Origin of the sequence: Mycobacterium sp. (genome assembly GCF_049683355.1) — a bacterium.
Taxonomy (GTDB): Bacteria; Actinomycetota; Actinomycetes; order Mycobacteriales; family Mycobacteriaceae; genus Mycobacterium.
The window spans coordinates 1-48100 of the sequence record NZ_JBAUJB010000317.1 but is presented as its reverse complement, the minus strand read 5'-3'; the positions used below and the strand labels follow the sequence as shown (position 1 = coordinate 48100).

Here is a 48100-nt window from a genome sequence, read left to right as displayed (position 1 = left end):
TGTGCAACCACATCCACGCCCCGATCAGCTGGTCAAGTTCGTCCGGGGCGAGCCGTTGCAGGCAGCGCCGGATCGTCGACTCGCACGGCGCAACGCCGGTGACACCGAGCCGCGCCAGCACCTCCGGAGCGGCATCGGCGGCCCATTCGGCGATCGCCACGAACGACTGTGCGCCGGCGAGCACCGCCGACAGCGCCACCGCCAGCACCCCGGTCAGACCGTGCCGAATCCCGCGCCGCTGGCGCGGGTCGGGCACCCGCGCCAGCAGATCCAACAACCCCTCTGGCGCGGGCGGAATCTCGGCCAACTCGCCCAGCAGCGGGTCGGAGTCGTCGACAACGGACAAGATGGGCGATGATGGCACAGCGGGCACGGCAGCGCTTTCTGGGATGTGGCTGGTGTGGAAACTGTGATCATCTCGTGCTCTGCCGTGCCCGTCCTGTAACCACACCAGTCCCGCGTGTCACGCCTGCAACGCTGCAGGTCAAACGCTCAGGTCACGACTTTGCCGACACCGTGTGCACCACCAGTTCCCTGACGTTCACGATGCCGCGCCGGCCCTTCTGCTCGCGGATGGCGGCCTCGAGCTCACCCCGAGTGCAGGCACCGGAGCGCAGCGCCGCGTCCAAGGTCGCCAACGCCCGTGGCCGTCGCAGTGCGCGGGCAGTCTCCACCGCGGTCCACGCCGGCGCTGTCACCAGGCGAGAACCGACACGCCGAAGCGGGGCGCCAAGCCGCTGGTGAACCATCAGCCCGGCGTTGGGCCGCATCCGCACGCCGGGGTCGAGGATGTGGATTCGCGGGTCAGCCTCGGTGCTGAAGCCGTAGATTCCCGCAGCGGTGTGCATGCAGGCGACGATCCTTTTGCCCGTCATCAGATCCAGCCCAGCCAGCCGCATCTCGACATCGGGTTGCCGCTGCGCATACACCCCGTGCCACACCCGTTCCAGGGCGCCGGCCTCCAGATGCGCGGCGAGCGTCTTGCGGCTCAGTACCGACAGCAACTGTTCCCGGGTGGCCAGGCCGGAAGGCTCGAACAGGTCGTCGAGGATCACGGGTAGAGCGTGCCGCCCCGCAGCGCCACCGCCAGGGAGTTGATGCATCACCTGTGGATAAAGCCCGGGCTGTGGAGTGCCCAGCAGACGCAAAAGTCCCCGACACGCCGAGCGTGCGAGGACCTTTGCGTCTGCTCGCGCAGAGAGGGTGACTAGCGGTAGTCGCTGTAGCCGTAATCGTCCAGCGGCACCGCAGCACCGGTCGCCTGGCCGAAGTCCGGGCTGTAGTACTGATCCTCGTAGGACGGGATCGTGTACGCCGCTGCCCGTGCCTCTTCGGTGGGCTGCACTTGGATGTTGCGGTAGCGGCTGATGCCGGTACCGGCCGGGATCAGCTTGCCGATGATCACGTTCTCCTTCAGACCGTTGAGCCTGTCGCTGCGGCAGTTGATCGCCGCATCGGTCAGCACCCTGGTGGTCTCCTGGAACGACGCCGCCGACAGCCACGAATCGGTGGCCAGCGACGCCTTGGTGATGCCCATCAGCACCGGACGACCCGCCGCGGGCTCGTTGCCCTCGGCGACCACCCGACGGTTCTCCGACTCGAACTCGCCGCGCTCGGTCAGCGACCCGGGCAGGAACTCCGTCGCGCCCGAATCGATGATAGTGACGCGTCGCAGCATCTGCCGGACGATCACCTCGATGTGCTTGTCGTGGATCGACACACCCTGGGCGCGGTAGACCTCCTGGACCTCCTTGACGAGGTGGATCTGCACCTCGCGGGGGCCCTGGACGCGGAGCACCTCGTGCGGGTCGGCGGAGCCTTCCAGCAGCTGCTGGCCCACCTCGACGTGGTCGCCGTCGGTCAGCAGACGCTCGGAGCCGTCGTCGTGCTTGAACACCTTGAGCCGCTGGCGGCGAGTGAGCTTGTCGTACACGACCTCTTCGCCCCCGTCATCGGGAACGATGGTGATCTTGTAGAACTTGTCGCTCTCCTCCAGGCGGATCCGTCCGGAGACGTCGGCGATCGGGGCACGGTTGCGCGGAACGCGGGCCTCGAACAGCTCCTGAACCCGGGGCAGACCACCGACGATGTCCTGACCACCGGTGACACCACCCTGGTGGAAGGTACGCATCGTCAGCTGCGTGCCGGGCTCACCGATGGACTGCGCGGCCACGATGCCGACGGCCTCGCCGATGTCGACCAGCTTGCCGGTCGCCATCGAACGGCCGTAGCACATCGCACACACGCCGGTGCCCGTCGCGCAGGTCAGCACGGAGCGGACCTTGACCTCGGTGATGCCGGCCGCCAACAGCGCGTCGATCGCCGGATCACCCAGGTCGTGCCCACGCTCGACGACGACGTTGCCGTCGGCGTCGACCGCATCGGTGGCCAGCGTCCGCGCGTAGGCGGACGTCTCGATGTGCTGATCGCGGACCAGCGGGCCGCCGTCCTGCAGCTCGGCCAGCGTGACGTTGATGCCGCGCTCGGTCTCGCAGTCGGTCTCCCGGACGATCACGTCCTGCGACACGTCCACCAGACGACGGGTCAGGTAACCCGAGTCGGCGGTACGCAGCGCGGTGTCGGCCAGACCCTTACGGGCACCGTGGGTGTTGATGAAGTACTCCAACACCGTCAGGCCCTCGCGGAACGACGACTTGATCGGCCGCGGGATGAACTCACCCTTCGGGTTGGTCACCAGGCCCTTCATGCCGGCCAGGGTGCGGGTCTGGGTGAGGTTGCCCGTCGCGCCGGACTTCACGATCGTGATGATCGGGTTGTCCTCGGGGTAGAACTCCTCCAGAGCCTTACCGACCTCTTCGGTGGCGTCCTGCCAGATCTTGACCAGTGCCTCGTTGCGCTCCGTCTTGTTCAGCGCGCCACGCTGGTACTTCTTCTCGATCGCGTCCGCTTCCTTCTCGTAGCGGTCCAGGATCTCCTGCTTCTGCGGCGGCACCAGCACGTCGGCCATCGAGACCGTGACCCCGCTTCGGGTCGCCCAGTAGAAACCGGCGTCCTTGAGCTTGTCGACGGTCTGTGCGACGACGATCATCGGGTAGCGCTCGGCCAGATCGTTGATGATCCGGGCCTGCACCTTCTTGTGCATCTGCTCGTTGACGAACGGATAGCCGCGCGGCATCAGCTCGTTGAACAGCACCCGGCCCAGCGTCGTGTCCGCGATCCACGGATCGCCCAGCTTCCAGCCGTCGGGGAACTGCTCGGCCTCGACCTCGGCCGGCGGACGCAACTGCGTCAGCCGCACCCGGATCTTGGCGCGCACCGACAGCCCACCGCGGTCCATCGCCATGATGGCCTCGGCCGGCGAGCTGAACACGCCGGACTCCGGCTCATCCTTGGCCGCAGGCACGTACTGGCCGACATCACCGTCGATCTCGGTGGTCAGGAAGTACAGACCGGTCACCATGTCCAGACGCGGCATGGCCAACGGGCGGCCCGACGCGGGAGACAGGATGTTGTTCGACGACAGCATCAGGATGCGGGCCTCGGCCTGCGCCTCCGCGGACAGCGGAAGGTGCACGGCCATCTGGTCACCGTCGAAGTCGGCGTTGAACGCCTCGCAGACCAGCGGGTGCAGCTGGATGGCCTTGCCCTCGACCAGCTGCGGCTCGAAGGCCTGGATACCGAGGCGGTGCAGCGTGGGTGCACGGTTCAGCAGCACCGGGTGCTCGGCGATGACCTCTTCGAGGACATCCCACACCTGGGGACGCTGACGCTCCACCATCCGCTTGGCGGACTTGATGTTCTGCGCGTGGTTCAGGTCGACCAGTCGCTTCATCACGAACGGCTTGAACAGCTCGAGCGCCATCAGCTTCGGCAGACCGCACTGGTGCAGCTTGAGCTGCGGGCCGACGACGATGACCGAACGGCCCGAGTAGTCGACGCGCTTGCCGAGCAGGTTCTGACGGAACCGGCCCTGCTTGCCCTTGAGCAGATCGCTCAGGGACTTCAGCGGGCGGTTACCCGGTCCGGTGACCGGACGGCCGCGACGGCCGTTGTCGAACAGTGCGTCGACGGACTCCTGCAGCATCCGCTTCTCGTTGTTGACGATGATCTCGGGCGCACCCAGATCGATCAGTCGCTTGAGGCGGTTGTTGCGGTTGATCACGCGGCGGTACAGATCGTTGAGGTCGGAGGTGGCGAAGCGGCCACCGTCGAGCTGAACCATCGGGCGCAGCTCCGGCGGGATCACCGGAACCGCGTCGAGCACCATCCCCATCGGGGAGTTGCGGTTGCTCTGGAACGCCGCGACCACCTTGAGCCGCTTGAGCGCACGCAGCTTCTTCTGGCCCTTGCCGTTCTTGATGGTGTCGCGCAGCGAGTCGGCCTCGGCGTCGATGTCGAAGTTCTCGATGAGCTTCTTGATCGACTCCGCGCCCATGGCGCCCTCGAAGTACTCGCCGTAGCGGTCCTGCAGCTCGCGGTAGAGCAGCTCGTCGACGATCAGCTGCTTGGGTGCCAGCTTGGTGAACGTCGTCCAGATCTCCTCGAGCCGGTCCAGCTCACGCTGGGTCCGGTCACGGAGCTGACGCATCTCACGCTCGCCGCCGTCCCGCACCTTGCGCTTGACGTCGGACTTCGCGCCCTCTTCCTCGAGCTCCTTCATGTCGGCCTCGAGCTTCTGGGCTCGGGCCTCCAGATCGGCGTCGCGCTGATCCTCGACCGCCTTGCGCTCGACGGCCATCTCGGCCTCCAGCGTCGACAGCTCGTTGTGCCGCATCTCGGTGTCGACCGCGGTGATCACGTAGGCGGCGAAGTAGATGATCTTCTCGAGATCCTTCGGCGCCAGATCCAGCAGGTAGCCCAAGCGCGACGGGACGCCCTTGAAGTACCAGATGTGGGTGACGGGGGCGGCCAGCTCGATGTGACCCATCCGCTCACGCCGCACCTTGGCCCGGGTCACCTCGACGCCGCAGCGCTCACAGATGATGCCCTTGAAGCGCACCCGCTTGTACTTGCCGCAGTAGCACTCCCAGTCGCGAGTCGGTCCGAAGATCTTCTCGCAGAACAAGCCGTCCTTCTCAGGCTTGAGAGTGCGGTAGTTGATGGTCTCGGGCTTCTTGACCTCGCCGTAGGACCAGTTACGGATGTCGTCCGCGGTGGCCAGACCGATGCGGAGTTCATCGAAGAAGTTGACGTCTAGCACGTAACTCCCTTTCCCCTTGCGGGACTAGAAAATTTTCGGGTCAACGGGCGAGGTCTAGGCAAGATCCTCGACAGAAGCTGATTCGTTGCGGGACAGGTTGATGCCGAGGTTGGCAGCTGCACGCTCCAGGTCCTCGTCATCGCCGTCACGCATCTCGATCGCGGCGCCGTCCGAAGACAACACCTCGACGTTGAGGCACAGCGACTGCAGTTCCTTGAGAAGCACCTTGAACGACTCCGGGATACCGGGTTCGGGGATGTTCTCGCCCTTGACGATCGCCTCGTACACCTTGACGCGTCCCACGGTGTCGTCGGACTTGATGGTCAGCAGTTCCTGCAGCGTGTAGGCGGCGCCGTAGGCCTGCATGGCCCAGCACTCCATCTCGCCGAATCGCTGACCACCGAACTGCGCCTTACCACCCAGCGGTTGCTGGGTGATCATCGAGTACGGACCGGTCGAGCGGGCGTGGATCTTGTCGTCGACCAGGTGGTGCAGCTTCAGGATGTACATGTAGCCCACCGTCACCGGGTACGGGAACGGTTCGCCGCTGCGGCCGTCGAACAACTGGGACTTGCCCTCGGCGTTGACCATGACGTCACCGTCGCGGTTGGGCAACGTCGAACCCAGCAGGCCCTCCAACTCACCCTCGCGGGCACCGTCGAAGACCGGCGTGGCCACGATGCTGTCGGGTTCTGCGGTGCGCAGTTCCTCTGGCAGCTTCGACGCCCATTCCGGGACACCCTCGGCCACGTTGATGTTCCAGCCGGCTTTCGCCACCCAGCCCAGGTGTGTCTCGAGAATCTGGCCGATGTTCATCCGTCGCGGCACACCGTGGGTGTTCAGGATGATGTCGACCGGGGTTCCGTCCGGCATGAACGGCATGTCCTCGACAGCCAGGATCTTGCCGATGACGCCCTTGTTGCCGTGGCGTCCGGCGAGCTTGTCACCGTCGGAGATCTTGCGCTTCTGGGCCACGTAGACGCGAACCAGTTCGTTGACCCCGGCGGGCAGCTCGTCGTCGTCCTCGCGAGAGAACACCCGGATGCCGATGACCTTGCCGGACTCACCGTGCGGCACCTTCAGTGAGGTGTCGCGGACCTCGCGGGCCTTCTCACCGAAGATGGCACGCAGCAGCCGCTCCTCCGGCGTCAGCTCGGTCTCACCCTTGGGTGTGACCTTGCCGACCAGGATGTCGCCGTCGCGGACCTCGGCGCCGATGCGGACGATGCCGCGCTCGTCGAGATCGGCCAGCACCTCATCGGAGACGTTCGGGATGTCCCGGGTGATCTCCTCAGCGCCCAGCTTGGTGTCGCGGGCGTCGATCTCGTGCTCCTCGATGTGGATCGAGGTGAGCACGTCCTCTTCGACCAGGCGGTTCGACAGGATGATCGCGTCTTCGTAGTTGTGACCCTCCCACGGCATGATCGCCACGAGCAGGTTCTTGCCCAGCGCCATCTCACCGTTCTCGGTGCACGGCCCGTCGGCGAGGACCTGCCCCGACTCGACACGCTGCCCGGCGTCCACGATGGGACGCTGGTTGGCACAGGTGCCGTGGTTGGAGCGGGCGAACTTGCGCATCCGGTAGGTGTGCCGGGTGCCGTCGTCGGCCATCACGGTGACGTAGTCGGCCGAGACCTCCTCGATGACGCCCGCCTTCTCGGCGACGACGACATCGCCGGCGTCGATCGCGGCGCGCAACTCCATCCCGGTGCCGACCAGCGGTGCCTCACTACGCACCAGCGGAACCGCCTGGCGCTGCATGTTGGCACCCATCAGGGCACGGTTGGCGTCGTCGTGCTCGAGGAACGGGATCATGGCCGTGGCCACCGACACCATCTGGCGCGGCGAGACGTCCATGTAGTCCACATCGCTGGCCGACACGGTCTCGACCTCGCCGCCCTTACGGCGGACCAGGATGCGCTCTTCGACGAATCGGCTGTCCCCGTCGATCGGCGAATTGGCCTGCGCCACGACGTGGCGGTCCTCCTCGTCGGCCGTCAGGTACTCGACGTCATCGGTGACAACACCGTCGACCACCTTGCGGTAGGGGGTCTCGATGAAGCCGAACGGGTTGACCCGCGCGTACACCGACAGCGAGCCGATCAGACCGATGTTCGGACCCTCAGGGGTCTCGATCGGGCACATCCGGCCGTAGTGGCTGGAGTGCACGTCGCGCACCTCGAGGCCGGCACGCTCACGGGACAGACCGCCGGGGCCCAGCGCCGACAGGCGGCGCTTGTGGGTCAGACCCGAGAGCGGGTTGTTCTGGTCCATGAACTGCGACAGCTGGCTGGTGCCGAAGAACTCCTTGATCGCCGCCACGACGGGACGGATGTTGATCAGCGTCTGCGGCGTGATGGCTTCGACGTCCTGGGTGGTCATCCGCTCACGGACGACCCGCTCCATGCGGGACAGGCCGACGCGGATCTGATTCTGGATCAGCTCGCCGACCGTGCGCAGCCGTCGGTTACCGAAGTGGTCGATGTCGTCGGTCTCGACGGGCACCTCTGCCCCGCCGGGAGCGGTCATCGTCTTGTCGCCCTGCTGCAGCCGCACCAGGTACTCGATGGTGGCGACGACGTCCTCTTCGGTCAGCGTCGAGCTGGTGATCGGTTCCCCGACGTTGAGCCCGAGCTTCTTGTTGACCTTGTAGCGGCCCACCCGAGCCAGGTCGTAGCGCTTCTCCTTGAAGAACAGGTTCTCCAGCAGGGTCTGCGCGGACTCCTTGGTCGGCGGCTCGCCCGGGCGCAGCTTCCGGTAGATGTCCAGCAGCGCCTCGTCGGTGCCTGCGGTGTTGTCCTTCTCCAGCGTGCCCATCATGATCTCGGAGAAGCCGAAGCGCTCCACGATCTGCTCGTTGGTCCAGCCCAGTGCCTTGAGCAGCACGGTGACCGGCTGGCGGCGCTTGCGGTCGATGCGGACGCCGACGGTGTCGCGCTTGTCGACGTCGAACTCCAGCCACGCACCGCGGCCCGGGATCACCTTGACGCTGTGCAGCGTCTTCTCGGTGGACTTGTCGATCGACTCGTCGAAGTACACACCGGGCGACCGGACGAGCTGGCTCACCACGACACGCTCGGTGCCGTTGATGATGAAGGTGCCCTTCTCGGTCATCATCGGGAAGTCACCCATGAAGACCGTCTGGCTCTTGATCTCGCCGGTGTTGTTGTTGATGAACTCGGCCGTGACGAACAGCGGTGCCGCGTACGTCATGTCCTTGTCTTTGCACTCGTCGACCGGGGCCTTGACCTCGTCGAAGCGCGGATCGGAGAACGACAGCGACATCGAGCCGGAGAAGTCCTCGATCGGCGACAGCTCGGTGAGGACCTCTTCGAGGCCGCCCACCGGGCTCACCAGACCGCGACCCGCGGCATTGGCGCGCCAGCGCTCGGAGCCGATCAGCCACTCGAACGAGTCGGTCTGAACGTCGAGCAGCCCCGGAACCTCGAGAGGCTCGCGGAGCTTGGCGAAGGAGATTCTATTGGGTGCTCCGGGAACGGAACTATTGGTGGAAGCTACTACGGAATTTGTTGCCTCGATCTGGCGGGACCCTGCCAAGATGCATCCTTCCAGCACCTCAAGCGACTATCAGGAGCCGGAAAGGACCGGACCATTTGTCGCGTTATCTGCGTCGGTTCGGCTGGCCGATCAGGACCGCAACTCTGACGCACGGCACGCAACTAGATCACTGAGCAAAGGACTCAGGCGTAGTCCACGATGTCGTAGGCGGGTGAGGTGGGCAGGATGCAGCCAGCGCAACGTCCAACAGTACCGCAGGACGGCCTATTCCTCAAACGCCGCCGGCGTTCCGCATGCCGGAGCCGGCTGGGCGCTGGCCGGCGTCCCTGGTCACTCTCATCCCTGCACACATTGCTGGCCAATAGATTGGCCCGGTTTCGCCCCTTCGTCAAGAGATAGAAGTGTGTTGGGCGCAGAAATCGAGGAGTTTTCTGCCGACGGCACAACGCAGGTCGCGAAGTCGAGACCGAACACGAGGTCCGAGAAGAACTGGAACAGCTTGTCGATCAGCGTCAGCCGCTGCGGCGGACCGGGCGTCACGTAGGCCGTGGCGGTGCCTCTGGGCGTGTCGATCTCCAGCAGCTCTCCTGCGGCACCGTAGTACGGCGACCCCGGCGTCGGCGCCCCGGAGAACATGTCGTTGATCCAGGCGGCGCTGAGGATCTCGGCGGCCTTGACGTTCTCGACCCTCGACCAGCCGGTGACCAGGTTCAGCCCGGCCTGGATCAGCGGGTTTCCACCCAGCATGGTGTCGGAGTGCGATCCCCCGACCAGCCGCACACCGGTGAACTCGCCGGGCCGGGCCTCCGCGAGGGCGATGCCGGAGGACCCGTTCATGTTCCAGTAGTAGGCCTTGCCGGCGAGGTTGTAGATCGGCACGTCGTCGGGCAGCACGGTGAGGGCCTCGGGCAGCACGTCGCCGAAGCCGACGCCGTCGAGCATGACCACGCCGGCAAGCCGGTCGATCGTGCCGTTGCCGGCCATGTAGCCCCCGGCTCCTGCGGCCAGCCCACCTCCGGCGGAGTGCCCGATGAGGACGACGTCGTGCACCCCGTCGAGCAGCGTCGGGCTGTAGCCGGCCGCGAGCGCGCTGTCGGCGAGAGCGGTGTTGCCGTCGACGAACAGGTCCGCCACCGCCTCGTGCATCGGTGATCCGCCGACCCAGCATCCGTCACACGCCAGGAAGTTCTAGGTCAGCGATGTGGCGACGACGATGCTCCCGGTCGCCTCGGCCAACCGGGTCGCGGTGTAGCTGTAGAACGGCCCGGCGGCCAGGAAACCGTGCTGCAGATAGATCAGTTGGGTCGGCGCCGGGCCTTCCGGTACATACCAGTCGGCGGGCACCTCGTAGCCGTCGCCGCAGTCGATCGACAGCCGGGAGGTGCGCACCGTGGTGGTGCTGCCCCAGGGAAGAAGCGGTGGTCCGCCGAACACCCTAATGGCGAACGAGTAGAGGTTGAAGACGATCGTCCCGGCGATGCTGAGCAGGGTCTGCCGCGGGGCGGCTGCCTCTGCCATGGGCTCGTCGATCGTCGTCGTCACCATCGCGAGCCGGGTCACCGCCGGCGTCGCCTCGGTTGCGGCGCGATCCATGTCGGCGGACTGGTCAGCTGCGGGCTCGTCAGCCGGGGCCTCGTCAGCCGGCGCCTCGTCAGCCGGGGCATCCGCGACGTCGGCGACGTCGGCGACGACCTCAGCCGCCAGGTCCGCCGGTTCGACAACCGTTTCGTCGATTTCGTCAGTGGTCTCCGCGTCGGCGATGTCAGGCTCGTCGGCGTCCTCGGGCTCGGGTTCGTCGGCAGCCTGTTCGGCGTCCTCCTCAACCTCGGACTCGGCCTCCTCAACCTCCGCCTCGGACTCGGTGTCGTCGTCCCGCTGCGGTCCCGGGTCTTGGGAGCGGTACCGGCGCCGTCCGGCTCGCTGCGTGCGCCACCCGGATCCGAGGTGTCCGACGTCGACGACTCACTTCCGGCACCCGGCTCGGTGGCAGCCATCGCCGCCCCGGCCCCAGCCAGCATGGCCGCCGAGACGCCGGCCGCGATCACGCCGGCACCCACCATCATCGACATCCGGTCGTACATCGGTGCCCCCGTCCAAATCTGGCAAACCGTATCGCGGCGGAACCGCTCGCGATGCAAGTTTCGGCGATCAGGCCGCGAAAGTCCCCGGACCGCGGACCGCAGCGCTGTCCGCCGGCTTCCAGAACGGCACGTAGGTGCAGTTCTGGGTGGTCGGGTTCAGCAGGCACGCGTACACCGTTTCGACGAAGCCGAGTTCGACGGGTTTGGCGGGTACCACCTGCGCTGATGCCGTCCACCAACCGACGACGATGTTCACGGTGGAACCGGAGGTCCCGTACAGGCCGGTGGTCTGGGTGCCATGGAACATGTCATTGATCCAGCCGGAAGCGAGGATCTCGTTGGCCCAGACGTTCAACGGGGACGAGAAACCGGTGGCCAGGTATGCAGCAAACTGGATGAACGGGTTGCTGCTCTGCATCGAATCGGAGTGACTGCCGCCGTCGACGACGATACCGGTGAACATACCCGGTCGCGCCTGCGCGAGTCGCAGGTTGGCGTCCCCGAAGGTGTTCCAGCTGTACGGTTCGGCCGCCAGGTTGTAGACCGGAATCGAATGAGGGATCTTCGCCAGATCCGAGTCCATGTAGTCGAGATGGCCGGCTCCGTCGAGCATCACCACACCGGCGAGGTTGTCTGCGATCCCGAGCTCGGACATGTAGCCGGCGGTGCCGGCGACCAGTCCGCCGCCTGCCGAATGGCCGGCCAGGACCAGCCGGGTGGGCAGCGTCCCGGCAAATCCCGCGGCCTGCGCGCTGGCGTTGAGGGCTGCCTGATCACCACCGAACAGGTCGGCGATCGCACGATGGGTCTCCGGAAGCATCAACGGGTAGTTCGCCGTGTCGAAGATGTTCCACGTCATGGTGGGTGCGACGACGATGCTGTTCGTCTTCTCCGCCAGGTACGCGGCCGTCGCGTTGTAGAAGGACGCGGTGGCGAGGAACCCGTGCTGGAAGTAGATCAGCCCCGTCGGTGGTTCGTCGTTGTCGGGGAAGTACCAGTCCGCGGCGACTTCGACGCCATCACCGATCGTCAACGTCGACCTCTCGACGCGCACGCTGCTGCCGAACGGCGCCCGCGCCGGACCGGCGAGGAACTGCACGGCGCTGGTGTAGAAGTTGTAGACGAGCGAGCCCACGCTGTTCAGCAAGGTGAGCAACTCCGAAGGGGTGGAGTCCAGCCCCGGCACGCTCTGTGCGGCCGCCCGCATCACGGCGGCACCGTCGCCGCTGGTGATGTCAGCCTCGATGCTCGACACGAATCGACTCGGCATTTCGGCGGCGTCGACCGGGTCGGCGTCGACTGCGTCGACCGAGTCGACGGGGTCGACTGTGTCGACGGGCGCTTCCGACTCTTCTGCGTCGACCGGGTCGGCTTCGACGACGTCCTCGGCCGGGACGTCCTCAACCTCGGTCTCGGTCTCGGGCTCGGGTGTCCGGTGATTTCCGCCCGTGCCCGACCGAACGTCTGAGCTGTGCTCGGGGGTCTTTTCTCCGGATTCCCCGGTCTCGGGCTCGTCTTCGGGCTCGGATTCTTCGCCGTCGGCGTCTGTCTTGTCCTCGGCTCCTGGCTTGTCGGGGTCGGACTCGGCGGTGTCGTCGCGCTTGTCCGAGTCCCGCGCGGAGTCCTCGCGAGACGTCCTTGTGGGCTTCTTGCTGTCCGCGTCGGAGTCGCTGGAACCGCTGGAATCCTCGGAACCCGAGGACCGCGCTGCATCCGAACGTGATGCCGATCCGTCATCCGCTGTAGCCACGCCGGCCCCTGCCAACATCGCTGCGGAAACACCCCCCGCTAGTACGCCTGCCCCCAGCCAGACCCGATAGCGGTCGACCATGTTCCTCCTGTTCAGAAATCGCGGAGTGACGGCGCAAAAACCTCTCGACTGCTGGGCTTATACACGAAAGGCGCGATTCTGGCAAACTGTATAGGCGAGCACGACAACTTTGCAAGACCTCACGACGACAAAATTGACGGGCGTGGAGAAGCAGAGATCAGACTGCTTGCACGGCAAGTATCGAGTAGAGGTCGACACTTTGTCGGTGACCGGCCCGCTCGGAGCAGAGTGTTTTCTGTCAAATTCCGCTGAATCAGCAACGGGAGACGCCGCGTCACCATGATCGGCCGACGGCTTGCCGATGCAACTTCTGTCGGTTGCTGGATCTGCGGGGTGCCGCGGACGGCTCAGGCAGGTAGTGCCCAGAAACGGGTGCGCGCCCGCCCGGCAATGCCGGACGGGCGCTTACCCGGTGAGTGTGTGTCGGTCAGCGATCGCCGGCCACCGGGATGCGACCGGTGGGGGCGTCGTCTTCGGCGCGATGGTGGACGGCGGGGTCGCCACCGAATTCGTGCGAGCTGTACTTGTGCGTGCCTTCGAGGTCGTCGCGAATGGCTTCCTGCGCCGCCGGCGGCAGGCTGCTCATGATCTCGCGGACCCGGGCCTGGCGGCGACCCACAGCCTGGCGCTCCGGCATACCCGGGGTCGCCTGGATCTGCGGCGGCACACCCTCGATCTCCTCGGTGCCACCGTCATGGTGTCCGGCGTCGACCATGGCCTGCTCTTCGGCCATCGTGCCTTCGTCCTTCTCCTCCGACATACCGATCGGCCCGATACGGCGGCCGTTGAGGAACTGCTTGACCACCGGCTCCTCACTGGTGAGCAGCACCTCACGCGGCCCGAACATCACCAGCTTCTTACGGAAGAGCATGCCCATGTTGTCAGGCACGGTGCGGGCGATGTTGATGTTGTGCGTCACGATCAGGATCGTGCAGTCGATCTGGGCGTTGATGTCGATGAGCAGCTGCGAAAGATAGGCGGTACGCACCGGGTCCAGGCCCGAGTCCGGCTCGTCGCAGAGGATGATCTGCGGATCGAGCACCAGGGAGCGGGCCAGACCGGCACGCTTGCGCATACCGCCGGAGATCTCACCGGGGAACTTCGTCTCGTCCCCGCCCAGGCCCACCAGATCCAGCTTCTCCATCACGATCTGACGGATCTCGCTTTCCTTCTTCTTGGTGTGCTCACGCAAAGGAAAAGCAGTGTTGTCGTACAGGCTCATCGAGCCGAACAGCGCACCGTCCTGGAACATCACGCCGAACAGCGTGCGGATCTCGTAGAGCTCCTTGGCGGTGCACTCGATGATGTTGGTGCCGTCGACGATGATCTTGCCGCGCTCCGGGCGAAGCAGACCGATCAGCGACTTCAGGAACACCGACTTACCGGTACCCGACGGGCCCAGCAGAACGCTGACCTCACCCGCGGGGAGGTCGAACGTCACGTCCTCCCAGATTCGCTGGGGACCGAAGGACTTCGTCAGTCCTTCAACCTGAATACCAATGCCCACGCGAATTCCTCTCGCCAATGCTCGACGCCACGCCTCATGTTCCCCGCCTGTGGCTTGAGTCACTGTAACCTACGGCCCCACGCGACAACACTCGGTCGGTGAACAACCGCCCGAAACGACTGTAGGACCGGTCTGTTTGCCAGACCAGCCCTACAGCGGACGCGACTACTTGACGGTGACCGAAGCGCCTGCGGCCTCGAGCTTGCCCTTGGCCTCGTCGGCGGCTTCCTTGGAAACCTTCTCGAGCAGCGGCTTGGGGGCGCCGTCGACCAGATCCTTGGCCTCCTTGAGGCCCAGACCGGAAACGATCTCGCGGACGACCTTGATGACGCCGATCTTCTTGTCGCCGGCACCCTCGAGGATGACGTCGAACTCGGACTGCTCCTCGGCGGCCTCGGCGGGCGCGGCCGCAGCGGCGGGCCCGGCGACGGCGACCGGCGCGGCGGCGGTGACGTCGAAGGTCTCCTCGAACTTCTTGATGAACTCCGAGAGCTCCAGCAGCGTCAGTTCCTTGAACGCGTCGAGCAGGTCGTCAGTGGACAGCTTGGCCATGATGTGGTCCTTCCTTGTTTTCTTCTTGGCTGGTGGTTGTGGGGTGTTACGCGGTGTCCGGGTCGTCGCCGGCTTTCTTGTCCTGCAGCGCGGCTGCCAACCGGGCAACCTGCGACGCCGGAGCGTTGAACAGGCCGGCGGCCTTGGACAGATTTGCCTTCATCGCGCCGGCCATCTTGGCCAGCAGCACCTCGCGCGACTCGAGGTCCGCAATGCGGTTGACTTCGTCCACAGACAGCGCTCGGCCGTCCATGTAGCCGCCCTTGATGACCAGCGCCTTGTTCTCCTTGGCGAAGGTCTTGATCGCCTTGGCGGCGTCGACGGCCTCGCCCTTGACGAACGCGATCGCGGTCGGCCCGACGAACATCTCGTCGAGACCCTCGATGCCCGCCTCTGCCGCGGCACGCTTGACCAGCGTGTTCTTGGCGACGCGGTAGCTGGCGGTGTCGCCCAGCGACCGCCGAAGCTCGGCCAGGTTGGTCACCGAGAGTCCTCGGTACTCGGTGACGACCGTTGCCGTCGACGAGTTGAACCGTTCGACGATGTCGGCAACCGCGGCGGCCTTGTCATCTTTGGCCATGCATGCCTCCTCGTTGGTGTGTGCAACCGCCGGGGGCAGGGCCGGAAAAGACGAACGCCCCGACGCAGACAGGTCGGGGCGCGCACAGGCTAACCTCGTCCTCCTACGTGGGCCGCCCGGTGATCCGGGACCTTCAACCGATTGCTCGAGTACTTGCTCTTCGCGCAAGCGCTCATCGGTGACCGACGGTCTTCGGTGGAACCGGCCCAGACTACCGCGCCCGCACCCGATCAACCAAAACGCGGAATGCGCACTAACGGACACCCTCGCGCATCAATGCCGCCGCCCCGATCAGGCCGGCGTCCCCGCCGAGTGTGGCGGGCAGCACCTGCAGGTCACGGATGAAGTCCAAGCCCGCATAGGTGGTCAAGGCTTCCCGCAGCGGGTCGAACAACAGCGGGCCCGCCTTGGCGACGCCGCCGCCGACGACCACGAGGTCCAGGTCGCAGACCGCGGCCGCCGAAGCGATCGTCACCGCCACGGCCCGCGCTCCGCGCCGGAACGCCTGTCTGCCGACGGGGTCTCCGTTACCGGCGGCCGCGGCCAGCTCTTTCGCGTCGGCGTCAGCGGGTGCCTGCCAACCGTGCGCACGTGCCCACGACGCCAGATGCGGACCTGACGCGACTGTTTCCACGCAGCCCCGGCCACCGCATGTGCACGGCGCACCGTCGGGTTCGACGACAACATGCCCGACGTGTCCGGCGTTGCCGGTCCGCCCGAGATACGGTGCGCCGCGCAGTACCAACCCGCCTCCGATGCCGGTCGACACCACCATCCCGAGCATGAAGCCCGCGCCGCGTCCGGCCCCGCACCAGGACTCCCCCAGCGCCATGCACAGCCCGTCGCCGGCGAGGCGCACCGGTAAGCCGGTGAGGTCCGCGACGCGTTCGACGATCGGGAACCGCCGCCAAGCGGTGATGTTGATCGGGCTGACCGTGCCGCCCGGGGCGTCGACCGGACCTGCCGAAGCGACGCCGACGGCCGTCACCGAACCGTCGGCGTCGGCCTGCATCTCGGTGATCAGCGACTCGGTGACCGACCAGATCTCCACGGCCCCACCGCTGGGCGTGGGCAGCTGCCGGCTGTGGACCAGCGTCCCGTCGAGGTCCACCAACCCTGCGGCGATCTTGGTGCCGCCCACATCGAGCGCCAGGATGTGATCGGTCATCAGTGCTGGTGGGTGTTGTCGGGCTGGCGGGGGTCGCCAGGGTGCTCGTACCCCGGCGCGAGCACCGCGACGTCGGCGCATCGCGCGTCCAACCACCGGCGGTACTCCCGGCGCCGCGCCACCGCCAACAGGTGGCCGGCGATGATGGGTTGTACGTCGTCGAGATCGGCGGCGACGGGAGCGCCGCGCCACCCGCCACCCGCCGCCGGGTCCGCCGCGAAGCGGGCGGGGTTGCGCCGGTGGTAGTCCCGCACCTGCCCCTCGTCGACGCGGACCTCGGCGGTGACGCGGGCGAAGACCGCGCGCCCCAGGGGCCCGGAGAGCGTGGCCGCCGCGACGCTGCCGATCTCCAGCCGGGCCACCTCGTCGGGCAACACGTCGTGCTCGGTCGGCGTCGGCCCACTCGGTGCGCCGAGTGCGCCGGCTTCGGCCGCCACCACCTGCTCGGCGACGAGAACCTGGGTGATCCAGCGGCGCAACTGCCGCGCCTCAGCCGTCCCCGGCCTAGGCAGCGCTTGCGCCGCGCCACCGGTGCGCAGCACCCGTTCCCTGGCGTCGACGTCGGCGACGGTCACGACCTCCGCCCCCACCCTGGCGGCGACGCCGGCGCTCCTCACCTCACCACCACCGGTACCGCAGGCGTGTACACCAGTTCCCCGGCGCACGCGACCCGGATCAGCGCCCACCACCGGCCCGGCGCCGTGCATGCCGGCGGCGCGACGTCGAACACCAGCTCGACGGTGCCCCGCGCCGGCAGCACATCGCCGGTGATGTTGGGGTTCAACCACTCCCAGGTCCCCCATGGCGATATCAGGTGTGCCTCCACCGCAAGATCGGCGTGCGCGTCGGTGCCGACGGTGACACGCAGCTCGGCCGTGCCGCCCGCCGCGACGTCGACACCGCGTGGCTCGGCGACCAGGCGGAGCAGCTCGTCGTCGTGGCGTCCCAGCGACAGCACGCAGACGTCCTCGACGGTCTGATGCCACGACGCGGGGATCGCTGCCCCGGTCGCGGCCAACTCGGCGCGCACCGGATACAGCCCGGGTACCGCACCGTCCGGCACGGCCACCTCGACCGCCGACTCCAGGTATCCGCCGGGCGGCAGCACGAAGGGCAGCTCGGCCATCCCGACCGCCCACCCCGGCGGGGGCACCAGGCGGACCCTGCCGTGCAGGGCGGTGTCGGTCGCGTCGCTGGCCGCGGTGAGCCGCAGCGTGATTGCCGCGCCGGATTCGATGTCGCGTCGGTGCGGATGCAAATGTGCGACCGCCGGCAGCCCGCCGAGAGGGGCGGGCCCCCGGTTGTGCAGCCAGTACCGGGCATAGAGGGGCTGGGCCGGCTCGGCGTCGGGAGCGAGGTCCACCTGATCGGCACTGAGCACCCGTGGAAGGTTGAGTTGTGTTCGCAGCGTAGCGATCTCGTAGCCGCTCAGTCTCACGTCGTCGGAGTCGTCACCGCGGGGCTGTTCGATGAGATCGAGTCGCTGCGGAGAAGCGATGTTGCGCAATCCCGACTGCACGGTGACCTCGACGCTGCGGCCCATCGTCTCGACGAGGCGCACCACGATGCCCTGTGCCGGGTCGACGTGGTGCGCACTGCCTGCGGCTGTCGGGTTGCCCAGGGCTTTGAGCGCACCGATGCTCACGGCGCGTGGCGGTTCGATCTCCAGCAGCGATCCCCATGCGGGCAGACCGCCGAAGGTCGGGTCGTGGGTAGCCATCACGGCCTGCAGCGATTGGTTGAATTCAGCGCTGCGCGAGGGCATGTCGATGTCACGCCAGTCGCCGGCACCGGAGACGACGGCGTAGTCGAAGGTGTGTGTCCAGTGCTGCTGCTGGAACGTGGATCCGTCGGGCGCGGTGCGTCGCGGCGGATCGATCCAGGTGCCCGACGGCCACCCGGTGCAGGAACGCAACAGCGACGCGTGCAGGGTTCCGTCGGTGTCGACGGCGAAGCCGGGCACCCCGCGGTTGAGCACCGCGACGGTGTGCGATTCGAATCCCGGACCGTCCCGCACATCCTGGTCGACGACGATCTCGGCATCACCGAGATCTTCGGTCAGCGCGTTCACCGCGGCGACGGCATCCCCGGTCGCCCCGACCACCAGGACGGGCAACGCGTCGGGTGCCCTCAGGTCGGCGCCGGGGACCCAGACGTCGTGCAGCGGTTCGGCCGCTGGTATCCACACCAGTGACGGCCCGGCGGCGGCGGCGGCACCGAGAACCGTTGCGGTGAAGTCATTGTCGCCGGGTCCGCCGATCGCGATCCGGACGTCGGGCAGATTCGAGTCGACGGAGAGGTCACCGTAACGGGGCGCCCCGGCAGCAGTGCATGTCGCGGTAACGCCCGCACGGGCAAGCGCCTCCATCAGATGGCGGATCGCGGCGTCGGTCGCCGCGTCGGGGCGTGCCGGGGTGACCACCTCGGCGACCGAGATGGCACGCACGTCGTTGCCACGGAAACGCACCCGCACCGTGGACGACAGGCCGAACCAGCCGTACGCCGGGTTGTCCAGCGTGTAGGGAAAGACCGCGGTGTCCACCGCCTCTGTCGAACCCGGTTCGTGCAGCAGGCCGAAACCACGGCCGATCACCGCGTTTCCGACCTCGCTGACCGGCATGGCACCCGGGATCGGGCACGGCCATCGCAGCCGCAGCAGGCGGTCCGCACCGCTGAAGTCGTCGACCGTGGTGCGGCAGTCGAGCCGATCCACGCCATGCCACAGGGTCAGGGTCTGGGTGTAGCGCAACAGCCCGGGTATCTCGCCGGTGACGACCAGTCGCTCGCCCAGTGGGCTACGGAACCCTCGCACCGAATGCGCCGGAGCCTGGGTCGATGTGGTGACCGGGCCCTTGGGCAGCAGATGCCATGGCCCCTCCCCGGCGGTGGGGTGTGCCGGGTATTCGTCGTAGACGGCGAGTTCGTTGCCGAACCGGCCGTCGGCGATCAATTCCCGGCCCGCCGCGACCAGCGAGCTCACCGCCCCGCCGCGGTTCCCGTCGACCCGAAGGCGGTGGTGGTCGTTGGCTATCTCGCTTCCTTCCAACGGTTCCCACTCAGCGGCGGGCCCACCGGGCAGCATTCGGTAGGAGCGCCAGCCCAGCGACGGGACGTCGCGGGCCAGCCAGGACAGCGAATGCCCGCCGTGCTCGGCCAGCACCGGTACCTCGTTGCCGACGTCATCGACGACACGACCGGCGAAGGGCTCGTCGAGATGCAGGGTGACGACATCGGTGCGACTGTGCCCCAGCGGGTTCCACACCACCACCGACCCATCGACGGCGGTGGACAGCAACGTGAGCGCCCGGTCCCTGGCCGCACCACCCAGCTGCCACGCATCGCGCCACCCGGTGAGCAGGTCGAGATAGACCTGGTCGGATTCCGAGCCGGTGATGGCGTCGTGGTGGGCGCCGTAGGCCAGTTGCACCCACGCCTTGGCCAAGGCGGCCTCGGGATAAGTGGCGCCACTGAGCAACCCGGCGAACACCGCGAAACGCTCGGCGGCCAGCACGGCGTTCTCGGCGGCGCGGTTGGCCTGCTTGGTGTCGATGTAAGACACGTCTTTGCCGGTGTAGATCGGGTTCATGTCCCGGGTCTGCGGTGACGGGGTCGCTCCACGCGCCGCCAGCTCGTCTCGCACCGCGGCGAAGAACTCGCGCGGCAGCGCGCACACGAACCGCGGCCAGGTGTAGCGGGAGTTCCAGTCGCGGTGGATGTCGGTGACCCACTTGTTGGGTGGGGTGTAGTCGGTGCCGACGGGCAGCAACACGTTGCGGGTCAGCGCGACCTTCTTCATCTTGGTGAACAGGTCGTAGGTGGCGGCTTCGGCTTCCTGCAGCGAGGCAGCCGAGTCCATCCACCATCCCGCGGCGTAGTGCGCCGGCATGTAATGGGTGAGCAGACCGCGCCCCGACGGTGCCATCCATTCGAGTTCGCTGGCGAACTGCATGCGCTCAGGGTCACCGTCGCGGCCGTTCTCGGCGGCCATCGGCCCCCACTGGTGATACGGACCGCGGGCCCACGAACTCGACGTCAGGCCGGCGTCGGCGGCCATACCCGGAAACTGTGGGTCGTGCCCGAACACGTCGAGCTGCCACGCGGTCGCCGGATCGGCACCCATCACGTCACGCTGGAAACCGATGCCGTGCACGAAGTTCCGGATCGCGGTCTCGGGACTGGTGAGGTTGGTGTTGGGTTCGTTGTAGGTTCCGCCCATGATCTCGACGCGACCGTCGGCGATCAGCGTGCGCAGGTCCGCGCGGTCCTCGGGGTGGGTGTCCCAGAACGGCTTGAGGTAGTCGACCTCGGCGAGCACGAACTTGTACTCCGGCTCCCGCCGGGCCATCTCGAGGTGTGCGCTGACCAGTTCGAAGCCGTTGGTCTGCCGGCAGCGGCTCGGGGGTTCCTCGGTCCACACGCTGGTGTACGCCGCCTGCGTGTTCCACCACACCGGGTCGTAGTGGAAGTGGCTGACCATGAACATCGTCCAGCCGGGCTCGGCGACGACGAAGTCGAAGTCCACGGCGACGGCACCGGCGACGGCACGGGCCCGCCGCCGCTCGCCGACCGCCGCGTCGATGACGCGCACCTCGACCTCGACCGCCGACCCGCCGGGTTCGGCCACCGCGTGACCCACGGTTTCCAGCCCGGGTCCTTCGACACGCACCGGCACCTGGGTCGAGGTGCCGCGGTGGGTCACCCGAACGAGCTGCAGCGGTTGGTCGGGCACACCGGTGAACAACTCCGTCGACTCCGCCGCGAGCAGCTCGATGGGTATCCCCGATCTCTCGAATCCACGCGTACGCGGCTGCGTACGCGTGCCTCCGGTGGCTACCGGACGGCGCGCGCGATCCGTTCGGCGACCACGCGGACCGCCGCGACCACCTCCGGCGGCCCCAGCACCTCGAAGTCGCAACCCGGTAGGGCCAGCCACGGCACCATGCGTTCGGGGTCGTCGGCTCCGGTCGTGACGATACAGGCGTCGGGGCCGTCGGCCTCGATTTCCACCGATGCCGCCGAAAATGTCTGGGCGACAACGTGTTGAGGTGCCAGATAGCGCACCCGGGCGATATACGGGTACGGGGCAGAGGAGATCGCCCTGCGCACATAGGACGCCGCGTCCGGGGCGTCCCGGGGAAGGAATGTGCTTCCCTGGGCCCGAACGTCGGCCATCCGGTCCAGGCGCAGGCTCCGCCAGTCGGCGCGGTCGCGGTCGAAGCACAGCAGATACCAGCGCCGGCCGGTCGTCACCAGCTGGTAGGGCTCCAGCCGCCGCTGGGTGGCAGCGCCACGGATGTCGACGTATCCCGCGGTGACGTGTTCGTGGTCCCGGCTGGCACGGGCCAGCGTCATCAGCACGTCGGGGTCGACGGGGGTGTCGGTGGCCGCAGCCAGCGTCACCGTCGCCTCGTGCACCGCCGACACCTGGGACCGCATCCGCGCCGGCATCACCTGGTCGAGCTTGCTCAGTGCCCGCAGCGCCGACTCCCCGATGCCGGCGGCACTGCCACCGGCGGCGACCCGCAGACACACCGCCATCGCGACCGCTTCGTCGGGGGCGAGCAGCAGTGGTGGGAGGGCGGCACCCGCCCCGAGTTGGTAGCCGCCACCGTGTCCGGTGCTGGCATGCACGGGGTAACCGAGTTCCCGCAGCCGGTCGACGTCCCGTCGCACGCTGCGCGTCGTCACCTTGAGCCGCTCCGCCAGTTCGTCGCCGCTCCACACTCGGCGGGATTGCAGCAGGCCGAGCAGCTGCAACACCCGCCCGGTGGTGGTGGACGTCGGCGACACAGCGTCAGCCTGCCAGAAGCAGCGGACAGTTTCGGTCCGCTAATTGGTCGTCTCCTGCAGAGACCGGGTGCCACGTCGGTGCAGCAGCCAGCCACCACCGAGGAGGACGACCCCGGACACCAGGAAGCCGATATCCCACGACAGGGGTGCACCGAGGTCGTCGCGGACGTGGTGGACGCCGAGCAGTTGGTGGTTGATCAATCCTTCGACCAGGTTGAATGCCCCCCAACCGGCCAGCAGCAGGCCGACGTGGAACGACCAGTTCGGCGCCAGCCGTCCCCGGCGCCATTCGGTCACGGTCAGCAGCGATCCAGCCATCACGAGCAGCCAGGTGCCGACGTGGAAGAACCCGTCGGCCACCACATTGAGTTCGAGACCGGCGACGGTGTCTGTCGGTTCGGAGCCGCTGATCATGTGGTGCCACTGCAGGATTTCGTGCAGGACGATGCCGTCGACGAAGCCGCCGAACCCGAGGCCGAGGAGCAGCCCGGGCAGCGGACTCGGTGATCGTGATCGGGTCATACCTGCGCGTTACCCATCCGCCGCCGTTCCAACCTGCACGGAGGTCTTAGGACCGCTTCTGTCCTACACCGGTGCGAGGCTGAGGCCATGAGTTCGACAACGCTGGCCGTGCAGTTGGCCGATCAGTTGGATTTCCACTGGACCCACCAGTTGCGGCCCAGCCGAGGGGCCGTACGCCGACGAACCGTTGACCACGCTCGTGCTGCACATCAACCGCGAGGTGATCCACCACGGAGCCGAGATCTCGCTGCTCCGTGATATCTACACCCACACCCACGACAAGGAGAACTGACCGATGACCGCCATGCCCCCTCCCATCGCCGACGAGCGCGCCGGACTGAAGGAATACGTCGCCGCGCAGCAGCACGCATTCCGTGCGATCGCCTTCGGGCTGACCGACGAGCAGGCCCGGTCCGCTCCCTCGGTCAGCGCGTTGTGCATCGGCGGGCTGATCAAACACGTCACGAACTGCCAGCGCGGGTGGATGGAGCGGGTGGCCGCGGCCCCGCAACTCGCCGCGAGCGACCAGCGGCCGATGGCCGAGCAGGCCGCCGACTACGGGGACGAGTTCGTGATGCGTGACGACGAGACGCTGGCCGGCATCCTCGAGGAGTTCGACAAGCAGAACGCCGAGACCATCCGGTTGATCGAGACGGCGGACCTCGGTGCGGCGGTACCGATCCCGCAGGACGTGCCGTGGTTCCCCAAAGATGTGCCGGCCTGGTCGGTGCGCTGGGTGATCTTCCACATGATCGAGGAGCTGGCCCGGCACGCAGGCCACGGCGACATCGTCCGCGAGAGCATCGACGGCGCGACGCTCTACGAGCTCCTCGGTGCTGTCGAGGGGTGGCCGGAAACCGAATGGCTCAAACCCTGGACACCGGCCGAGGTGTAGCCCCGAGAATGCGCGCGCCCCCTTTCCGCCGGAACGGTATTCCAGCAGCGAAAAACCGAGAAACCACCTGCTGGAATACCGTTCCGGCGAGGGTCAGCGCAGGACGAACTGCAGTGCGTAGTCCACGACGGCATCGAGGTCGTCGCCGAGATGCCCGGCCAGCCACTGCTGCGCCAGCTCCGCCATCGCGCCGGTGTACATCGCGGCACCCACCATCGCGGCGACGGGGTCGGTGTCGGGCTGCAACCGCCAGCCTTCGGTCAGCACGCCTTCGCGCAGCAGATCCTGCGTCGCCGCCCGCCGCGCCGCCAGCACCCGGTTGGCGCGGGCGTCGGTGAACAACACCCGGCCGCGCCTCGGGTCGGCCGAGCTGAAGTCGAGGACCGCGGCGATGCCCGCACGGGTACGGGCGCGCAAGCTGTCCCCCGCCCGGGCCATCGCGTCCTCGACCGCCGCCCCGAACTCGGCGCTGACCCGGTCGTAGACGGCGCCCAACAGGTCGTCGGTGTCGGCGAAGCTCTCATAGAAGTAGCGGGTGTTGAGTCCGCACTCGCGAGAGACCGAGCGCACCGACAGCGCGGCCTCGCCGCCGTCACCGAACAGCGACAGAGCGGCATCGATCAGCAGCGCCCGGCGCTCTGCCCGCCGGTCGGTCAGCGGGACGCCGGCCCACTTGGTGGAATTCGACGGAGGGCTGGACACCGCTTCAGCCTAGATTGCGGGACGACAGTTCTGGTCACAACCGTGTCCAAAGTATTCTGGCTACAGCCGTGACCACTATTGGAGGTATCGATGTTCCTGCCGCATCAGATCGTCGGACAGCAACTGAACAAGCGGTTCGACCAGGACGTGCGTCGGCACTTCTTCCGCCGCATGGAGTTCGCCGGCCCGGTCGGTGACCCCGGTTGGTTCGGTCCGGACAGCGCGGTCTGGCATGTCCACTCCCACATGCACTCGCTGGTGTTCGGTCTGCAGTGCGCCGCCTACATCGAGCGTCTCGACCCGTCGATCTACTGGATGGGGGTGCACCATTCGCGACTGGTCAAGAAGGACAGCAGGGATGCCCCGATGCCGGTGATCGACCCGAAGGGTGCGGCAGTGCGACTGGGACATTCGGTGGCGTTCTTCATCGGCACCGCCTACGGGTCCACGCCCACTGCCGAACGCCTCGCGACGGCAGTGCGGTCGATGCACCACACCGTGAAGGGGACACGACCGGACGGCGCGCGCTACGACGCCGACGACCCCGACTGGCTGCGCTGGAACTACGCGACGGTGGTGCGGGGCATCGCCACCGCGCACCAGCTCTATCATCCACAACCGTTGCGGGGCAACGACATCGACCGCTACTACGGTGAGTTCGTCCGAGTCGGGCACGCCCTCGGCGGAACCGACCTGCCCAGCACCAAGCAGGAGACCCTGGACTGTCTGGAGTCCTATCTGCCCAGGTTGGCCGTCACCTACGGCACCGCGATGGCGACCGGGCCCAACCTGCCGTTGCCACAGAGCGCACTCAACTGGGCTATCCGCGACACGATGCCCCGCCGCACTCCCTGCCGACCCACCAGCCGGGCAGCGATCCGGTGCGGACCCGCTCCGAACTCGAGGATGCGTTCGCCTGACCGCCACACCCCCCGCTCCGCCGGAACGGACTGTGACCGGGTGCACAGTTTTTTTCACCGACCAGCAGATTCTGAGACACTGCAACCCATGAGCACCACGCGAAAGACCAAGCAGACACAGCACCGCGAGGTCGCCAAGCTGGACCGGGTGCCCTTGCCTGTGGAGGCAGCACGCGTCGGGGTGACGGGATGGCAGGTGACCCGTACCGGCGCGCGCGTCGTCGGCAAGCTCGCCGGACGCGGCTCGCTGCAGCAGAAGGTCGTCAAGCAGATTCCTCAGGCGTTCGCCGACCTGGGGCCCACCTACGTCAAGTTCGGCCAGATCATCGCATCCAGCCCGGGCGCGTTCGGCGAGCCGCTGAGCCGGGAGTTCCGCAGCCTCCTCGACCGCGTCCCCCCTGCGGACTCCGACGCCGTGCACAAACTGTTCCAGGAGGACCTCGGCGACGAGCCGGCGAACCTGTTCAAGTCCTTCGACGAGAAACCGTTTGCCTCGGCGTCGATCGCCCAGGTGCACTACGCGACGCTGCACACCGGCGAGGAGGTCGTGGTCAAGATCCAGCGGCCGGGAATCCGCCGCCGGGTGGCCGCCGACCTGCAGATCCTCAAGCGGGGCGCGCGGCTGGTCGAGTTCGCGAAGCTGGGCCAACGGCTGTCGGCCCAGGACGTCGTCGCCGACTTCGCCGACAACCTGGCCGAGGAGCTGGACTTCCGGCTGGAGGCCCAGTCGATGGACGCGTGGGTCGCGCACATGCACGCCTCCCCGCTGGGCAAGAACATCAGGGTGCCGCAGGTGTACTGGGATCTGACCAGTGAGCGGGTGCTGACGATGGAGCGGGTCACCGGGGTGCGCATCGACGACGTCGCCGCGATCCGCAAGAAGGGATTCGACGGCACCGAACTGGTCAAGGCGCTGCTGTTCAGCCTGTTCGAAGGCGGGCTGCGCCACGGCCTGTTCCACGGCGACCTGCACGCCGGCAACCTCTATGTCGACGACGACGGCAAGATCGTGTTCTTCGACTTCGGCATCATGGGCCGTATCGACCCCCGCACCCGGTGGCTGCTGCGGGAACTGGTGCACGCGCTGCTGGTCAAGAAGGACCACGCCACCGCAGGCAAGATCGTCGTGATGATGGGCGCGGTGGGCACCGTCAAGCCCGAAGCCCAGGCCGCCAAGGACCTGGAGAAGTTCGCCACACCGCTGACCGCGACATCGCTCGGCGACCTGAGCTACGCCGAGATCGGCAAGCAACTCTCGGCATTGGCCGAAGCCTACGACGTCAAGCTGCCCCGCGAGCTCGTCCTCATCGGCAAGCAGTTCCTCTATGTCGAGCGCTACATGAAGCTGCTGGCGCCACGCTGGCAGATGATGAGCGACCCGCAGCTCACCGGCTATTTCGCGAACTTCATGGTCGAGATCAGCCGGGAGCACAAAGAAAACGACCTGGAGGCCTGATCTCACCGATGGAGATACGAGAAGGTAAGGCGCCGTCGGGTGATGTGAAGATCCACTACGAGGACATGGGCGATCCCGACAACCCAGCCGTCCTGCTGATCATGGGCCTCGGCGCGCAGCTGCTGTTCTGGCAGGAGGATTTCTGCCGCAAGCTCGTCGACCAGGGCCTGCGGGTGATCCGATACGACAACCGCGACGTGGGGCTGTCGACCTACTACGACGGACAGCGTACGAGGGGTTCGCAGATCGGCAACATGGCCCGATCAGTGCTCGGCCGGCGCAGCCCGGCGGTATACACGCTCGAGGACATGGCCGACGACGCGGCCGCACTGCTGGACCACCTCGACATCGACCGCGCGCACGTGGTCGGCGCGTCGATGGGCGGGATGATCGCGCAGATCGTCGCGGCACGCCATGCCGAGCGCACCAAGACGCTCGGCGTGATCTTCTCGTCGAACAACCAGGCGCTGCTGCCGCCACCGGGACCGCGGCATCTCCTCGCTGTGGTCACCGGGCCGGCACCGGACTCGCCGCGGGACGTGATCATCGAGAACTCGATTCGGGTCAGCCGAATCATCGGCAGCCCCGACTATCCGAAGCCGGTCGAGATGCTGCGCGCCGACGCGATCGCGTTCTACGACCGAGCGTTCAATCCCTACGGCATCGCGCGGCAGTTCAATGCGATCACCGGCAGCGGCAGCCTCCGCAAGTACAACAAGCAGACCACCGCCCCGACCGTGGTCATCCACGGCAAAGCGGACAAGCTGATGCGGCCGTCTGGTGGACGGGCGGTCGCCCGGGCGATCCCGGGCGCACGGCTGGTGCTGTTCGACGGCATGGGACACGAACTTCCCGAGCCGCTATGGGACGACATCGTGGGTGAGTTGACGACCACTTTCGCCGAAGTGTCCTGACTCACGCGTCAATCCTCACCTCTCCGAAAGCACGTACCATGTCTGTCGGGCACACACGACCGCCGTCTCAGGAGAACCTCTCCGGGCCGTGCTCTGAAGGTGACCGCCGTATGGCCAAGGCAAAGCGAAATCTCAAACCACACTTCGAAGACGTCCAGGCCCACTACGACCTGTCCGACGATTTCTTCAAGCTGTTCCTCGATCCGTCGCAGACCTACAGCTGCGCGTACTTCGAACGCGATGACATGACGCTGGAAGAAGCACAGCTGGCGAAGGTGGATCTGGCGCTGGGCAAGCTCGGACTGCAGTCGGGGATGACGCTGCTGGACGTCGGCTGCGGTTGGGGGGCGACGATGACGCGCGCCATCGAGCAGTACGACGTAAACGTCATCGGCCTGACGCTGAGCGAGAACCAGAAGGCGCACGTGGAGCGCACGTTCGCCGAACTGGACGAGAAGGGCAGCACCCGCTCCAAGCAGGTGCTGCTGCAGGGCTGGGAGCAGTTCGACCAGCCCGTCGACCGGATCGTGTCGATCGGGGCGTTCGAACACTTCGGCCGGGACCGCTGGGACGACTTCTTCGCGATGGCCCACAAGGCGTTGCCCGACGACGGCGTGATGCTGCTGCACACCATCACCGCGCTGACATTGCCGCAGATGACCGAGCGCGGCATGCCGCTGACCATTTCGGTGGCCAAGTTCGTCAAGTTCATCCTCACTGAGATCTTCCCGGGCGGGTACCTGCCGACGATCGAGCTGGTCGGGGAGCACGCGGCGAAGCCCGGCTTCGAGCTGACCCGCACGCAGTCGCTGCAACCGCACTACGCCCGCACCCTGGACCTGTGGGCCGCGGCGCTGGAGGCGCACAAAGACGAGGCGATCGCCATTCAGTCCGAAGAGGTCTACGAGCGCTACATGCACTACCTGACCGGTTGCGCCGAGGGGTTTCGGATCGGCTACATCGACGTCAATCAGTTCACCCTCGCCAAGTAGGGCGCCCACGGCCGGGATTGGATCGGCGCGCGGCCCAAACGCTAGGGTTGACGCTTCAGAGCGCGTGTTTGCAGAAGGTCGGGCAGCGCATTCGGTACGGTCACTCCACATCGTCGGCTAGCGGAGCAAGGAAAACATGTCTGATCAATCCACCGGCACCAAGGATATGACGCCTCACTTCGAGGACATCCAGGCTCACTACGACCTGTCCGACGACTTCTTCGGGGTCTTCCAGGATCCGACCCGCAAGTACAGCTGCGCCTTCTTCACCGGTCCCAATGTCACGCTGTCGGAAGCACAAACCGCCAACGTCGACCAGCACCTGGACCGGTTGGACCTCAAGCCGGGGATGACGCTGCTCGAGGTCGGCTGCGGCTGGGGGCTGACCCTGCAGCGCGCCATGGAGAAGTACGACATCAACGTCATCGGCCTGACGCTGAGCAAGAACCAGCAGGCGTACTGCAACCAGCTGCTGAGCAAGGTCGACTCCGAGCGCACCTTCGACGTGCGACTGGAGGGGTGGGAGCAGTTCCACAGCCCCGTCGACCGGATCGTGTCGATCGAGGCGTTCGAGCACTTCGGCAAAGACCGCTGGGACGACTTCTTCAAGACCTGTTTCGAAATCCTGCCGGAGGACGGCCGGATGACGATCCAGAGCAGCGTCGGCTATCACCCGTACGACCTCGCCGAGCGGGGCAAGAAGCTGACCTTTGAGCTGGCCCGATTCGTCAAGTTCATGATCACCGAGATCTTCCCCGGCGGCCGGCTGCCGACGACGCAGATGATGGTCGAGCACGGCGAGAAGGCCGGCTTCGTGGTGCCCGAGACCATGTCGCTGCGCAACCACTACATCAAGACGTTGGGCATCTGGGCGAGCCGACTCGAGGCCGCCAAGGACGAGGCGATCGCGGCCACCGACGAGGAGAACTACCACCGCTACATGAAGTACCTGACCGGCTGCCAGTACTACTTCATCGACGAGAGCATCGACGTCAGCCTCGTCACCTACCTGAAGCCCGGCCTCGCCGCCTGACCTGCCCTGCGGGCCGGCTCGCATTGCCGATCCCGACGTCGCAGCGCGACACCCGAGGAAAGCGGAAACGGGTGCGCCCAATATTGTCGCGGACGATAATCACTGATGGCGTCACCAACTGACACCCAAAATGTTATGTTGCTGCGGGGGTCCTCCTCGGCCACCACACATCGGAGTTCAGATGGGGGATACGGCGTCGATCCTCCGACCTGATGCTGAACCACTGTTCGTGGGGGGCGGTGGCGTCAGCGGGGCCGGAGGTATGCGGCGACCGAGGAGCACTCCGAGAACTGCAACAAGAAGAAACCCCGCACCGGGTGGGTGCGGGGTTTCTTCTTGCTCTTCGGCCGGCACCTACGCGCCTACGCCTCTACGCCTCCGCGAAATTACGGGTCACCGCCGGGTCCACCGGGATGCCCGGTCCGGTAGTGGTCGAGACGACGACCTTCTTCAGGTAGCGCCCCTTCGACGACGACGGCTTGGCGCGCAGGATCTCGTCGAGCGCCGCGCCGTAGTTCTCAGCCAGCAGCTTCTCGTCGAACGATGCCTTGCCGATCACGAAGTGCAGGTTGGCCTGCTTGTCGACGCGGAAGTTGATCTTGCCGCCCTTGATGTCCGAGACGGCCTTGGCCACATCCGGGGTGACGGTGCCGGTCTTGGGGTTCGGCATCAGACCGCGCGGGCCGAGGATGCGGGCGATGCGGCCGACCTTGGCCATCTGGTCGGGCGTTGCGATCGCGGCGTCGAAGTCCAGGAAACCGCCCTGGATCTTCTCGATCAGGTCGTCGCTACCGACGATGTCGGCGCCCGCGGCTTCAGCGGCCTCGGCCTTGTCACCGACGGCGAACACCGCGACGCGGGCGGTCTTACCGGTGCCGTGCGGAAGGTTCACGGTGCCGCGCACCATCTGGTCGGCCTTACGCGGATCGACACCGAGGCGGATCGCCACCTCGACGGTGGCATCCTGCTTCTTCGACGACGTCTCCTTGGCCAGCTTCGCGGCCTCGAGCGGCGTGTACAGCTTGTCCTTGTCGACCTTCTCCGCGGCCTCGCGGAATGCCTTGCTGTTCTTGCTCATCTTCGTCTCCTGGATAGAAGTTGTGGTTGGCGGGCCGGAGCTGGCCCTCCCACGGAATTACTGTGTTGAGACTGCGCTCAGGGCAGTCCGCACTCGGACCTTGGCGCCCTCAGTGCAGTCTCAACGGTGGATCACCCGTGCTATGCCGTGCTATGCCGTGCTATTCGACGGTGATCCCCATCGACCGGGCGGTGCCGGCGATGATCTTGGCCGCCTGATCGATGTCGTTGGCGTTGAGGTCTTCCTTCTTGGTCTCGGCGATCTCGCGCACCTGATCCCAGGTCACCTTGGCGACCTTGGTCTTGTGCGGTTCACCGGAACCCTTCGCCACACCGGCCACCTTGAGCAGCAGCTTTGCCGCGGGCGGCGTCTTCAGCGCGAACGTGAAGCTGCGGTCCTCGTAGACGGTGATCTCCACGGGGATGACGTTGCCGCGCTGCGACTCGGTCGCCGCGTTGTACGCCTTGCAGAACTCCATGATGTTGACACCGTGCTGGCCGAGCGCAGGACCGACCGGCGGGGCGGGGTTGGCCTGCCCGGCCTGGATCTGCAGCTTGATCAGCCCGGTGACCTTCTTCTTCGGGGCCATGCTCTGTGGTGTTCCTTTTCTTTTCTGGGGTTCTCAGGTGGGCACAGTGGCCCGACTAGATCTTGGCGACCTGGGTGAAGGTCAGTTCGACGGGTGTCTCGCGGCCGAAGATGGACACCAGCACCTTGAGCTTCTGCTGTTCGGCGTTGACCTCGCTGATCGATGCCGGCAACGTCGCGAACGGACCGTCCATGACGGTGACCGATTCTCCGACCTCGAAGTCGACCTCGATGGACGGACGCTCATCCGCGCCGATCTCAGCCGCCGCCGCGGAAGCCGACGAGATCTTGCCGGGCTTCTTCGCCGCTGCCGGCGGGAGCAGGAACTTGACCACGTCGTCGAGCGACAGCGGTGACGGACGCGACGTCGCACCGACGAAACCGGTCACGCCGGGGGTGTTGCGCACCGCGCCCCACGATTCGTCGTTGAGTTCCATACGGACCAGGATGTAGCCCGGCAGCACCTTGCGGTTGACCTGCTTGCGCTGGCCGTTCTTGATCTCGGTGACCTCTTCGGTGGGCACCTCCACCTGGAAGATGTAGTCGCCGACGTCAAGGTTCTGCACGCGGGTCTCGAGGTTGGCCTTCACCTTGTTCTCGTAACCGGCGTACGAGTGGATGACGTACCACTCGCCCGGCTTGAGGCGCAGCTCCTTCTTCAGAGCGACGGCCGGGTCCTCGTCCTCCTCCGGTGCCGCTTCGGCGGGAGCTTCGGCATCCGTGCTTTCGTCGGTCACATCGTCGCTGGCACCCTCGGCTGCCGTGTCAGGCTCGGCGTCGGCGCCAACGTTGGCCTCGTCGACCTCGATGGTGTCGACGGTGTCACCCGAAGGCGTTTCGCCGTCGAAGCTAGTCACGTGTAGTCCTCTCTCAATTTCACTGTCAGTGCTCGCCGACCCGCCCCGGGTCAGCCGAACACCATCGTCACGAGCTTGGCCAGACCCAGGTCGGTGAACCCGATCAGCGCCACCATGAACGCGAGGAACAACAGCACGACCGTGGTGTAGGTGACCATCTGCTTGCGGTTCGGCCAGATGACCTTGCGCAGCTCGCCGATGACTTCCTGCAGGTAGTTCAGGACAAACGCGAAGGGGTTGCGCGACGGCCCGTCCTTGGGCTTCTTGGCGGTCCTCTTGGGCCCGCCACCCTTGCCTCCGTCGTCGCCACCGCCCGAACTGTCCGTCTCCGGCGCCCCATCGGAGTCGGCTGCGTCGGATTCGGTCACCGCACCGCGCCGCGACCGCTTGCCGGTGGGCCGCTGCGGCCGCGTCACGACCGCCGTCTGGCTACCGTTGTCACCGCTGTCGGGCCCGGTACCGGTGTCTGCGGAGCCGGCACCTTCGCGCTCGTCGCTCACCGCATGCTTCCTTTTCTGCTCGTATGGTCTCGTGTGCTCACCTTCCAGTGTGCACTTGTCGACTATTCAGTTGCAGGGGCGACAGGACTTGAACCTGCAACCTGCGGTTTTGGAGACCGCTGCTCTGCCAGTTGAGCTACGCCCCTTCATAGCGGGTCAGGGGCCCACACAATTCGCGCGCTCCCCGTTCGGTCGATCTGGGCCGACGGACAGCGCGCTGGACTGGGAAAACCCCGAGGACCGAGTGTACCGTGCCCTCGGTCTGAGTTACTAATCCGGTCTGGTCCGGTCTGGGCCTGTTGGTGCCCGACTGGTCCGTCACTCGCCGGCGGCCTTGCGGACCACCTGACCGGTCTCAGGATCCCACTTCACCGAGATCGAGTTGTCGCCTTCGTGGCCCATCAGCGTCGTGTAGGACTCCATCACCACCTCGCCGTCCGGCCGGGCGACGACGTTGCGGGTGGTGACGATGTCGGCGCCGAAGCGTTCGTCGACCGTCTCGATGTACATGGTCCCGGTGAGTTCGTCACCGGCCTTGATCGGCTGATGGAACAGGAACTTCTGGTCGACCTGCACGATCTGCATCGTTTCCAGGCCGACGTCGACGTTCTGGAAGAAGTGGTTCTGGATCATCACCGCGAAGATCGACATGAAGGTCGGCGACGCGATGATTCCGTCGTGTCCGAGCGCGGCGGCCGCGTCCTCGTCGTGAGATGCCGGGTCGGCGGCCTTCACGGCTTTTGCGTACTGCCGGACCTGTTCGCGGCCGACGACGTAGGTGTCGGGGTATTTCCAGACCATTCCCCGAATGTCTGTCTTCAGAGCCATGTCAGCACCCGCTCAGGCCAGCTTGGCGTTGGCGATTGCGCGGCCGAAGATCTTCTTGCCCCCGGAAGTGGCGCTGATCGCGATCACGATCGTCTTGGTCTCGGGATCAACCGCTTTCACGCGTCCGTTGAAGACGATCTCGGCGCCCTTGCCGTCGTTGGGCACCGGCACCACGGCCGTGAACCGCACGTTGTACTCGGTGACAGCGCCGGGGTCGCCGACCCACGACGTGACGTAGCCGCCGCCGAGCCCCATGGTGAGCATGCCGTGGGCGATCGCGGTGTCCAGGCCGACCTGCTTGGCGATCTCGTCGTCCCAGTGGATCGGGTTGAGGTCACCGGACACCCCGGCGTAGTTGACGAGGTCACCCCTGGTCAAGGGGATGATCTTCTCGGGCAGCTGATCGCCGACCTTGACCGAACTGAACTCACGCAGTGCCATCTTGGAAGCCACTCTTTCCGTCTTCTTCGCTACGTCCCGCCAGGGTGGTGTAGCTCTCCTGCACGATGTCGCCGTCGGCGTTGCTGATGATGTTCTTGGTGGTGATGATGTCGGTGCCGTGGGCTTTGCGGATCGAATCGATGTACACGTCGCAGTACAGCCGGTCGCCGGCCTTGATCGGCCTGAGGTACTTGAGTACCTGGTCGACCTGCACGATCTGGGCATCGGTGATGCCGATGTTGGCGGCGGCGAACATCGCCGACTGCGCCTGGTAACCGAACACCGAGATGAACGTCAACGGGGCGAGCAGGGCGTCGTAACCGAGGTCGGCGGTCGCGTTCTCGTCGACGAACGCAGCGTCGTCGTTCTTGACCGCTACGGCGTACTCGCGGATCTTCTCGCGGCCGACGTCGTAGTGGTCGGGATAGCGGAAGTGCAGCCCGACGTAATCGTCCAGAAAAAACACCAGATGAACCTACCTAGTCGAGCTCAGCAACCGCGGATCGACGGCTCCCGGCCCGGTCGTCCCGCTCAGCGCGACTCTTTGTGGGCCTGGTGCTTGCCGCAGTTCGGGCAGAACTTCTTGATCTCGAGCCGGTCGGGATCGTTGCGACGGTTCTTCTTGGTGATGTAGTTGCGGTGCTTGCACACCTCGCACGCCAAAGTGATCTTCGGCCGAACGTCTGTACTGGACGCCACGTCAGGTGCCTCTTTCTCAAAACTCGGTCAATCTCGTACTGCGTGTAGCGGTGGGGGGGCTCGATCCCCCGACCTCACGATTATGAGTCGTGCGCTCTAACCAGCTGAGCTACACCGCCCCGATGGGCGCGGTTCGGCGCACCGCTAGGAGCTTGTCTCCCGTCGCTTCGCTCGCCCCGCTGTCCACCGAGCCCCCTAACGGAATCGAACCGTTGACCTTTTCCTTACCATGGAAACGCTCTGCCGACTGAGCTAAGGGGGCATTGGTGCCTTGCTTGGGTACTGCAGCCCACCGCCGAGCGATGGGCCTTAAAGAGGGTACATTCTCAGCGTTTGCCACGCCAAACCGCTGGTCACTGCGGGGGCCATCGCGTCCCCTCGGTCCCGGGTGCATACGCTGAACGCCATGGCTGACTCGGACCGCCTCTATTTCAGGCAGCTGCTCTCGGGTCGCGATTTCGCGGCCGGCGACATGATCGCCCAGCAGATGCGCAACTTCGCCTATCTCATCGGAGACCGCCAGACCGGCGACACCGTGGTGGTGGATCCCGCCTACGCCGCCCAGGACCTGGTGGACGCGCTGGAGTCGGACGGCATGCACCTGTCGGGGGTGCTCGTCACCCACCACCACCCCGACCATGTCGGCGGCTCGATGATGGGTTTCGAGCTCAAGGGCCTCGCGGAGCTGCTGGAACGTGTCAGCGTGCCGGTCCACGTCAACACCCACGAAGCGGATTGGGTTTCGCGGGTCACCGGGATCGCGCCGAGCGAGCTGACGTCACATCAGCACGGCGACAAGGTCAGCGTCGGCGACATCGACATCGAGCTGCTGCACACGCCGGGCCACACCCCCGGCAGCCAGTGCTTCCTGCTCGACGGCCGGCTCGTCGCCGGCGACACGCTTTTCCTGGAGGGCTGCGGCCGCACCGACTTCCCCGGCGGCGACGCCGACGAGATGTTCCGCAGCCTGCAGGCGCTCGCGCAGCTGCCCGGCGATCCCACCGTCTTCCCCGGACACTGGTACTCCGCGGAGCCGAGCGCTCAGCTCTCGGAGGTCCGAAGCACCAACTACGTCTACCGCGCCAGCAATCTGGACCAGTGGCGCATGTTGATGGGCGGCTGACCGGCCCGATCTCACCGAGCGGCGCGCTGTTAGGTTCGATCCGCCGAACCGGCCCGACAGGAGGACCATGACCAGCACTGTTTCCTACGAGCTCGCGGAAACAGAAGACCGAGTGGCCACCATCACCCTCGATGACGGCAAGGTCAACGTGCTGGGGCCGGCCATGCAGGGCGCCATCAACGAGGCACTCGACCGGGCCGAGGCCGACGCCGCGAAAGCGGTGGTGCTGGCGGGCAACTCCCGGGTGTTCAGCGGCGGGTTCGACCTGGCGGTGTTCCAGTCCGGGGACGCCGCCGCGGCGCACGGGATGCTCGCGGGCGGCTTCGAACTGTCGGTGCGGACGCTGACGTTCCCGGTGCCGGTGATCATCGCGGCGACCGGGCCCGCGATCGCGATGGGCTCGTTCCTGTTGCTGTCGGCCGACCACCGCGTCGGAGCGCCGAAGTCGCGCTGCCAGGCCATCGAGGTGGCGATCGGGATGGCCATCCCGATCTCGGCGATCGAGATCATCCGGATGCGGCTGACCCCGGCGGCATTCCACCGAGGGACAGCGCTGGCCTCGACTTTCGTCGGCGACGACGCGATCGCCGCGGGCTGGCTCGACGAGATCGTGGAGGCCGATCAGGTCCTCACCCGCGCCCGGCAGGTGGCCGCGGAAGCCGCGACGACGCTGAACGCCGGCGCGCACCTCGCGACCAAGCTCAAGGCCAGGCAGTCCGCGCTGGACGCCATCCGGGCCGGGATCGACGGCCTGGCAACCGAGTTCACGCTCGGCTGACTTCGCCGCGAAATAGCATTCCTGGTCGTGAAATCAGCCCGCTGCGCAGCCATGGCTTCACACTCGCCGCGCAGCCGGCTGCAATGATGATCCAGTGACCCACGTCCGAGGCCGAATCTGGCGCGACGGCAACGCCCAGGACGATTTCGAGTTCTCCGCGATCTCGGACTGCCTGGCATCCGACGACACCCTGGTGTGGTGTGACATCTACGACCCCGACCACGCCATCCTGAAAGATCTCGCTCAGGAGTTACATCTGAACTCCTGGGCGGTCGAGGACGCGATCGCCGTCGCCGAACGCACCAAGGCCGCAGCCTACAAGACGCACACGTTCTTCACCGTCTACGCAGTCACCGTCCGTACTCCCCCGCCCGAGGACGCGTCCGAGTCGACACTGGAAACCCATCGGATCTCCGCGTTCGTCCTGCCTCGCGGGTTGATCACCGTCCGGCTGTCGCCGGACTTCGACATCGACCAGGTCTCACGGCGCTTCGACGAACTCGGCGGGCAGGAACACGGTGTCGGCTCTCTGGTGCATGGCCTGCTCGACGTCGTGGTCGACGGGCACTTTGATGCCGTCCAGTGCCTCGATGACGGGATCGAGAGCCTCGAAGACGACCTGTTCTCCGATCAGGCACCGCGGGGTGGGCTGCAGCGCAAGACGTTTCAGCTCCGCAAGGATCTTGTCGCGTTGCGGCGGGTGGTGCTGCCGATGCGTGAGGTGGTGACGCTGATCCAGCACCGCAGGATGGACGCCAGGACCGCGATCGAGCTCGACCCCGTCTACGCCGACCTCTACGACCATGTGCTGAGGGTGTCGGAGTGGACCGAATCGCTGCGCGACATGGTGACGACGGTGTTCGAAACGAACCTGTCGCTGCAGGACGCCCGCCTGAACATGGTGATGAAGAAGCTGACGGGGTGGGCGGCGATCATCGCCGTGCCGACGGCGATCACCGGCTTCTACGGCCAGAATGTGCTCTATCCCGGGATAGACACCGCCGGCGGCTTCGTGGTGAGCACGGCGATCATCGCCGTGCTGGTGATCGTGCTGTATGTGATGTTCAAGAAGCGGGACTGGCTGTAGCTTCCAGAGTGCCGACGACGCGGCCTTCGAAGTGGTAGGTCGCGGAGGATCCGTTGCGCCGGTCGACCAGGCGGCATGAGGCATCCGGGGAGTTCCAGCCACGGTACTCGAGCGTGAACTTGCCGATCTCGCAGGAGAATCCGGAGACCTTGTCCCAGGACGCCGGGTAGCCGGCCGCCGTGAGCCCGGCGACGAGCCCTTGCTGCGCGGCATCGCGCCAGTGTTCGGAGACGACCCGACGGCCCGCTGCCACATTGTGTGCCAACGTGATATCGCCTGCGGCGTAGACGTTTCGGGCCGACGTGCGCATGTGTTCGTCGACGACGACGTGCCCACCCTCGGTCTCGAGACCGGCTGCGGCGGCGAGCCGGATGTCCGGACGGACTCCGGTCGCACCGACGACGACGTCACCGTCGACCGTCTCGCCGGTGGTCAGGACCACACCGGAGTGCTTGACGGCGGCCACCGTGCTCGCCCCGATGAACCGGACCCCGGCGTCCGAGAGCATCTTGACCACCCGCTCGCCTACATAGACGCCGAACCTGCGCTTCAGCGGCACGGTTTCGGGGGCGACGAGGGTGGTTGCGACGCCGAGTCCGGCCAGACATGCCGCGGCTTCACAACCGATCAGACCGGCGCCTACCACCACCGCCGTCTCGGCGTGCCGCGCCGCCATCTTCAGCGCGACCGCATCGGCGAAGGTCCGCAGTGGTTGGGCGAGTTCTCCGCCGGGCACCTTCAGGGGCACCGGTGCCGACCCGGTGGCCAGCAGCAGGTGCCAGTAGGGGTGGCGCACGCCGCCCGCGGTGATGACCTGCTGGGCCCCGACGTCGATGCGCTCGATGGTGACGCCACGGATGAGTTCGACGTTGTTGCGGTCGAACCAGCCGGCGCTGTGGAGATCGAGGTTGGGCTGGCGCCCGCACAGATACCCCTTGCTCAGGGGCGGTTTGGCGTAGGGCAGCGCCGGATCGGCCGACAGTATGCGCACAGGGATATGGCGGTGTCTGCTACGGAACGTCTCAGCTGCGCTGATGCCCGCGGGACCACTGCCGATGGCGAGAAAACCCGGTGCCGCCATGGTCTGTGGGTACCACGCCGACCGGTCGCCGAACCCCGCTGCGGGCAACTGTCAGCCTTCGGACATATCCGCCGTCGGCCTGCAACCGTTGAGCTGGGACGATCACGTGTGCAAACATCTGCGGATGGAGCCAGACGGGGATCCGGAAGCCGTATCCGGGATCTCGAGCGTCCACTCGCCGACCAGGCCGACGCCAGCGAGTTGGGCACCCGGCCGTATGAGGCCACACCGGCGGTGGACGTGCCCGTCACGTACCCGCAGTACGGTTCGCCGTACTACTCCCCGCCGCAGCGGGTGGTGCACAAGCGGCCCCAGACGGCGCTGTGGCTGGTCCCGCTGATCGTCGTCGGCGTCGTCGGGTTCGGCATCGTGGGCTTCGTCGCGTTCTTCAACCTCACCGGTTCGGGCAGCGACGCGCCCGTACGGCCGGGTCCGCCCGGTATCGCCGGCGGAGGTGGTTCCGTCGACCCCCGCGCGCACAGCCCCGCGTCGACCCGACCGACGACGTCCTGACGGTTGCAGCCGGCGGTTCGCTGAGCATCGGCGGGGTCGAACAGCGCAAGACGGTGGTGTGCGATCGGGGCTCGGTGAGCGTCAGCGGCGTCACCAACACCATCGAGATCCAGGGCCCCTGTGCCAGCGTCTCGGTGTCCGGCATGGACAACATCGTCACGGTCGACAGCGCCGAGACCATCACCGCGTCCGGCTTCGACAACCAGGTCACCTACCGCAGCGGCAACCCGGAGATCTCGAAGTCCGGTCGCGGCAACATCGTCGAACAGGGCTGAGCGCCGGCCGAGACCGGCAGCGCCGTAATGTGGCCGCCGATGGCACTTCACCTCCATCGTGCCGACCGCACCGACCTTCTCGCCGACGGCCTCGGCGAGTTGCTTGCCACGCCGCTGCCCGATCCGTTCGCCGAGGAGCTCGTGCTGGTGTCCGCGCGGGGCATGGAGCGCTGGCTCAGCCAGCGGCTCTCCCACGTGCTGGGCCGGGGGCCCCACGCCGACGACGGCGTTTGTGCGGGGGTGACGTTCCGGCATCCGCGGTCGCTGATCGCGGAGATCACCGGGGTGGCCGACGAGGACCCGTGGTCGGCGGATGCGACGGTGTGGCCCTTGCTCGAAGTGATCGACAGCGCCCTCGACGAGCCGTGGTGCACCGCGCTGGCCGCCCACCTCGGGCACTTCGAGTCCGGCGAGGAGAAGGAGCTGCGCCAGGGCCGGCGCTATGCCGTTGCGCGGCGCCTCGCCGGTCTGTTCGCCTCTTACGCGCGGCAACGTCCGCAGCTGCTCGCCGACTGGCTTGCCGGCGACACCGCCGGCCTCGACCCGGACCTGCGGTGGCAGCCCGAGCTCTACCGCGCCCTCCTGGACCGCGTGGACGCCGACCCGCCGTCCGTTCGGCATGCCAAAACCGTTGCCCGTCTTCAGGAGTCGCCCACCGACTTGCCGCATCGACTGTCGCTGTTCGGGCACACCCGGCTGCCCCTCACGGAGATCGAGTTGCTGCACGCGTTGAGCGTGCACCACGACCTGCACCTGTGGTTGCCGCATCCCAGTGACGCACTGTGGCAGAGCCTGCGGGACGTCCACGGCGCCGTCGCCCGCCGTGACGACACGTCCCACCGCGCCGCGGGGCACCCCCTGCTCGCGACGCTCGGTCGCGACCTGCGCGAGCTGCAGCGTGGACTGCCTGTCAACCCGAAGACCGACGAGTGCCTCAACGCGGCGGCCGACTCGCCGACCCGGGGCGGCACGTTGCTGGAGTGGCTGCAGTCCGACATCGCCGCCAACGCCGTCCGCGCCGCAGGCCGCACCCTCTCACCCGACGATCGCTCGGTGCAGGTGCACAGCAGCCACGGCCCGGCCCGGCAGATCGACGTGTTGCGCGAGGTACTGCTGGGTCTGCTGGCCGACGACCCCACCCTGGAACCACGCGACATCCTCGTGATGTGCCCGGACATCGAGACCTACGCACCGTTGATCGTTGCCGGCTTCGGCCTCGGCGACGTCGTCCCCGGTGCGCACCCGGCGCACCAGCTGCGGGTCAAGCTCGCCGACCGCGCGCTCACCCAGACCAACCCGCTGCTCGGTGTGGCGCGCCAACTGCTCGGTCTGGCCGGTGGACGCGCCACCGCCAGCGAGGTGCTGAACCTGGCCGAGTCCGCGCCCGTGCGTTCCCGTTTCGGCTTCAGCGACGACGACCTGGACGCCATGGGCGAATGGGTGCGCGAGGCCAACATCCGCTGGGGTTTCGATTCGGCCCACCGCCGACCGTACGGGGTGGACTTCGTGCAGAACACCTGGCGGTTCGGCATCGACAGGGTGCTGGCCGGGGTGGCGATGTCCGACGATTCGCACGCCTGGCTGGACACCACGTTGCCCCTCGACGATGTCGGCAGCAACCGGGTCGAGCTCGCCGGGCGAATGGCCGAGTACATCGAACGGCTCCACGTCGTCGTCGAATGCCTTTCCGGTACACAGTCTCTCAGCGACTGGCTGAGTGCACTCGCATCCGGGATCACGCTGCTGACCAGCGTCGCCGACAGCGACGCCTGGCAGTCCAGCCAGGTCCAGCGTGAGTTCCGCGACGTGTTCGCCACTGCCGGGACCCGTGCCGGCGCGGTGCTGCGGCTGTCCGACATCCGGGCGCTGCTGGGTCGCCACCTCGCAGGCCGGCCGACGCGCGCCAACTTCCGCACCGGCACCCTGACGGTCTGCACCATGGTGCCGATGCGCTCGGTGCCCCACAGGGTGGTGTGCCTGGTCGGACTCGACGACGGGGTGTTCCCGCGCCTGGGCGTCGTGGACGGGGACGACGCGTTGGCCCGTGACCCGATGACCGGCGAACGCGACATCCGTTCCGAGGACCGGCAGTTGCTGCTCGATGCGATCGGCGCCGCCACCGAGAAGCTGGTGATCACCTACACCGGCTCCGACGAACAGACCGGACAGCGCAAGCCGCCGGCGGTGCCGGTGATGGAATTGCTGGACACCCTCGACGTCACCACTCCACAGCAGGCCCGGGATCAGGTGCTGGTGGAACACCCGTTGCAGCCGTTCGACATTCGCAACGTCACCCCTGGGGCGTTGAACATGCCCGCCGGCCAGCCGTTCACCTTCGACCGGACCACCCTGATCGCCGCCGAGGTCGCCGCCGGTGAACGCGCGCAGCGTCCGTCGCTGCTCGGGAGACCGCTGCCGGCGCCGGCGCCGGACGACGTCGAACTCGACGACCTGATCGGCTTCTTCCGCGACCCGGTCAAGGGATTCTTCCGCGCGCTGGACTTCACGCTGCCGTGGGACGTCGACCCCACCGAGGACGCGATGCCGGTCGAGATCGACGCTCTGCAGGAGTGGAAGGTCGGCGACCGGATGCTCGACGACATGCAGCGCGGCATGCACCCCAGGGACGCACAACAGGCCGAGTGGCGACGCGGCTCACTGCCCCCGGGCCAGCTCGGCTGGCGCAAGGCGCAGGAGATCCGTGAGCAGGCCGCGGCGCTGGCCGTCGCCGCGTACCGACACCGCACGCAGCCGCCGCACGCGCACGACGTCGACATCGACGTCGGCAACGGCCGGCGGGTGACCGGGACCGTTCCCGGGGTCCACGGTGACCGGCTGGTCTCGGTCACGTATTCCAAACTCGACGGTCGGCACCTGGTCGCGTCCTGGATCCGGTTGCTGGCGTTGACCGCTCGCGACCCCGGCAGCGAGTGGGTTGCGGTGTGCATCGGACGGGCCAGGCGCGGCGGCCGGCCGCGGGTCCGGATGCTCGGCGCGCCCCAGGTGCCGGCGGCCGGCGTGCTCGCCGATCTGGTGGCGATCTACGACGCCGGTCGCCGTGAGCCGGTCCCGCTGCCACTCAAGACGTCCTATGCGTGGGCGGAGACGCGCCGCACCGGCGGCTTCCCGAATCGTCAGGCGGGCTTCAAGTGGAACACCGGCAGGTTCCCGGGGGAGAACGAAGAACCCGCACACCAGCGCGTGTGGGGGTACAACTCCAAGCTCGAAATCCTGCTGGAGCCGGTGCGTGCCGGTGAGGAGTACGACGGTGAGACCACCCGGCTGGGCGCGTACGCCGCGCGGCTGTGGCTGCCGATGCTGCAGGCGGAGAGAGACCCCGACTGATGAAGACATTCGACCTTCTGGGTCCGCTACCGGCGCCGGAGTCCACGACGGTGCTGGAGGCCAGCGCCGGGACCGGGAAGACGTTCGCACTGGCCGGCCTGGTGACACGCTATCTCGCCGAGGGGCAGGCGACGCTGGATCAGATGCTGCTCATCACCTTCAGCAAGGCCGCCAGCCAGGAACTGCGCGAACGGGTCCGGCAACAGATCCTGGGCGCGGTGCTGGCGTTCGGCGACCCGTCGACCGTAGGGGACAACCAGCTGGTCGCCCACCTGCTCGAGGGCACCGACGAGCAACTGCGCGATCGGGAACTACGGCTGCGCGACGCTCTCGCCGGTTTCGACGCCGCGACGATCGCGACTACGCACCAGTTCTGCCATCTCGTCCTCAAATCGCTTGGCGTGGCCGGTGATACCGATGCGGGTGTGACCCTGGCCGAGAGCCTCGACGATCTGGTGGCCGAGATCGTCGACGACCTCTACCTGGCCTACTTCGGCCGGCAACGCGACGACCCGCCGCTGTCGCGCGGTGATGCCCTGGACCTGGCCCGTGCCGTCGTGCAGAACCCGAGTGCCGAACTGCGTCCGGTGGCTCCACCGGCGGGCACCGGAGCCGCGGTCCGCGTCGACTTCGCCGCCGCCGTGTGCGAGGAGCTGGAGCGCCGCAAACGCAAGCGCGGCATCCTCGGTTACGACGACCTGCTGAGCCGGCTGGCCACCGCGCTGGAGTCCGCCGACTCCCCCGCCCGGGTCCGCATGCACCGGCGCTGGTCGATCGTCATGGTCGACGAGTTCCAGGACACCGACCCGGTGCAGTGGCAGGTGATCGACCGGGCATTCGGTGGCCGCTCCACGTTGATCCTCATCGGCGACCCGAAGCAGGCCATCTACGCGTTCCGCGGCGGCGACATCGCCACCTACCTGCACGCGGCCGGCACCGCCGGGGAACGCCAGACACTGGGCACCAACTGGCGAAGTGACGCGGTGCTCGTCGACTCCCTGCAGGCCGTGCTCCGCGGCGCCGAGCTCGGCAACCGCGACATCGTGGTGCGCCCGGTCTCGGCGTATCACCGCGGCCACCGGTTGGCCGGCGCCCTGCACAACGACCCGTTCCGGCTGCGGGTCGTCTCCCGCGACACCGTCCGCACCCGGCAGGACAAGACGATCTCCATCGACCAACTGCGCAACCACATTCCGCGGGACCTCGCCGCCGACATCGCCGCGTTGCTGGCCAGCGGAGCCACCTACGACGGCCGCCCGATCCGGGCCGGCGACATCGCGGTGATCGTCGAGATCCACAAGGACGGCCGGCCGTGCTTCGATGCGCTCACCGCCGCGGGCATCCCGACGGTGTACACCGGCGATTCCGACGTCTTCCGCTCCGACGCCGCCGACGACTGGTTGTGCCTGCTCGAGGCGTTCGACCAACCGCATCGCACCGGCTTGATCAGGGCTGCGGCCACCACGATGTTCTTCGGTCACACCGCCGAAGACCTTGCCGCACAGGGCGAGGCCCTCACCGACCGGGTGACGGACAAGGTCCGCGAGTGGGCCGACCATGTCCGCGAGCGCGGCGTCGCGGCCGTGTTCGAGGCCGCGCAGCTCGCCGGAATGGGGCGGCGGGTGCTGTCGTGGACCGACGGTGAGCGGCAGATGACCGACCTGGCACACATGACGCAGGTGCTGCACGACACCGCCCATCGCGAACACCTCAGTTTGCCCGCGCTGCGTGACTGGTTGCGCACCAACCGCGAAGAGCGCACCGGCGCCGCCGAACGCAACCGTCGCCTCGACAGCGATGCCGCCGCGGTGCAGATCATGACGGTGTACGCGAGCAAGGGTCTGCAGTACCCGGTGGTGTATCTGCCGTTCGCGTTCAACCGCAACATCCGGACCAACGAAGCGGTGCTGTTCCACGACGGCACCCGACGGTGTCTGCACATCGGGGGAGAGACCAGCCCGGACTGCGCCGAGGTGACCGAGCTCGGGCGACGGGAGACCGCGTCCAACGACATCCGGCTCACCTACGTCGCGCTCACCCGCGCGCAGTCCCAGGTGGTGGCATGGTGGGCGCCGTCATGGGATGAACCGAACGGCGGGCTGTCGCGGCTGCTTCGGGGCCGCGCTCCAGGTGACCCGGTGGTACCGGACCGGTGTGAACCGGCGACGCTGGATGACGCCGATGCGATGGCGGCGCTGCGGGCCTGGTCCGACCAGGGCGGCCCGGTGCTCGAGGACTCGGTGGTGACCCCCGGAGTCGAGGTCGAACTGCCCCTTGCCCCTTCAGATCTGGATGTGCGCCGATTTCGTCGACAGATCGACATCTCGTGGCGACGCACGTCGTACTCCGGGTTGATCCGCGCCGCCGAGACGTCCGGCGGGGTCTCCAGCGAACCCGAGATCGTCGAACTCGACGACGAGGTCGGTGACATACCGGTGGCGGAGCCGCCGCACGCTGAAGTGGCAGAACCGGCCGAGGCCGGGGTGGCGGCCGTCCCGTCGCCGATGGCCGACCTGCCGATGGGGGCGAAGTTCGGCACGCTGGTGCATGCGGTGCTGGAGACCGCCGATCCGTTCGCACCCGATCTGAGCACCGAACTCGAAGCCCAGATCCGCGAGCACTCGGTGTGGTGGCCGGTCGACGTGCCGGCCGAGGACCTCGCCGCGGCGTTGGTGCCGATGCACGACACACCGCTGGGCCCGCTGGCACCCGGGGTCACGCTGCGGCAGATCGGTATGCGGGATCGGTTGCGGGAGATGGAGTTCGAGTTTCCGCTCGCCGGTGGTGACATCCGGGACGACGGGCCACGGATCTCGCTGGCCGATGTGGGACGGTTGTTCCGGCATTACGTCCCGGCCGACGACCCGCTGGCCCCCTATGTGGAGCGGCTGACGAACGGCGCCCTCGCCGAGCAGTCGTTGCGGGGTTATCTCACCGGTTCGCTCGACGTCGTGGTGCGGGTCGGCGAGACCTACCTCGTCGCCGACTACAAGACCAACTGGCTGGGTGAGCCCGAGATGCCGCTGACCTCGGCCGATTACGGGCACGCGAGGCTGGCCGAGGCGATGCTGCACTCCGACTACCCGCTGCAGGCACTGCTGTACTGCGTCGTGCTACACCGCTTCCTGCGGTGGCGACAACCCGGTTACACGCCGGAGCGGCATCTGGGCGGGGTGCTGTACCTGTTCGTCCGCGGGATGTGTGGCGAGGCGACGCCCGTCGTCGACGGCCATCCCGCCGGGGTGTTCAGCTGGAAGCCGCCGGCGCCGATGATCGTCGACCTCTCGGACCTGCTCGGCGCCGGGACGGTGACACCGTGACTGTCCAACCCGCCGCCGCAACCGGACTGCTCGGCGCGTTCACCGACGCAGAGGTGCTCGAGGCGGCCGACTTTCACGTCGCGCGCCGCCTCACCGCGTTGGCCGGGGACACCGACGAGCGCGTCGCGCTGGCGGTCGCGTTTGTGGTGCGCGCCCTGCGGGCGGGGTCGGTGTGTGTCGATCTGACCTCGATCGCCGCACAGGTCACGATGCCGGAACTGCCGTGGCCGTCCCCCGACGAGTGGCTGACCGCGGTGCGGGCCAGCCCGCTGGCCGGCACGCCACCGGTGCTGCGGCTGCTGGGCCACGATACGGGGCAGTTGTTGTACCTCGACCGCTACTGGCTCGAGGAGCAGCAGGTCTGTGATGACGTGCTGTCGTTGCTGGCCTCGACACCACCAGACGACACCGTGCCCAGCCTCGAGCGGTTGTTCCCGGCCGGCTGGGAGGAGCAGCGCGCCGCCGCCGAAGTCGCACTGGCACAATCACTCACGGTGCTGACCGGCGGGCCGGGCACCGGCAAGACCACCACGGTGGCGCGGCTGCTGGCGCTGCTGGCCGAGCAGACGTCGCTGGCAGCCAAGCCGCCGTTGCGGATCGCGCTGGCGGCGCCCACGGGCAAGGCCGCGGCGAGGCTGCTGGAGGCTGTCCAGCTGGAGGTCGACCAACTCGACCAGGGTGACCGGGACCGGTTGCCGCAGTTGCGGTCGTCGACGTTGCACAGGCTGCTGCGGCCGCAGCCGGGCAGCTCGTCGCGGTTTCGGCACCACCGCGAGAACCGGCTGCCCCACGACGTCATCGTCGTCGATGAGACGTCGATGGTGTCGCTGACGCTGATGGCCCGGCTGCTCGAGGCGGTGCGCCCGGACAGCCGGCTGCTGCTGGTCGGCGATGCCGATCAGCTGGCATCGGTGGAAGCCGGTGCGGTGCTGGCGGATCTGGTCGACGGGCTCGGTGGCCGCGACGACGTGCGCGTCGCCGCGCTGCAGACGTCGCACCGGTTCGGCGAGTCGATCGGGGCCCTGGCTTCGGCCATCCGCGACGGCGACGCCGACCGGGTGATCAACCTGCTGGCTGCCGGCGGGGAGAACATCGAATGGCTCGACAGCGACGCGCCCGGTGACCGGCTGCGCAAAGTGCTGCTCCCCCACGCGCTGCGGCTGCGGGAGGCGGCGATCCTCGGCGACGGCGAGGCGGGGCTGGCGACCCTGGATGAGCATCGGCTGCTGTGTGCGCACCGGCGCGGGCCGTACGGCGTGCACTACTGGAACCGGCAGATCGAGCGGTGGCTCACCGACGCCACAGGTGAGCCGATCTGGACCGACTGGTACGCCGGTCGGCCGGTTCTTGTCACGGCGAACGATTACGGACTGGGTTTGTACAACGGGGACACCGGGGTGACGGTGGTGCGCGCGAGCGGGCTGTGCGCAGTGGTCGGATCGGGTGCGGGGCCGCGTGAGTTCGCGACCGGCCGGCTCCCCGAGGTCGACACTCTGCACGCGATGACGATTCACAAGAGCCAGGGCAGCCAGTGCGACGAGATCACCGTGCTGTTGCCGCAGGAACAGTCGCGGCTGCTGACCCGCGAGCTGTTCTACACGGCGGTGACGCGGGCGAAGAAGCGGGTACGGGTGGTCGGCTCGGAGTCGGCCATCCGCGAGGCGATCTCGCGACGGGTGGTGCGCGCCTCCGGCCTGGCTCACCGGCTGCGCTAGCTCCCCGCCGGACGGGTTCTGCCAGGGTCGATCAATTTCTGCCAGCGGAAATCATCCCTGCTCGGCCCTGGTTGGACCGGTCAGATCACCACGGTCGACCACATAGGGAATGAGCAGAACAATGAAGAACCTCACCGCCGCCACCGCCGCCACCGCCATCGCCGCCGGATTCACCGCCGCCTTCATCGGACTGGCCGGCCCCGCCGCCGCCGCCCCTTCCGGCTCCGGCAGCGCCGCCGACACCATCGC

General features: G+C 67.3%; 37 protein-coding genes, 3 tRNA genes and 3 pseudogenes. 15 read left to right on the top strand and 28 right to left on the bottom strand.

The genetic code is table 11. The annotated features are described in order from the left end of the window. The 15 genes and pseudogenes from WA944_RS18590 to WA944_RS18520 form a co-directional block, all read right to left on the bottom strand. A partial coding sequence (locus WA944_RS18590) for a transposase family protein (protein WP_526647212.1) occupies positions 1-346 on the bottom strand: 346 nt, incomplete at its 3' end. Positions 347-524: 178 nt separating this feature from the next. Further along, positions 525-1055: pseudogene (locus WA944_RS18585) on the bottom strand (type IV toxin-antitoxin system AbiEi family antitoxin); the annotation flags it as partial. A gap of 152 nt (positions 1056-1207) precedes the next feature. After that, positions 1208-5161, bottom strand: coding sequence for a DNA-directed RNA polymerase subunit beta' (locus tag WA944_RS18580; protein ID WP_526609312.1), 3954 nt, complete (start codon positions 5159-5161; stop codon positions 1208-1210). 54 nt (positions 5162-5215) lie between these two features. Beyond that, positions 5216-8737, bottom strand: a complete 3522-nt coding sequence (gene rpoB, locus WA944_RS18575; RefSeq protein WP_526609310.1) for a DNA-directed RNA polymerase subunit beta — start codon at positions 8735-8737, stop codon at positions 5216-5218. Positions 8738-9016: 279 nt separating this feature from the next. Further along, positions 9017-9826, bottom strand: a complete 810-nt coding sequence (locus WA944_RS18570; protein WP_526372359.1) for a hypothetical protein — start codon at positions 9824-9826, stop codon at positions 9017-9019. A gap of 42 nt (positions 9827-9868) precedes the next feature. Continuing rightward, a complete protein-coding gene (locus tag WA944_RS18565; protein ID WP_526372358.1) occupies positions 9869-10273 on the bottom strand; it encodes a hypothetical protein in 405 nt (134 codons plus the stop codon). Between the two features lie 555 nt (positions 10274-10828). Next, the gene (locus tag WA944_RS18560; protein WP_526372357.1) at positions 10829-12511 is read right to left on the bottom strand and encodes an alpha/beta hydrolase; all 1683 of its coding nucleotides are present in this window, start codon (positions 12509-12511) and stop codon (positions 10829-10831) included. A gap of 508 nt (positions 12512-13019) precedes the next feature. Beyond that, on the bottom strand, positions 13020-14099 hold the full coding sequence (locus tag WA944_RS18555; RefSeq protein WP_526372356.1) for an ABC transporter ATP-binding protein: 1080 nt from the start codon (positions 14097-14099) through the stop codon (positions 13020-13022). Between the two features lie 165 nt (positions 14100-14264). After that, positions 14265-14651: a 50S ribosomal protein L7/L12 gene (rplL, locus tag WA944_RS18550; RefSeq protein ID WP_159233634.1), complete on the bottom strand. Its 387-nt coding sequence runs from the start codon at positions 14649-14651 to the stop codon at positions 14265-14267. A 46-nt stretch (positions 14652-14697) separates the two neighbouring features. Continuing rightward, positions 14698-15231, bottom strand: a complete 534-nt coding sequence (gene rplJ / locus WA944_RS18545) for a 50S ribosomal protein L10 (protein WP_526609305.1) — start codon at positions 15229-15231, stop codon at positions 14698-14700. A gap of 253 nt (positions 15232-15484) precedes the next feature. After that, positions 15485-16399 (bottom strand): ROK family protein, encoded by a 915-nt coding sequence (locus WA944_RS18540; RefSeq protein ID WP_526609303.1) that lies wholly within the window; start codon positions 16397-16399, stop codon positions 15485-15487. Next, the gene (locus WA944_RS18535) at positions 16399-17016 is read right to left on the bottom strand and encodes a DUF7158 domain-containing protein (RefSeq protein WP_526647211.1); all 618 of its coding nucleotides are present in this window, start codon (positions 17014-17016) and stop codon (positions 16399-16401) included. Before WA944_RS18535 ends, WA944_RS18540 begins: the two co-directional genes overlap by 1 nt. Further along, positions 17013-21170, bottom strand: coding sequence for a glycoside hydrolase family 38 N-terminal domain-containing protein (locus WA944_RS18530; RefSeq protein ID WP_526609045.1), 4158 nt, complete (start codon positions 21168-21170; stop codon positions 17013-17015). Before WA944_RS18530 ends, WA944_RS18535 begins: the two co-directional genes overlap by 4 nt. A gap of 59 nt (positions 21171-21229) precedes the next feature. Then, positions 21230-22189, bottom strand: a complete 960-nt coding sequence (locus WA944_RS18525) for a helix-turn-helix transcriptional regulator (protein ID WP_526609041.1) — start codon at positions 22187-22189, stop codon at positions 21230-21232. 39 nt (positions 22190-22228) lie between these two features. Next, positions 22229-22711 carry a DUF2243 domain-containing protein gene (locus WA944_RS18520; protein WP_526374075.1) on the bottom strand — a complete coding sequence of 161 codons (483 nt, stop codon included), beginning with the start codon at positions 22709-22711 and terminating at the stop codon, positions 22229-22231. 151 nt (positions 22712-22862) lie between these two features. Here WA944_RS18520 and WA944_RS18515 point away from each other — a divergent pair. Both WA944_RS18515 and WA944_RS18510 read left to right on the top strand, forming a co-directional pair. Continuing rightward, positions 22863-23003 (top strand): annotated as a pseudogene (locus tag WA944_RS18515) (DinB family protein); the annotation flags it as partial. 3 nt (positions 23004-23006) lie between these two features. Further along, positions 23007-23606, top strand: coding sequence for a DinB family protein (locus tag WA944_RS18510; RefSeq protein WP_526374074.1), 600 nt, complete (start codon positions 23007-23009; stop codon positions 23604-23606). Between the two features lie 93 nt (positions 23607-23699). Here WA944_RS18510 and WA944_RS18505 read toward each other — a convergent pair whose 3' ends face one another. Continuing rightward, positions 23700-24308 carry a TetR/AcrR family transcriptional regulator gene (locus tag WA944_RS18505; protein ID WP_526609038.1) on the bottom strand — a complete coding sequence of 203 codons (609 nt, stop codon included), beginning with the start codon at positions 24306-24308 and terminating at the stop codon, positions 23700-23702. 90 nt (positions 24309-24398) lie between these two features. Between WA944_RS18505 and WA944_RS18500 the strand changes: the two are divergent. The 5 genes and pseudogenes from WA944_RS18500 to WA944_RS18480 form a co-directional block, all read left to right on the top strand. Further along, positions 24399-25094 (top strand): annotated as a pseudogene (locus WA944_RS18500) (oxygenase MpaB family protein); the annotation flags it as partial. 222 nt (positions 25095-25316) lie between these two features. Further along, on the top strand, positions 25317-26684 hold the full coding sequence (locus WA944_RS18495) for an ABC1 kinase family protein (RefSeq protein WP_526374077.1): 1368 nt from the start codon (positions 25317-25319) through the stop codon (positions 26682-26684). A gap of 8 nt (positions 26685-26692) precedes the next feature. Continuing rightward, positions 26693-27598 carry an alpha/beta fold hydrolase gene (locus WA944_RS18490; protein ID WP_526374072.1) on the top strand — a complete coding sequence of 302 codons (906 nt, stop codon included), beginning with the start codon at positions 26693-26695 and terminating at the stop codon, positions 27596-27598. A gap of 110 nt (positions 27599-27708) precedes the next feature. Next, on the top strand, positions 27709-28590 hold the full coding sequence (locus tag WA944_RS18485; RefSeq protein WP_526374071.1) for a cyclopropane mycolic acid synthase family methyltransferase: 882 nt from the start codon (positions 27709-27711) through the stop codon (positions 28588-28590). Between the two features lie 136 nt (positions 28591-28726). Then, positions 28727-29623: a cyclopropane mycolic acid synthase family methyltransferase gene (locus WA944_RS18480; protein ID WP_526374100.1), complete on the top strand. Its 897-nt coding sequence runs from the start codon at positions 28727-28729 to the stop codon at positions 29621-29623. A gap of 370 nt (positions 29624-29993) precedes the next feature. Here the strand turns inward: WA944_RS18480 and rplA are convergent, their stop codons facing one another. From rplA to WA944_RS18425, 11 genes are all read right to left on the bottom strand, one after another. Further along, the gene (gene rplA / locus WA944_RS18475; protein ID WP_370329839.1) at positions 29994-30701 is read right to left on the bottom strand and encodes a 50S ribosomal protein L1; all 708 of its coding nucleotides are present in this window, start codon (positions 30699-30701) and stop codon (positions 29994-29996) included. A 160-nt stretch (positions 30702-30861) separates the two neighbouring features. After that, a complete protein-coding gene (gene rplK, locus WA944_RS18470) occupies positions 30862-31290 on the bottom strand; it encodes a 50S ribosomal protein L11 (RefSeq protein ID WP_526374101.1) in 429 nt (142 codons plus the stop codon). Between the two features lie 55 nt (positions 31291-31345). After that, positions 31346-32146, bottom strand: a complete 801-nt coding sequence (nusG, locus tag WA944_RS18465) for a transcription termination/antitermination protein NusG (RefSeq protein WP_526374102.1) — start codon at positions 32144-32146, stop codon at positions 31346-31348. A 50-nt stretch (positions 32147-32196) separates the two neighbouring features. Further along, positions 32197-32646, bottom strand: coding sequence for a preprotein translocase subunit SecE (gene secE / locus WA944_RS18460; RefSeq protein ID WP_526374103.1), 450 nt, complete (start codon positions 32644-32646; stop codon positions 32197-32199). Between the two features lie 73 nt (positions 32647-32719). Then, a tRNA-Trp gene (locus WA944_RS18455) sits at positions 32720-32792 on the bottom strand. Positions 32793-32964: 172 nt separating this feature from the next. After that, on the bottom strand, positions 32965-33474 hold the full coding sequence (gene hadC, locus WA944_RS18450; protein WP_526374104.1) for a (3R)-hydroxyacyl-ACP dehydratase subunit HadC: 510 nt from the start codon (positions 33472-33474) through the stop codon (positions 32965-32967). A gap of 12 nt (positions 33475-33486) precedes the next feature. Further along, positions 33487-33915, bottom strand: coding sequence for a (3R)-hydroxyacyl-ACP dehydratase subunit HadB (gene hadB, locus WA944_RS18445; protein WP_526374107.1), 429 nt, complete (start codon positions 33913-33915; stop codon positions 33487-33489). Then, on the bottom strand, positions 33902-34381 hold the full coding sequence (gene hadA / locus WA944_RS18440; RefSeq protein ID WP_526374105.1) for a (3R)-hydroxyacyl-ACP dehydratase subunit HadA: 480 nt from the start codon (positions 34379-34381) through the stop codon (positions 33902-33904). Before hadA ends, hadB begins: the two co-directional genes overlap by 14 nt. Before the next feature lie 65 nt (positions 34382-34446). Beyond that, positions 34447-34614 carry a 50S ribosomal protein L33 gene (gene rpmG, locus WA944_RS18435; protein WP_003929651.1) on the bottom strand — a complete coding sequence of 56 codons (168 nt, stop codon included), beginning with the start codon at positions 34612-34614 and terminating at the stop codon, positions 34447-34449. A gap of 45 nt (positions 34615-34659) precedes the next feature. Next, positions 34660-34733 (bottom strand) — tRNA-Met (locus WA944_RS18430). Positions 34734-34803: 70 nt separating this feature from the next. Continuing rightward, positions 34804-34876 (bottom strand) — tRNA-Thr (locus WA944_RS18425). A gap of 144 nt (positions 34877-35020) precedes the next feature. Here WA944_RS18425 and WA944_RS18420 point away from each other — a divergent pair. The 3 genes from WA944_RS18420 (at position 35021) to WA944_RS18410 (ending at position 37602) form a co-directional block, all read left to right on the top strand. Beyond that, positions 35021-35737, top strand: a complete 717-nt coding sequence (locus WA944_RS18420) for an MBL fold metallo-hydrolase (RefSeq protein WP_526609877.1) — start codon at positions 35021-35023, stop codon at positions 35735-35737. 67 nt (positions 35738-35804) lie between these two features. After that, positions 35805-36515, top strand: a complete 711-nt coding sequence (locus WA944_RS18415) for a crotonase/enoyl-CoA hydratase family protein (protein ID WP_526372633.1) — start codon at positions 35805-35807, stop codon at positions 36513-36515. A 94-nt stretch (positions 36516-36609) separates the two neighbouring features. Next, entirely contained in the window at positions 36610-37602 is a 993-nt protein-coding gene (locus WA944_RS18410; protein ID WP_526372632.1) for a magnesium transporter CorA family protein, read from the top strand. Here the strand turns inward: WA944_RS18410 and WA944_RS18405 are convergent. Beyond that, complete coding sequence (locus WA944_RS18405) at positions 37580-38683, bottom strand: NAD(P)/FAD-dependent oxidoreductase (protein ID WP_526372631.1); 1104 nt, start codon at positions 38681-38683, stop codon at positions 37580-37582. The two genes, WA944_RS18410 and WA944_RS18405, sit on opposite strands and share 23 nt — an antisense overlap. A 108-nt stretch (positions 38684-38791) precedes the next feature. Here WA944_RS18405 and WA944_RS18400 point away from each other — a divergent pair, with 108 nt between their 5' ends. The 5 genes from WA944_RS18400 to recD all read left to right on the top strand — a co-directional run bounded on the left by WA944_RS18400 (position 38792) and on the right by recD (position 47851). Then, on the top strand, positions 38792-39196 hold the full coding sequence (locus WA944_RS18400) for a hypothetical protein (protein WP_526372630.1): 405 nt from the start codon (positions 38792-38794) through the stop codon (positions 39194-39196). 74 nt (positions 39197-39270) lie between these two features. Beyond that, positions 39271-39471, top strand: coding sequence for a DUF3060 domain-containing protein (locus tag WA944_RS18395; RefSeq protein ID WP_526372629.1), 201 nt, complete (start codon positions 39271-39273; stop codon positions 39469-39471). Between the two features lie 39 nt (positions 39472-39510). Beyond that, positions 39511-42816 carry an exodeoxyribonuclease V subunit gamma gene (recC, locus tag WA944_RS18390; RefSeq protein WP_526647210.1) on the top strand — a complete coding sequence of 1102 codons (3306 nt, stop codon included), beginning with the start codon at positions 39511-39513 and terminating at the stop codon, positions 42814-42816. Then, positions 42816-46136 carry an exodeoxyribonuclease V subunit beta gene (recB, locus tag WA944_RS18385; protein WP_526374941.1) on the top strand — a complete coding sequence of 1107 codons (3321 nt, stop codon included), beginning with the start codon at positions 42816-42818 and terminating at the stop codon, positions 46134-46136. Before recC ends, recB begins: the two co-directional genes overlap by 1 nt. Beyond that, positions 46133-47851, top strand: coding sequence for an exodeoxyribonuclease V subunit alpha (recD, locus tag WA944_RS18380; protein ID WP_526374939.1), 1719 nt, complete (start codon positions 46133-46135; stop codon positions 47849-47851). The genes recB and recD overlap by 4 nt, the downstream gene beginning before the upstream one ends. Positions 47852-48100: the final 249 nt, after the last annotated feature.

Excerpts from the sequence above, each read along its gene's own strand:
- WA944_RS18570 (WP_526372359.1), bottom strand. The coding sequence starts at position 9,826 with ATGCACGAGGCGGTGGCGGACCTGTTCGTCGACGGCAACACCGCTCTC.
- WA944_RS18565 (WP_526372358.1), bottom strand. The coding sequence starts at position 10,273 with ATGGATCGCGCCGCAACCGAGGCGACGCCGGCGGTGACCCGGCTCGCG.
- rplL (WP_159233634.1), bottom strand. The coding sequence starts at position 14,651 with ATGGCCAAGCTGTCCACTGACGACCTGCTCGACGCGTTCAAGGAACTG.
- rplJ (WP_526609305.1), bottom strand. The coding sequence starts at position 15,231 with ATGGCCAAAGATGACAAGGCCGCCGCGGTTGCCGACATCGTCGAACGG.
- WA944_RS18540 (WP_526609303.1), bottom strand. The coding sequence starts at position 16,399 with ATGACCGATCACATCCTGGCGCTCGATGTGGGCGGCACCAAGATCGCC.
- WA944_RS18520 (WP_526374075.1), bottom strand. The coding sequence starts at position 22,711 with ATGACCCGATCACGATCACCGAGTCCGCTGCCCGGGCTGCTCCTCGGC.
- WA944_RS18510 (WP_526374074.1), top strand. The coding sequence starts at position 23,007 with ATGACCGCCATGCCCCCTCCCATCGCCGACGAGCGCGCCGGACTGAAG.
- WA944_RS18495 (WP_526374077.1), top strand. The coding sequence starts at position 25,317 with ATGAGCACCACGCGAAAGACCAAGCAGACACAGCACCGCGAGGTCGCC.
- WA944_RS18490 (WP_526374072.1), top strand. The coding sequence starts at position 26,693 with ATGGAGATACGAGAAGGTAAGGCGCCGTCGGGTGATGTGAAGATCCAC.
- WA944_RS18485 (WP_526374071.1), top strand. The coding sequence starts at position 27,709 with ATGGCCAAGGCAAAGCGAAATCTCAAACCACACTTCGAAGACGTCCAG.
- WA944_RS18480 (WP_526374100.1), top strand. The coding sequence starts at position 28,727 with ATGTCTGATCAATCCACCGGCACCAAGGATATGACGCCTCACTTCGAG.
- rplA (WP_370329839.1), bottom strand. The coding sequence starts at position 30,701 with ATGAGCAAGAACAGCAAGGCATTCCGCGAGGCCGCGGAGAAGGTCGAC.
- rplK (WP_526374101.1), bottom strand. The coding sequence starts at position 31,290 with ATGGCCCCGAAGAAGAAGGTCACCGGGCTGATCAAGCTGCAGATCCAG.
- hadC (WP_526374104.1), bottom strand. The coding sequence starts at position 33,474 with ATGGCTCTGAAGACAGACATTCGGGGAATGGTCTGGAAATACCCCGAC.
- hadB (WP_526374107.1), bottom strand. The coding sequence starts at position 33,915 with ATGGCACTGCGTGAGTTCAGTTCGGTCAAGGTCGGCGATCAGCTGCCC.
- WA944_RS18420 (WP_526609877.1), top strand. The coding sequence starts at position 35,021 with ATGGCTGACTCGGACCGCCTCTATTTCAGGCAGCTGCTCTCGGGTCGC.
- WA944_RS18415 (WP_526372633.1), top strand. The coding sequence starts at position 35,805 with ATGACCAGCACTGTTTCCTACGAGCTCGCGGAAACAGAAGACCGAGTG.
- WA944_RS18405 (WP_526372631.1), bottom strand. The coding sequence starts at position 38,683 with ATGGCGGCACCGGGTTTTCTCGCCATCGGCAGTGGTCCCGCGGGCATC.
- recC (WP_526647210.1), top strand. The coding sequence starts at position 39,511 with ATGGCACTTCACCTCCATCGTGCCGACCGCACCGACCTTCTCGCCGAC.
- recB (WP_526374941.1), top strand. The coding sequence starts at position 42,816 with ATGAAGACATTCGACCTTCTGGGTCCGCTACCGGCGCCGGAGTCCACG.